Source organism: Mycoplasma zalophi (assembly GCF_025486335.1).
GTDB lineage: Bacteria > Bacillota_I > Bacilli_A > Mycoplasmatales > Metamycoplasmataceae > Metamycoplasma > Metamycoplasma zalophi.
Window position 1 is genome coordinate 57,672 of sequence record NZ_JAOOPZ010000001.1, and the last position, 57,671, is coordinate 115,342.

The following is a 57,671-nucleotide window of genomic DNA, read 5'->3' on the forward strand; positions in this document are numbered from 1 at the left end:
CATTTTTATTATTAAAACTTGATTTCAACAATCTATAATTTTTGTATTGTTTATTATCAAAAGTAACATTTGTGCTAGTTAATTGTCTTTTTGATAAGGCTTTGTTATATAGTTCAAAAACATTTTTATTTGTATTTAGTGTGTTAATTTCACTTATATTTCTTTCATTTTCTAAGTGTCATACTGGTGAAATATTATGACTTTCACCATATTCTAAATTATCATCACGTCTTGGGTTTGTGTCTGGGTTATTTTTAGGTGTATCAGAATCTTGTTTAGGATTTTCTGGTTCATTATCTTGATTATCTGAAGCATCTTGTTTTGAATTATCTTCTGAATTTTGGTTTGGTTCGTTATTGCCTGTATTTTGACTGTTTACATCATTTGATTCTGGTTTGTTTGGGTTTTTGGGTTGTGAGTCACTTGAATCATTTTTATCTGTGTTTTCAGTATTTTTTGGGTTATTTGTTTCTGGAGTTGGGTTTGTTTGAGTATTTTCATTTTCTGCTTTTTCATTTGGATTTGAATTTTTATTATCTGTATTTTCTTTTGAATCTGTGTTTTGATTATTAGTATTTTGATTTGTGTTCGTTGGGTTATTTTCGGGTTTTTTAGGTATGTATATATTTAAATCATTTTGATTATTTTTTTCATTTTTATTAATATCTGAAGTATTTAAGTTTTGTTGACAAGAAATAGCAATTACTCCAATTGAAGAAGTTATTGCAAAAACAGTTGTCAAAAATAAAAATTTTTTAGTAGTTTTTTTCATATTATCTCCTCATATATTGCAAGATATATTATATAAATATACATTATTATAATAAAAATAAATTAATATGATTGAAATATATTTTGTTATCTTTAACACAAAAACTTCGCTATAATATTTTTATAAATTTATATGGAGGGGATTTTATGAAAGAAATAAAAATATTTGAAGTTTTTTCAGGGATAGGTTCTCAAATAAAAGCTTTGAATTTAATTTCTAAAGAGAATAACTTCAAAGTTAAATCACTTGGTTTTATAGAATGATATATTGATGCCATAATTGCTTATCAAATTATTAATAATTCAAAGATTTTACAAAAAGATAAAAAACATAAAAAAGAAGATATTATAGATAAATTATCTTCACTAGAACTAAGTTCAGATAGTAAAAAACCTGTAACAAAAAATTTTTTTAAAAATTTATCCGAAGAAAAATTAAGAAATATTTTTCCTTATTTTACTTGTTTATTAAATAAAGAGTTTATAAGGGGGGGGGGGATGATTCCCAACAATTTTCAAGTGATATAACCAAAGTTAAAGAAATTCCAAAAGATATTGATATATTCACTTACTCATTCCCATGCCAAGATTTATCACAACAAGGTAAGCAAAAAGGAATTTTGCAAGGCACAAGAAGCGGTTTGCTTTTGGAAGTACAGAGAATATTAGAAAATAATAAAAATAGACTACCGAAAATTTTATTAATGGAAAATGTAAAAGCTCTTGCAAGTAAAAAATTTAAAGATGCTTTTGAAAAATGAATAGTATTTTTAGAATCTTTAGGATACACATCATCATGAAAAATATTAAATTCAGTTGACTATGGTTCTGCACAAAATAGAGAACGTGTTTTTATGGTTTCTATATTAAATTCAAAAAAAGAATTTCAATGACCTAAAAAAATAAATCATGAAAATACATTAGAAACAATCATTAAATTTAATAATGATGATGAATTTTCAAAATTTAATTTTCTTTTAAAAAAAGAGAGAACAAATTTTAAAGAAACTAATTCTAAAATAAATAAAAGTATAATTAAAGACTATACCAAATTTAATTCGGAAAATTATTTATATTTACCAAAAGGGTATGGAGCTACTTTAACAGCATCAGGTGCTAATAGTAGACTAAAATTTTATTTTGAAAAAGAAAACAAAATAAGAGCAATTACAGACATTGAATCATTTCTATATATGGGTTTTTCAGAAAAAGATGCTCTCAGAATAAAAAATACAAATTTAATAAATAAAAATAAAATGATTTTTTTAGCTGGAAATTCAATTTCAATTGAAGTTTTAAAAAGTATTTTTACTGAAATTATAAAAATTATTTAAGTTAAATGACAAATAACTTAAGTTATTGAACATTTGAAATTGAAACTAGCAATTACAAAAAAAACACAAAATCATCACATTTTTTTGCAGAAATGACAATAATTTTTGATAAAAATACACTTGTAATTTATTATTATTTTTTTAAGATAAAATCCGTTTGTATTGATACTTTGACTACTAAAAGTTGATTTTCAAAAAATTCAACTTTCTTGAAAAGACAAAATTTATTTAATTTACTAAAAATAAAACAAAATGTAAGAGAGCATTCTTCACAACACTCTCTAGTTTGTTTTACAGAAAAAAATAATCCAAATGAAATTAAAATAATTAATGATTTTATTGATAAAAATATACACAATATTACTATAAAAGGTTTAAAATCATTATTTTCTGGAAATAATCCTGCAGGTGAAGTTTCAAATCCTGCATCAGCACCAATTGTATTAAGTAATCCAGAAAAAAACTTTAACAAAAATTTTGCTATTTTCTTTGAAAATTACTGTTTAAAAAAGACTTTTAAACAAAGAGATGTGATAAATTTTAAAACTTTAATTACTAAAAAATTAATAACAAAAGAAAATTATTTTTTAAAAATATTAAATAATGAAGATTTTCAGGAATTAAATAATTTTATTTTTCATTTAGGAAGAACAAAAGAAAAAGAGTTTGGTAAAAAAATAGTAAAAAAAATAAGAGAATTTGTAAATATAGATCAAATCAACAAACTTGTTTTATATGAAAGACGACAATACATACAAAAGGTAGAAAACATTAAAGTATTTGATGTATTTTCTAACTCATCTACTAGTCAGAAGTGTCACATTTTTCCTGTTTATGCTATACGTAATAAGATGATTCAAAAATCAATTGAAAATAGATATAAAGATAATGAAACCAGAATGAGGGAAATTATAAAAATTTCAAAAAATATATCTAATAAAGATAATTATCTAAATTTAGACCCAACATGACATACTTTTTTTGATAAAAACTACTTTTCATATGATGAAAACAAAGGCACCATAATATTGGTAAATAATAAAATTATGGAACAAGAAATTCAAAAATATGAAATGATATTCAAAAAAATACAGCAAATACCTCCACAACATTTAAATAGTCAAAGAAAAAAATTTCTTAAATGAAGAAATAAAGAATTACAAATATAAAAAACACAAAGAACCATTAAGTTATTTGTGTTTTTATATTATTTTTTTATTGTGTAGTGGTGTTCATCATTTGTAATAAGAACGTTTTTTAATTCAGTATTTTTGACATCTAATACTGTTTTATTAGTTTGAGTTTTTTCTTTATAATCTAAAGCATCTAGAGCAAATCTTGTTAATGTTTCAGGTAAAGTTAATTCAGAAATGTTATTTGCTCCTAATGCAAATTCATTAACTGTTATTATGTGTGATAAATCTATTGTTGTTAATTTATTATTGTAAAACACAAAACTGTTTAATGCTTTTAAATTTTCAGGTAATGTCACATTTGAAATATTGTTATTTGAAAATGCGTTTTTACCTAAATTTGTAACAGATTGTGGTAATGATAATTCTTGTATTTTATTATCTCCAAATGCATTTTCTTCAATGGTGTGTAATTTAGTTGCTTTTGAAAAATCTACAGTTTCAAGTCCCAAATCAAAGAATGCACCCTTTTCAATTTTTTCAAGTGTTTCAGGGAAGATAACTTTACTTATTAAAATTCTTTTTTCTTCATTATCAAAAACTCTTTGTCTAAATTCTTCATCACTTATAAAAATATTTTTTAATGCTTGTCTACTAAAGCTTGCTGCTCTTATTTCTTTTAATTGCGTACTTGAAAGATCTAAAACTTTTGTTTGTGGATTATAAAAAATATTTTGTTTGTCTTTATTTGTTTGAAAATAAACACTAGCTACATTATTAGAAGCTTCAGTTTGTTGACCACATGAAACAACTGCAATAGGTAATGTTATAATCGATAATAAACCAAGTGAAAATAATAATTTTGTTCTTTTTGTATTCATACTTAAAATTTTACCATAAAACAAAATATATTAATTTTAATTAAAGTTACTATATATTTCGTAAATACATAACTATATTTTTACAATTTAATATAATGTTATATATGGATTTTCAAACAAAAAAATTTATTTTACATAGTGAGTTCAAACCAACTGGTGATCAACCACAAGCGATAGAAAAACTTGTTCAAGGTTTAAATAACAACAAAAAAGAGCAAGTTCTTTTAGGAGTTACAGGAAGTGGAAAAACATTTACAATTGCCAATGTTATTGCAAGAATAAATAGACCTTCACTAGTTTTAAGTCATAACAAAACATTAGCAAGTCAACTTTATCAAGAATTAAAAGCATTTTTTCCTGAGAATAGAGTTGAGTATTTTGTTTCTTATTTTGACTACTATCGCCCTGAAGCATATTTACCAGCTAAAGATGTTTTTATTGATAAAACATCTAAAAATAATAAAGAATTAGAAGCAATGCGTCAAAGAACCATCAATGCATTGAGTTTAAGAAGAGATACAGTTGTTGTTGGATCTGTTGCAAGTATTTATGGTGCCTTTAATCCCCAAGAATATCGTGATTCATTTTTACCAATTGAATTAAATATGAATTTTGACCGTCGTGATTTTATGATTAAACTTATACAAATTGGTTATAAAAGAAATCAACTTTCTTTAGACAGAGGGGATTTTTCATCAAGAGGTGATATTTTTGAAATAGCACCTTCTTGAACTGAAGATTTTAATATTAGAATTGATTTTTTTGATTCTGATATTGAAAAAATAGCCACAATACATCCAATAACTAAAGAAATTCTTCAGACTTTCAAAACTTATACAATATTACCAGCAAGTGCTTATGCAACTAATCCCAACACTAATAAAAGAGTAATTTCATTAATTGAAATTGAATTAGAAAAACAATTAGAATATTTTGAAAAAGAAAATAAATTATTAGAATATCAAAGATTAAAAGAAAGAATAACAAGTGATATTGATTCGCTTTCTGAATTTGGTTATGTTAATGGGATTGAAAATTATTCACGTTATATAGATAATAGACAAGAAGGAGAAAAACCTTATACTCTTCTTGATTATTTACCTGAAGATGCTGTAATTTTTATTGACGAAAGCCACATGATGATACCACAATTAAATGGAATGTATAATGGTGATAGATCAAGAAAACAAACACTTGTTGAATATGGATTTAGATTACCTAGCGCATTAGATAATAGACCACTTAAATTTTATGAATTTGAAGAATATAATTTTCAAAAAATTTTTATTTCCGCAACTCCTGGTGAATATGAAATACAAAAAGTTGATGGTGAATTAATTACACAATTTATTCGTCCAACTGGTTTACTTGATCCAATTATTGAAATTCATCCAATTGAAAATCAAATTGAAAAAATATTTGATGAACTAAGATTTCAAAAAGAAAAAAATGACAGAACATTAATTCTTACAACCACCAAAAGAAATGCAGAAGAATTATCAAAATATTTAACTTCTAAAAAAATTAAAACAGCATATATACATTCAGAATTTAATACTTTTGAAAGAAATACTATATTAAGAAAATTAAGAAAAGGTATTTATGATGTAGTAATTGGTATTAATTTAATTCGAGAAGGAATAGATTTACCTGAAGTTTCTTTAATTTGTGTGTTAGATGCAGATAAAGATGGGTTGATGCGAAATACAACTAGTTTAATACAAATAGTTGGACGTGCAGCTAGAAATGACCATGGTAGAGTTATATTTTTTGCCGATAAAATTTCTAAAAGTATGCAAGAAACAATTAATGATAATAAAATAAAAAGACAAATACAACAAGAATACAACAAAAAACATAACATAATTCCTAAAACCATTATAAAACCTATTAAGGAAGCAATTGAAAATGAAAAGCTTCTTGAAGAAATAGAAGATACTTTTACAGAAAATAATAAGATATCTAAAAAAACAAAGGAAAAGAAAATGTTTGATGCTTTACGTAAAGAAATGAAAGAATCTGCACAAAAAATGGATTTTGAAAAAGCTGCTCAATTAAGAGATATGATTTTAGAACTTGGTGGTACACTAGAATAGCAAAAATTTATTTTTTGCTTTTTTTTGCTTTTTTATGATTTGTTATAGTGTTATAATTTGAATATAAAAATAAAAATTTGAAAAAAGGAAGAATAATGAAAAAAATTATCGTAGTAGGATTAGGAAATGTAGGTTATACATTTGTTAATATTTCAATTGCAAGAGGAGTAGAGGCAGAATGAGTTTTTGTTGATAAAAACAACGATATAACAGAAGCTCATGCTCACGACTTTGAAGATATGGTTTCTTTAATGCCAAGAAATAATTCAACATTTAGAAGCGTAACTTTAGCAGATGCTAAGGGTGCTGATATTGCAGTTATTACAGCATCTATTCCAATGAAAAACATGGTAGATCGTTTAGCGCTTGCAGCTGAAAATGCTAAATTAATGAAATCATTTGGAGAAGGATTAAAAGAAGCTAACTTCAAAGGTACAGTTATTGTTGCAGCTAACCCATGTGATGTTATGGCAGCTTGCATTCACTATACAACTGGATTGCCATACAAAAAAATTATCTCAACTGGTACATATTTAGACTCAGGAAGATTTAGAAAATTCTTAGCACAAAGACTAAATGTATCAGCTGATTCAGTTCACGGTTATGTATTAGCAGAACATGGAAAAACAGCAATGATAGCTTGATCAAATGTTGAAGTTGGAAATGTTCCATTTAAAAACTTAATAAAAGCTAAAAAATTCACAACAGAAGAAATGCCAGAACTTCTTCAAAAAACATTAGCTGAAGGGCTATACATTTACAACCGTAAAGGAAATACTCAATTTGGAATTGGAACAGCCATTTATGAAATTATGGATGCAGTTTTAAATAACAAACGTCAAATTATGACAGTTGGAGTTAAGTTACCACGTGGATACTACAAATCAGGAATTTATTCATCAATTCCTGTAATAGTTGGAGAAAATGGTTATGAATACTTACCAGGAAAATTAAGTATGACTAAAGATGAATGAGCAGCTTTCAATAGTTCATCTGATACACTAGCACAAGCTACAAAAGAATCATTAGAATTAATTGGTCACTCAATAGATTTTGAATAATAGTCAATAAATAAAAATTCAACGTTATGTTGAATTTTTATATTTCTTATTTTTGTAATTAATTTATTTCATTGTTTATTATTTCCAAGAAAACTTTATATTGATTTGCATCAATTAATATATATTGGTCTTCTTCTAAAGTTTTAGACATTATTTCATATGCAATTAAATTTTCGATTTGATTTTGTATATATCTTTTAATAGGTCTTGCACCATATTCAGAATTATAGGCTTTTGAAGACACTAAATTAATTACATTATCCGTGAAATTTATTTTTAGATTTAATTGTTTTTGTAATCTAATTTGTAACTTTTCAAGTTCTAATTTCGTAATTTCTTTAATAATTTCTTCAGATAACTGGTTAAATGCAACTATTTCATCAATTCTATTGATAAATTCAGGTTTAAAAAATTTAAGCAATTCTGTTTTTATTTGTTGATCATTTATAGTTTCTTTATTTATTAAATTTGATCCAATATTAGTTGTCATAATTATTATTGTATTTTTAAAATTAATATTTCTTCCTCTACTATCAGTTAAATTACCATTATCTAAAATTTGTAACAATAAATTTAAAACATCAGGATGCGCTTTTTCTGCTTCATCAAATAAAATAATTGAATAAGGATTTTGGCGAATTTTTTCTGTTAATTGTCCACCTTGTTCAAAACCCACGTAACCCGGAGGAGAACCAATTAATTTTGATACTGAGTGTTTTTCCATAAATTCAGACATATCTAATCTTATTAAATGCTCATCATTATCAAATAAATCATTTGCAAGCGCTCTTGCTAATTCTGTTTTTCCTGTTCCTGTTGAACCTAAAAATAAGAAACTTCCAATTGGGTGACGCGGATCAGAAACTCCAGCTTTTGAACGTAAAATTACTTTAGATACTGCTTCAATAGCTTGATCTTGACCTTTTATTCTATTTTTTAAACTTTGTGAAAGATTCAATATTTTAGCTTTTTGAGTTTGAAGTAATTTATTTACGGGAATATTTGTTCATTTTGAAACAATAGTTGCAATTTCTTCTTCATCAATATCTTCTTTAATTAGTCGTTTTTCCGAATTATTAATTTCTTTTTCTGATTCTTGTAATTTTTTTTCTAAATTAGGAATATCTGAGTATAAAACCTTTGCTGCTTCAGTATAATTACCTTCATTTTGTAAAATAGTTAATTTATTTTTTAGTTGATCTATTTGATCTTTGTAATTTGAAATTTGATTTATTAATGTTTTTTCCTTTTGTCACTGTTTTTTTAAAATGTCAGATTCTAATTTTAGTACATCCAAAGCTTTTTTATTTTCAAATACTTTTTCTTGAATTAATTGGGTTTGTTTTTCTGTTTGTAAGGCTGCATTTTCCATTTCAAGTCTTGCAATTTTTTGCATTATTTTATCCAGTTCTTCTGGTTGCGAATTTATTTCAGTTTTAATTGTTGCGGCTGCTTCATCAATTAAATCAATTGCTTTATCTGGTAAAAATCTATCACTTATATATCTGGCACTTAAATTTGCTGCAGACACTAAGGCACTATCGGTAATTTTTACTCCATGAAAAGTTTCATAGCGTTCTTTTATACCTCTTAAAATAGTAATTGTATCTTCAACACTAGGTTCAAAAACATTAACTTTTTGCATTCTTCTTTCAAGCGCTGGATCTGATTCTATGTATTGACGATATTCATCTAAAGTAGTTGCACCTATTAAATGCAATGCACCGCGAGCCATTAAAGGTTTAAACATATTTGCAGCATCCATTGTTGAATTACTTGAATTTTTTCCTGTTCCAACCAACATATGGATTTCATCTATAAATAAAATAATATTACCATTACTTTCTTCAACAATTTTCATTAATTTTTTTATTCTTTGTTCGAATTGTCCTTGATACATAGCACCAGCTATCATAGAAGCTAAATCAATTTCTCATAATTGCTTGTTAAGAAGTTCATCAGGTACTTGTTTTTCAACAATTTTTCTTGCTAATCCTTCAACAATAGCAGTCTTACCAGTACCTGGTTCGCCTACTAAAACAGGATTATTTTTTGTTTTTCTACTTAAAATTCTTATCAGTCTTCGAATTTCATCATCACGATTTATAACTGGTTCCAACTTATTACTTTTTGCTAATTCTATTAAATTTCTTCCATACTCTTTTAATGGATTTTTATTATCTTCATTTGGTTGTCAATTTATATCCATAGTCATTTCCTTTCATAATAATTGTATCACTTTTTTAGCAGTCTAACTAAAAGAGTGCTAATTTTTAAAAATATTTTGCTTTTTATTAGTTGCTAAAAATATTTACCATTTTTAAAAATGCAATTTAGTGTGTTTTTTTGGTTATTATTTAATAAATTTTCTGATAGTGCTATAATCATAAGAAGGTTATAAACCTTAATAAATATGAGAAAAAACAGAGCAGAAATTTTTACAAATTATAAATTATTAACACTTCTTATACATGCCATTTTATTTATTATTTTTGCATTAATTTGCATTGTCAATATTGCTTTATTTTGAGGATATTTAGTAGGATTAATTAATTTTATTGTTTTAACTTTATACCAGCAAAAGATCATAAAATTAATTTTTTCAAAGCAAGAAATATCCACTGGAAAAATAATTTTATTACATTTGTCAAAATTGTTAATAGTTGCTGCTTTTTTATGTTATTTATTCTTTTTTAATAAACTATTTCTAGTACATAAAATTCCAGGAAGTGATGGTTCTTTATATCCTATTAATATAATTACTTATTGTGTAGCATTTATACCATCAACATTCACTAGGTTATGAACTTCAATAGTAAAATCTAAATTAGAAATTAGAAAGGAGATAAATGGATAGACTATTTGGTCATTCTTCATTGAATGACAAATCTGCATGAGGAAATAGTGAATTTTCACAAAATCCACTAGTAAGTTTAGTTCTTTTAACAATTATGATTACTCTTATGGCAATTGCATTATTTATAGTTATTAAAAGATCTAAGACACATATAGCGCCACCTAAAGTAGTTATTGTTGTTGAACAATATATAATGTTTATTGATGATTTAACAAATACCTCATCAGAAGGAAAATTAGATAAAACCGCTCCTTATTTCTTTAGCTTATTTACTTTTTTAAGTTTTGGAAATGCATTAAGTATTTTTGGGCTTGCACCAATTGCAAATAGTTTAACTTTTGTTTTTAGTGTAACAGCAATAACTTGAGTGGGGACGATTTTTGTAGGAATAATATTCCAAAAATGACGTTACATTAAAGAATGATTAAATCCAATGGATTGAATTGGAAAATTATCACCGATTTTAAGTTTGAGTTTCCGTATGTTTGGAAATGTTACAGGTGGTACGCTGCTAATTATTCTTTTAGAAGCTTTATTAAATTATATTTGAAGAGCTATTTTTGGTTTTCATGGAACTGAAGCCATGGCTCAAATTAATATTATTTCCATCTTATTATTACCATGATTAAGTTTATATTTTGATATTTTTGATAGTATATTACAAGCATTTGTTTTTGTAATACTATCATTAAGTTATTGATCACTTTCTGCAAAAGTAACACAAAAAGAAAAATCAAAAGAAATTGTAAAAAATAAGATGAAAAATATCATTACTACTAATTAAAGGAGAAAATATGAATACAGATATTATCGTAAGTGCATATAATGCAAGTAATGTAACAAATCAATCAACAGGATTAGCTTATGGTCTTGCTCTTGTTGGTGCTGGTCTAGCAATGATTGGTGCTGGTGGAGCTGGAGTTGGTCAAGGAATAACAGTAGGTAAAACTGTTGAAGCTATTGGAAGAAATCCAGAAGTAAGATCAAGACTATTAACCACAATGTTTATTGGTCTTTCTGTTATTGAAACCTGTGCTATTTATTGTCTAGTTATTTCATTCTTAATTATTTTCGTTTAATTTTATGGATAAAATCATTATAGCAAGCGAAAAAAGTGAAGGTGTTACATCAGAATTAAATAAAGTTTTTAATAACTTTGCTTGACAGTGACCTTACTTCATTTTTACAATTGTTTCTTTATTAATAACAGTATTGGTTTTAACTTTTTTAGTTTATAAACCAGTTAAAAAAATGTTGAATAATAGACAAAATTACATTCAACAAAATATTGATGATTCAGTTAAAGCAAAAGAAAAAGCGCTTGAATTACAAGTGAAAGCAAACGAAGCTTTAGTTGAAACATATAAAAAAGCAGATCAAATGATTCATGATGCTAAAACAGATGGCGAAAAAATCATTGATTCTGCTACAAAAACAGCAAATAAAAAAGCACATGGAATGATTGAACAAACTAATAATTCCATTTCAAAAAGTTGAAAAGAATTTGAACAACAACAAAAGAAAATAATTGTTGACAATGCAGTTGAAATTGCAAAAAAAATTATAGGTAGAGAAATAAAAGATCCTGAAAACAAGAAAATGATTGAGCAATTATTAGAAGAGGCAAAATAATTATGAATAATGAATTAATTTATAATTATGGATTAGCTATCTTTGAACTAGCAAAAGAAGAAAATCAAATTGATAATTATTATAGCCAATTAAAATACATAAATAAATCTTTGCAAGAAAACCAAGAATTTATTAAAATTCTAAATTTATACTCACTAACTAATGAAAAAAAATATCAATTAATTGATGAAACATTTTCTGATTTTAGCCCAACAATTGTGAATTTTTTAAAAGTAATTACCAAAAATCATATTGTAAGTAAAATTACAAACATTATTAATATATATAAAACTTTATATTACAACTCAAAAAATATAAAGCAAGGGTACGTATATTCAACTGAACTACTTTCTTTAGAACAAATCAATGAACTACAAGAAACTTATTCACAAAAATATCAAATTAACTTAAAACTTAAAAATAGAATTGATACTAAGCTTTTAGGGGGGATTAAAATTGTAATTGATGATATAGTAATTGATAATACAATTTTAAATCAAATTGAAAAGTTAAAAGAATCAATTTTAAATGATTAATAAAATAAATTAAGGAGAATAATATGTCATTAAAACCAAACGATTTAAGTTTAATCATTAAAAAACAAATTAAAAACTTTTCAAAAGAAATTACAACTGATGAAGTCGGAGAAGTGGTAACACTTGGAGATGGTATTGCATTAGTTAGTGGTTTAGATAATGCAAAATTAGGTGAATTAGTAGACTTTGGGCACAATGTTTTTGCTATGGTTTTAAATCTTGAAGAAGAATTAGTTGGTGTTGTTATTATGGGAGATGATAAGTACATTTCAGAAGGTACTATTGTAAAAACAACAAATCATGTTATTTCTACTCCAGTTGGAGATGAACTTTTAGGAAGAGTAGTGGATGCTTTAGCTAATCCAATTGATGGAAAAGGTGAAATTAATGCACAAAGATACTCAGAAATATTTAAAGTAGCTCCCGGAATAATGACAAGAAAATCTGTTGACCAACCACTTGAAACAGGAATTTTAGCAATTGATGCAATGGTTCCTATTGGTAAAGGACAACGTGAACTTATTATAGGTGATAGACAAACTGGTAAAACAGCAATAGCAATAGATACAATAATAAACCAAAAAGGTAAGGGAATATACTGTATTTATGTTGCTATAGGACAAAAAAATTCAACAGTTTCACAAATAGTTGAAAACCTTAAAGAAAATGATGCATTAGAATATACAACAATTATTAATGCTAGTGCTTCTGAAAAAGCACCTCTTCAATATATAGCACCTTATACTGGAATTACCATAGCTGAAGAATGAATGTCTAAAGGTAAAGATGTTTTAATAATTTATGATGATTTATCAAAACATGCTGTTGCTTATAGAACGCTTTCATTACTTTTAAGAAGACCTCCAGGACGTGAGGCATATCCTGGGGACGTATTTTACTTACACTCACAACTTTTAGAGCGTTCAGCTAGATTAAATGAAGAATATGGTGGGGGGTCATCTACTGCTTTACCAATAATTGAAACTCAATCTGGTGATATATCTGCATATATTCCTACAAATGTTATTTCAATTACAGATGGGCAAATTTTCACTAAAGAATCACTATTCAATAGTGGTCAAAGACCAGCAGTTGATGTTGGATTCAGTGTTAGCCGTGTTGGTGGTAGTGCACAAATAAAAGCTATGAAACAAGTATCAAGTTCATTAAAGCTTGAATTAGCACAATATAATGAAATGTTAGCTTTTGCTCAATTCGGTAGCGATCTTGATGAAACTACACAAAGAATTTTAGAACACGGTGCAAAAGTATATGAATTTTTAAAACAACCACAATATTTACCATATTCACAAATATTTCAATCAATTATGTTGTTTTGTATTAAACACAAATTAACAAACCCATTACCTAAAGAATATATTCAAGATTTTAAGGATGACTTACAAACATTTTTCAAACAAGATAAGACAGCAATAAACTTATTGATAAAATTAACTGAAAAAAATGCATATGATAAATCAATAGAAAAAGAATTAATAAGCTTATTAAAAGATTTTATTATGTCTTTCATTAAGAAAATTCCAAACTATGATCCAAAAGCACATCCTGGTTTTATTAAAGGAAATGAATAGTAATGGCTGATTTACTAAAAATTAAACAAAGAATTAATTCAGTTACTACAACAAAAAAAATAACCAAAGCAATGCAACTTGTTGCTACTGCTAAATTAGGTAGAACTAAAAATAGTTATGACAATATAATTAATTATTATTCAAGTGTAAAAAATGTATTTAATAATTTGCTTTTACATTCTGAAGATATAGATAATATTATTAATAAAAAACATAAACAAACTTATGAAATTCCCAAAACTTTATATATTGTTATTGGTTCAGATTTAGGTTTATGTGGTGCTTATAATGCTTTTTTAGTTAAACAAGTTAAAGAAATAATTGACAAAGACTCACTTTTAATCACCCTTGGAACAAAAATAATTAATTCTTTAAAAAAATATGAAGATCAAATTATTCATTCTTTTGCAAAAATCGGTGATGAATTAGATTATGCTCTTGCACAAGTTATTTCTAAAAAAATTTATGAAACAATTCAAAATGTTTATGTTGATAAGGTTAATATTATTTATACAGAATATATAAACAGTATTTCAACAGAAACAAAAATAAAACAAATATATCCAATTATTGCTGATGAAATTGAACAAGCAAATAAAATAGATTTAAGTATTTATGAACCTAGTGCTCGAACAATTTTAGAATCTTCATTTATTATTTATTTTGAAGCAAGTATGTATCTTGCACTCGCTAATGCAAAATTATCTGAAATGTCTTCAAGAAGAACAGCAATGGAAAATGCAACAAATAATGCAGAAGAATTAATTGGAAATCTTGAATTAGATTATAACCGTTCAAGACAAGCGAAAATAACTGAAGAAATTACTGAAATTATTAGTGGATCAAATTCATAGAAAGGACAATTATGGAAAACAACAATAAAAAACATTATGGTAAAATAGTTCAAATATTGGGACCTGTTGTTGATATAAGATTCCAAAATAATGAAATACCTTTTATAAATAATGCACTTGAATTACACCACGAAGGAAAAAAATATGTTTTTGAAGTTGCTCAGCATATAGGAAATGATACAGTTAGAGCGATTAGTATGGATCTTACTTTTGGTCTAAAAAGAGGAATGGAAGTTCTTGATACAGGTAAAGAAATTGTTGTTCCAGTAGGAAAAGATATCTTATCTAGAATGTTTAATGTTTTAGGTGATCCTATTGATGATAAACCTTTTGACAAAGCAAATGCAACATTAATGCCTATTCATGCTCCTGCTCCTTCTTATGAAGAACAAAAAACATCAGTTGAAATTCTTGAAACAGGTATAAAAGTTATTGACTTATTAATGCCTTATGCAAAAGGTGGAAAAATTGGTTTATTTGGAGGAGCTGGAGTTGGAAAAACAGTTTTAATCCAAGAATTAATTAATAACATTGCTACACAGCATGGAGGAATTTCAGTTTTTGCCGGTGTTGGAGAAAGAACAAGAGAAGGAAATGACTTATACCATGAAATGCAGGAAAGTGGTGTTATCAATAAAACAGCATTAGTCTTTGGGCAAATGAATGAGCCACCTGGAGCTAGAATGAGAATTGCATTCACTGCTTTAACTATGGCTGAATATTTTAGAGATAAAGAAAATCAAGACGTTTTATTATTCATTGATAATATCTTTAGATTTACACAAGCAGGTTCTGAAGTATCCGCTCTTTTAGGTAGAATGCCTTCTGCTGTTGGTTATCAACCTACACTAGCAACTGAAATGGGACTACTACAAGAAAGAATAACATCTACAAAAAGAGGATCAATTACATCAGTTCAAGCTGTTTATATTCCAGCCGATGACTTAACTGACCCAGCACCTGCAACAACATTTACTCACCTAGATGCGAAAACAGTTTTAGACCGTAACATTGCAGCTTTAGGAATTTATCCAGCAATTGATCCATTATCTTCAGGTTCAAGACTACTTGATCCAAAAATAATAGGGGTTGAACACTATAATGTTGCGCGTGGTGTGCAAAATATTTTACAAAGATTTAAAGAATTGCAAGATATTATTGCCATTTTAGGTATGGATGAATTATCAGAAGAAGATAAAAAAGTAGTTGCAAGAGCAAGAAGAATTAGAAACTTTTTATCACAGCCTTTTTCAGTTGCTGAAAAATTTTCAGGATACCCAGGTAAATACATCAAAATAAGTGATACTATCCGTTCATTTAAAGACATACTTGCAGGAAAATATGATGAAGTTCCTGAAGAAGCATTTTTATATGCTGGAACAATTGAAGATGTTGTAGCAAGAATTGAAGCTAATAATGGCTAATCCAATATTTTTAACAATTACTACACCATATGGTAAATTCTTAGAACAAGAAACAGATATAATTACTTTAAAAACCACTGAAGGTTATATAGGTTTGCAAGCTAATCACATTGAATTTATGGGAGCTATAGTAGAAAGTAAACTTTTTGTAAATAGTTTACAAAACAACCAGAAAACTTATTATGTCAACCGCGGAATAGTACATTCAAAAGGCAATAGAGTTGACATTATAGTTAATAATATTTCTGACCAACCATTAAAAGAAATTGAATTCAAACCTAGTGACAGCGCAAACTTTAGTTTTATAGAAGAACTAAAAATAAAACTAAGTATGAATTCTTAAAAGAATTAAAGTAAAAAATCCAGAAATTTCTGGATTTTTTATATTTTTTTATCTTTTTTCTTTTTTATTAACATAAATATGAATAAAGGAATTAATAAAATAGGTACTACTAATAACAATAAATATAGCGGAGAAAATGATTTATTATTTTCATTTTTAATAAGGGTTAGCATATTGTAAATTTGTTCTAAGTTTTTATTTTCAAAACTAGCTTGTTTTAAAACTTTTTGTGCTTTATTTGCTTTAAATGTTAATAATTCTTGTAAAGTGCTTTTTATATTATTTACTAATTCTAAATTAGGTTTTTCGTTTTTAGATTGTTCGATAATATCATTTATTTGTTTTGAATTTAAATTGTTTAATTCATTAATTTCGCTCAAAACACTAAACTCATTAACTCAAATTTCTTCTTGCACTAAAAATTCATTTTTTATTGCATTTAAATTATTTAAAAATTCTTTTTCTGAAACGTCATTTTTTACACCTAGTAATTTTGAAGCAGTTTCTATTTTTAGATATTCATTTGATGTTTTTGTATCAATGTAGTTATAAAAATCACAAATTGGTTTTTTAGTGTCATAAATTTTTTGTAATTTATTGGCATTTTCTATTAATAATTCTTTATCTGATTGTTCATTTAAATTTAAATCAGTAATTTCACTTATTTGTTTTTGGATATTGTTTGAAATATTTTCATTATTTGTTGTTAATGAATTAACTAAAGCTAATTTTTGTAAATATTGTTCTCAATTTTCTGAATTATTTTTTAAAATATTAATTTTTGGATCAATAATTTGATCAAAAGTATCTTTTATTACTTTTATAAATTGTTCAGTGTTATTAGTTTCTGATTTTTTTATGTTTGCAGAAAATAGTTCTGAATACTTACTTCTTAAATTTTCAATAGTTGCTTGTTTTACTTGTTCTTTACGCTCTTCATCATCTTTATATTTTTCAAGTAAATTTTTATATGCTTCATATTTATTTGAAAAATAAGTTTCTAAACTGTTTAAATGTTCTAATTTTTCTAATTTACTTTTTAAAACTGAAAATTCTAATTCATCTAATTCATCTTTATTATTTGATACAATAGCACTAGAAAAAACATCATATAAAATTCCTTCTATAGGTTTATTGTCCACATTATTTGATATATTTTTTCAATCAGCAATTTTTTGATTATAACTTACAATCGCATCAATAAATTGATTTTTAAGAACCTTATTTAAATATTCTTCATAATAAACTGAAATTTGTGAATTTATGGTTTTTAATTGTGGTGTTATTAGTTCTGAATTATTAATTTCATTTTTAGTTTTTATTATTTGGTCAATTGTTTCAGAAAGTCACTGTTTTAACTTATCGTCAGTTGTATTTTCTTTTAATTTTTTAAAATACTCTAATAAATTATTATATTTACTTTTTTCATCTATGTTATCTTTAAAACTATCAATGTTTACATATAAATCAAATTCATAAAATGAACAATTTGCATTATTTTCATCACTTAAATTATTTCTTATAATGAAATCTAATAAATATCATAAATACATTCCATCATTTTGCTTAATTTTGTATTTAACTTTATGTTTATAAACATTTTTATCTTTTGCATTCGGGTCATTTTTATCAAGGTTTTCAATTAATTCAACGTTATTTTCATTATATTTACTTGATAATTCAAGAAAATCAATAGGTTTTGGAGCTTTTTGTCGATTATTATTTGTATTTTCTGTATCTTTATAATAATTAAATTTAAAATTATTTATATCAATGTTGTTTTTATCAAAATATATAGATTTGGAATTTGGATAAGAAAAATTAATATAGTTTTTGTAAAATTCTACTGTAATTTTTACAAATGAATCAATAAATTCTTTTATTTTTTTGTCATGTTTTCCTTCAAATTGTGTTCTTTTTTCTTCAGTATACTCACCTTCTTTTATTTTAACAAGTTCATTCACTGCTTCATCTCATGCTTTTTGAATTTTATCTCTTCATTTATTGTATTTTTCAATGTCATATCCTGCTTTATCTAATGAATGGAACAATATATTTACATTATCATATAAATTATTGTAGTATTCTTTCGCTGCTTGTAAAGTAGTTTTATCATACTTGCCAGCCTCTGTTTCTGTTTTTTTATCAGACTCAACTTCAAAAGATGTAATTAATTTATTATTTGAAATATTTGAATAAAAAATTATTGTTGGTAATATCATTAAAGCACTAGATATAATCCCAATAAAAGATATTAAAATTATTTTTTGTTTTATTTTCATACTTTCTCCATTTTAGTCGTAAAATAAATTTGTATTATTATATACTAAAATATAATAATAAATATAAGAATTTTATAATATTTGCAACATTAAAAAACTAGTTTATATTTGACATTTTAATGAAAATGTGAAAAAATTATTTTTTTGAATAAATATCAGCATTTTTTTGTTTTTTTGGTCTTATTTTTAATTTAATATTATAATTTATAATATATTATTTATGAAAATTTAAGGAGAAAAGATGAGTAAATATAATGGAACAATTGATGCTGAATACGACTTAATCGTAATAGGTGCAGGTCCTGGTGGATACTTAGCTGCTGAAGAAGCAGGAAAACATGGACTAAAAAGCTTAATCATAGAAAAAGTGTATTGAGGTGGAGTTTGTTTAAACGTTGGATGTATTCCAACCAAAGCTCTTTTACATGCATCAGAAGAATTTCATAAAGTAGCTAACGGAAGTTTAGAAGCATTAGGATTTAGCTATGATAAAGAATCAGCAAAATTAGATTGAACCAAATTAAATGAACAAAAATCAAAAACTGTTAATAAATTAACTAGCGGTGTAAAAATGTTAATGAAAGGATCAAAAGTTGAAGCTATTCAAGCTACAGCTGAATTCCTAGACAGTCACACCGTAAAAGCAAATGATAAAGTATATAGAGGAAAATACATGATCTATGCTATGGGTGGACACTCAAGAAGATTAACATTACCAGGATTTGAAGAAGCTTATAAATTAGGAAAAGTTGTTACATCAACAAGTTTAATTAATTACCCTACACAACCAGAAACACTAACAATAATTGGAGGTGGAGTTATAGGGGTTGAATTTGCACAAGTATTTGCAAATGCAGGAACAAAAGTTACAATTCTACAAAATTTAGATCGTGTTGTTGCTCAATTAGATAAAGATGTAACAGATGAATTACAAAAACATTTAAAATCAAAAGGTGTTGAATTTGTATTTAATACAACAATAAAAGCATTTGAAAATGATGAAGTTGTTTACGAAAAAGATGGACAAGAATTTAGAATTAAATCTGACGTTGTTTTAGCTTCTGTTGGGCGTGTTCCAAACACAGGATTTATTTCAGAAACAGGAGTTGAACTAGGTTCAAGAGGTGAAATTCTTGTTAACGATATGTTACAAACAAACGTTGAAAATGTTTATGCAATCGGAGATATTACAGCTCAAAACATGTTAGCTCACGTTGCTTATAAACATGCGTTAGTTGCTGTGTATGATATCTTAAGAAAAGAAAACAAAACAGAAAGAGTTATAACATATAACCCAGCTACAGTTCCAGCATGTATTTATACAGACCCTGAAATAGCTAATGTAGGAATGACTGAAAACAAAGCAAAAGAATTACAATTACCATACATTACTGCTAAATATAACTATGGTTTTGTTGGAAAGGCTATTGCTGCACATAAAGACTATGGATTTGCTAAATTAGTTATAAATAAAGAAAATGGAAAAATTTTAGGTGCTGAAATTGTTGGTGCCAACTCAACAGATATGATTGCTGAAATTGCTTTATTAATGGATAAAGAATTAACAGTATTTGATTTAGCAGATACAATTCACCCACACCCAACATTCAATGAAATTATTTGAGAAACAGCTCGTCAAGCAGTTCACAAATTAGGAAAATAATTATAAAATAAAAGTTGCTAACTAGCAACTTTTTTTTATTAATCTTGTTTGTTTAAATTATTTTCGCTGTTATATTTATTTAATTTAAAGATGTCAAATTGTTGTTTAAATTCATCTGAATTTGAAATTCAAAATTTTTTAGGTAAAAATACATTTTTAATTTTTATACTTGTAATTCCAAGATTTAACCTATTTTGTGGCCTTATATATTGTATTTCATCTAATTTATAATTTTTAACTGATGAAAAAATTCCTCTTTTAAATTCAATATGATCGTGATGTAAGTTTACAAAAATATTGTTTGTAAATAATGTTGTGATTCAATAAATTGACTCGATTAAATCATATAATCAAAAAACAAGAAATATACTTGATATTACTAGAAGAAATTTTCTAATTGTGTTACCTGCTGAACCCATTGCATCTGCTAAAAATGAAACAAAATCTTTAAATGATTCACTTGATACCAAAAGCGCTAATATTGATTTTGTATTATTTATAATAATTGAAGATATGATTATAAATATAAAGCATATTACAATATTTATTGAAAATAAAACTATGTATGTATTTAATTTTAATTGTCCTTTAATCATTCTAAACTCCGGTGCTATCTATGCTTTTTTCCAAAGTATCTAACATAGCCATTATATTTTTATATGATTTATAAGTTAAGTCTTTAAATTTTGAGATTTCACTTATTTTTTGAACTAAAGGACTTAAACTAGTATTTAATATTGAAGATTTTGATTTATCATCTTTATATTTATCAATAAGTTTTTGCATTCTATCTTTTACTTGATCTTTATAACTTGTTTTACCACATGATATAGCCACAAAAGGAATTGAAGCTAAAGTAACAGCAAAAAGTGAAAAGCTTAACATTTTTTTATATTTTATCTAAAAACTCCTTGAAAAAATTAATTTTTCACAAAAATGATATTCTTTTTTTTTTTTTTTGTAAAAAGCATCAAAAAGTTTATTAAATTTTAAAAAAATTAACTTACAGGTTAAAAAAAATAAAAAATGTGACTGAAAAGCATCACATTTTAAAATATTATTTTTTAGCTTTTTTTCTAAAATAAATTGCTATAGTTGATGCAATTGCTGCAATTGCTGGTATTAATAATAAAAAATAATACATATTTGTTTTTGATTTTTTAATAGCCTTTATATTTTGTGTATTATTGTTTGCTGACTGATTTTTGTTATTTATGGGTTTTGTTGGTTTGGTGTTTGTATCAGTATTTTTTGGTGATTCTTTAGAAATGTTGTTTAGTGAATTTGGTTGTGTTTTTGGTTTACTATTTTTATTTGGTTCAATAATATTAGAAGAACTACTGCTAGCACTCGAATTTTCTTGTGTATTTTTTGTCTTTTTGTTTGTGTTACTATCTCGGCTTTGACTCGGTGAGTTATTGATATCTTTTTGTGGTTCTTTAGATTCATTTTTATTTTTATTATCAACATTTGAAGAAACATTGTCTTGATCTTTTGAATTTTTAGTATTATTTGTTTCTGAATCACTATTTTGATTATCTACTAAATTATCTTTTGAATTAGAATTTGTATCTTCAGTTATTTCACCTGATGAGTTAGAGCTTGTATTAATTTCTAAATTTTGATGTTGATTTTCTTCTTGTTGAACATTATCATCTTTTACAATTTTTACATATGCTGAACTTCTACGATAATAATCAGAGTCATCTCCTTGATAATTTAATTCCACTAAAGTTTCATTATTGTCTAATTTGTGATTTCCACTAACAACTCAACCTTTACCAAAATTAACTTCATTTGTATCTTTAACATCCCTGTGGACTTTAATTATAAAGTCTTTGTTGTTGTGATTTTGTTGAGTATAAACTTTATTATTTATTGGAGGATATAAGCCAACTATGGTAGTGTAAAAAATGTTATTTTTAGTATTTTTATATTTACCTAAACCATTTATTTCTATTATTCCATACCCTGCATTAGCATCATCTGAATAAAATCTTTTATCTTTATCTAAAATTTCTTTATATTTTATTTCATAATCTTTGGATTCTTCTAATAAATTATTGTTGATATAGACCGATGGTTTTATATCATTATATGTCCCCAATCTATGAATGCCTTTATTAAGAGAAATGTTTGCAAAAGAAAAATCGTTTTCTTGGATTTTTTCTTTGTTATTGTTATAAATTTGTTGTGTAAATGCTTTAATTCTTGCAACACCACCAAATTTCTTTTGGCTGTTTACTCACTTTGAATTTTGTTGTACATATGATAAATCTAAAGTCGATCTACCTTCATCAGAAAAAGTTAATTTTGCAGTGTTGTCATTATTTTTAACGCTGGCTTCAATTGAAAAATATTGTCCTTTTTTCAACTTAACTTGTTCAGGTAATTCTACCACTCTCAATCCGCCATTTGCAAAATGTTTAGTTGCTGTAGAAACTAATTTTGCATTATTATTTGAATATTGTTGAGGATTAATTTCTGATCCATACTCATTTAAATAAACTTTTACAGTAATATCAACATTTTTGCCTTCAAAACCTACGTTAACAGCTTTTAAATATTCATCATATTCAGATGTTTCTGTTTTAGCTTTAAAAGCTGAAATTGCTTTTGTTTCTTTTGAATTAAAATTATCTACAACGTGTCCATCATAATAATAGTTATTATCATATTTATTTTTACTTACATAGTTTAATGAAAACAAATCTCCAATTGGAGTATCGTATGAGATATACATATACCCTTTTTCTAAAACACGATCTCCTCAACTATTTTTAACTATTCAACCACCATTTTGAGTAGTTCCATTACCAAAATTCTCCTTTGGTATAGAATCATCTCAACCTATAATTGTTGCTGCATGACCATATTTAGATCCTTGGTAAATGCTAGAATTATAATAAATTCCTACATTACCTGCTGAAAAACCAAAACCCACTGCACCGTTTTTTACTACATACTTTTTAATAGCTTCTTTATCATAGCTATTTATTTTTATTAATTCTTCTAAACGAAATGGAATATCAAAATTATTTTGTTTAAAGTCTGGTGTTTCATTCATTAAAGAATTTCATTGCATTAACATGTAACCCGCTCTTATTGCATATCCATTTGATGCTCAACGATCATTATTTTCCATTGTATCAAATTTTGTATTTCCCAAAGGATCGGAATTTGAGTTACGATTTCTTGTTAGAAAGGCAATTCCATTTTCAGATAAATCTAATGATGTAGGTATTGCATATAATCCATTTTTTAAAATATTTATTTCAGAAACGCCAATAGCAGAATAAGCTCAACAAATATCTTTCGATTGATGTCTCACTGGTGATAAAATATCTGGATTTTGTTTTCTTCAATCAAATTTTGATTGTTTAATCAAATCATCACTATCGTTTGTTTTAGGATCGGGACTTAAACTTAAATTACCAAAAGTACTTACTAATACTGCAGATGTTAAAATACTTAATGATAAAATTTTCATAGCTTTTTTCATATTATTCTCCATCAAATAATTTTTTGTATTCTGACAAGCCATGTTCATCTAATTTATCATAAGGAATGAAATCTAATGCCGCTGAATTAATGCAATATCTTAATCCACCATTTTCTTTAGGACCATCATTAAAAACATGCCCTAAATGCGAATCAGCTTTTTGTGATCTAATTTCCGTTCTTATCATGTTGTGTGAAGTATCTTTTAATTCTACTAATAATTCATTTTGAATTGGTTTACTAAATGCAGGTCATCCGCAGCCTGAATCATATTTATAGGTTGAAATAAATAATGGTGTTTTATCAACTATATCTACATAAATACCTTTTTCAAAACGGCGATCATATTTATTTTCAAAAGGTTTTTCTGTATAAGATTCTTGGGTAACTTTGTATTGTAATTCTGTTAATTCTTTTAACCTTTTTTGTTTATCAAACATAAATTCTCCTGTAAAACTTAATTTTATTATTATTAATTGTACTAAAAAATAATTTCAATAATGTAATTTGTGTATTTTTTCAGTACATTTTGTGTATTTTTTAGATAAATTATTAAAAAACTCTGTTACTTGCAGAGTTTATAGAAATTAATATTTATTTTTTGCTCTTTGAAAATTAATTTCATTTTTTTTATAAAAACTATCTAATATCTCATCTTCTGTTAATCCAATAGTTAGTGCTAAACCTAAATATAAACTATATGCATGTTTTAAAGTTTTTGCATTTAATTCAGTAAATAATATAGTAGCTGCTTTATAAACTTCTGCTAATTGTTGACTGAAATTATCATATAACTTTATTGGTTCTATATTTGAATCAACATTATGAGCAACACACATGCTACTTAAAAAATGAATTCCATCTGCATATTCTTCTAGTAGTGCTGCTTGATTAATATTTTTATGTACCTTTCAATATTTAAATTCTTGAACTTCATTTGCAAATTCACTAATTTCAACTATTAAAGCAATAATAACTTTTAATTGTAGATTAGTTTCATTAGGACTAATGTTCTTAGAAAAACTTTCATCTAGATCTCTTTGTAAATCAAAAACTTTTTGTAAATTCATTTCTTAATTATAAAACAAAAAAATATTTTGTTATAATTATTTACAAGCCCGTGTGGTGAAATGGCAGACACAGTTGACTCAAAATCAACCGAAGAAATTCATGCTGGTTCGAGTCCAGTCACGGGCACCATTTGATTAGGTTATACGCTAGTATTACCTTTTTTATTTATTTTTTTGTAGATAAACTTTATAATTTAAGTGAAAAAACCGCCTATTTAAAGTAGTAAAAAAGGAATTTTATGAATAAATCTTGTAAAATAAACGCTAACAATATTACTAAAAACACAAGTAAAGAACAAGAAAAATGTGAACTTTTTTTAAAACAAAAAGGGTGACTAAAACAACAAAAAAATAATGATGTGAAAATAGAAGGTAATGTTATTTTATTAAATAAACTGTTTCTAGGAAATTGATTAGATAAAAAAGGGAATATAGGACATGAAATAATTGACTTCTTACTCACTGACAATAATGAGCATTATATATATAACAATCCTTGAGGTGTTTGTCCAGATAACATTTGAGTAGAGGGAACAAAAGAATTAAAACAATGAAAAAATGAAAAGTACTTAGCTAAGTATTTGGTTTTAACTAGCGGACTTAAAAATAATAATTTTAATATTCTATATGTAGTTGAATTAGAAGAAAAATTACACAGATTTCACAAAGCAAAAAAACCTAGCAAAAATGATGATAGTAAGAAATATCATTACTATGAAAATTTTAAGTGTGCTCAAAGAGCATTAGAACAATTTATACGTGAAAGAAAAATTGTTTATAATGGTAAATACTTATATGAAATTTACAAAGATGATGATTCTTTATATTTAACATTTAAAGCTAAAAAAATATATAAAGCAAATGATGAAATTTTAGTTTCAAATCTAGAATATAATTTTCAAAGAAATAAAGGTTATTTATTTGACGATAAAAATAAAAATGATTATGAATTTGTAAACAATCTAATTGCAACGGCTATTAAAAATAAAAAACTTATTGAATTTAATCCAAAAACTGTAAAAGAAGATAACATAAAGTCATTAAAAAAAGAAACCACATTTTTAGATTTAATTGATTTTCAAGATAACGAACAAGCTTTTACAAATATGTTTTATAGTATTTTAAGTTTCAAAAATTTACTTAAAAAATTCTGCATAACCTTTCGGGGTAAAAAAATATTTGATCAAAATAGTGATTATGAAGTGTATAAAGAATATGTAGTAGAAAATGGAAGATTAGATATTTATGCAAAAGGTTTAAAACAAAACATAATTATTGAAAACAAAATACGTAGTGGATTAAATGGAATAAAATCTGAAGATAAAATAACTCAATTATCCACTTATTATAAATGAGCTAATAAAGCAGATAGTGAATATGATCCATTATTTTTTATAATCGCTCCAAATTTTAGAATTTTAGAAATTGAAAATGAAATTGAAAAATTAGATCCTGAAATGAAAAATATTTATAAAATAATTTCTTACAAAGAAATTGCAGATTTTATTGAAAATGAATACAATAACAAAACATTAGACAAAACTTATGAATTTTACAATTTAATTCCACAAATAATTATTGCTTTTAATAATTTAACTCACGAAACAAAAGAAGACCAATATGCTACAATGTTTTTAAACAGCACAAAATAAGTATTAAATTACAGTTTTTGAGATCATAAAAAATATAAATTTTTATATATGAAAACAAAGATTTTATATTTTTTATTTTTTTTAATATTTTTTAATATTTTTATGTATAATATTAAAGCAAACAAAAAATGCCCGGATGGCGGAAATGGTAGACGCAAGGGACTTAAAATCCCTCGGTGGCAACATCGTGCTGGTTCAAGTCCAGTTCCGGGCACCATAATGTGCGCCCTTAGCTCAGCAGGTAGAGCAAATGGCTTTTAACCATTGGGTCAGAGGTTCGAATCCTCTAGGGCGTACCATTTCATTTAGTGTCCAAAAAAAGAGCGTTGCTCTTTTTTTATTTATATATTTTTAAAAAATTTAAAAACACCAAAGTACATGAATGGTACTAGGTGCTTTTTTGATCTAATTATAGATTTGGCAGGAGATACAGGATTCGAACCTGTAACGAAGGGTTTGGAGTCCTTAGTTTTGCCATTAAACTAATCTCCTATAATAATAGCAAATTATTTTGCTATTTTAAAGTAACACACATCGCCGTCTTGCATAATATAGTTTTTACCCTCAAGACGCATTTTTCCAGCTTCATGAGCTTGTTTTTCACCACCATAAGTAATATAATCTTCATAACTAATTACTTCAGCTTTTACAAATTTCTTTTCAAAATCAGTATGAATTATTCCAGCGCATTGACTGGCAGTTTGACCATTTTTAAAAACTCAAGCACGTGTTTCTATTTCACCTGCTGTAAAATAAGTTTTTTGATCTAATAAATAAAAACTTTTTCTAATTAAAGTATCTAAACCACTATATTCTAAACCATATTCTTTTAAAAACTCTTGTTTTTCTTCTGCTTCAAATTTTGATAATTCATATTCTAAAGAAATACAAATAGGAATTAAAATATCATTTGTTTGTAGTAAATGATTTTTTAAATTTTGAAAATGAACATTATTATCTAAATTTTCTAAATCATCTTGTTTTAAATTTGCCACATAAATAATTGGTTTAAGTGAAAGCAATTGTCAAGATTTTACAATATCTTTTTCTTCATCACTTAATTCTATTTCACGAGCTGAACGTTCATTTTCTAAAATTGTTTTTAATTTGTTTGCAATTTCTAATTCTTTTAGAAGTTCTTTATCATTTGTTGCTTTTGCTCGTTTTGATATTCTATTAATAACATTTTCAATTGTTTGTAAATCAGCTAATATTAGTTCTAAATTAATAGTTTGAAGATCATCAAGTGGGTCAATTTTATTATTAACATGAACAATGTTATTATCTTCAAAACATCTAATTACATGAATTATACTGTCAACTTCTCTAATGTTTGCAAGAAATTTATTTCCTAAACCTTCACCTTTTGAAGCCCCTTTAACAAGCCCTGCAATGTCAACAAAATTAAAAGTTGCATGTACTATTTTTTTTGTATTATTTAGTTTTGCTAATTTTTCTAATCTAATGTCATTTAACTTAACATTTGCAATATTTGGTTCAATTGTGGTAAATGCATAATTATTAGCTTCTACTTCATTTAAAGTTAAAGCATTAAATAATGTACTTTTTCCTACATTGGGTAATCCAACAATTCCTGCTTTCATAATTTGTCCTTACTTGTGATACTTAATATTATTTTTTATAGCGTGCGCTCGATAAATTTGTTCAATTGCCATTACTCTAAATAACTGATGCGGAAATGTCATTTTTGAAAATCTGATTTGATTGTTAAAATGTTCTTCAACAACACCATTTGAACCGCCAATTATAAAAGTAATGTTATCTGTGTGAGTTATTAATTCACTAAATTGCTCTGAAGAATATTCTTTTCCATTTAATCCAAAATAATAAACTAATGAATTTTTAGGAATTTTCTTTAAAATATTTTCTGTTTCTTTTTGTTTTTTTAATTCAATATTTTGCTCGTTAATTTCTTTTATTTCTATGACATTAACATCTGCTAAAAATTTTAACTTTTTTAAATAGGAATCAAAGAGATTTTTAAAATCACTTGTTAAACTTCCTACTGCAATTAAATTTAGTTTCATTATTTTTTTCTTTGATCCATATAAAACATTAACATTTGAATATCAGCGGGGTTAATCCCACTTATTCTTGAAGCTTGACCGATTGTTGTTGGTCTAATTTTTGATAATTTTTCTTTTGCTTCATATGCTAAATTTTCAACTTCAAAATAATCAATGTTTTCAGGAATATTTAGACTTTCTAATCTTTTCATTTTAGCTGCTTGATTTAATTGTTTTTCAATGTAACCATATAATCTAACATTGATTGCTAATTCATCAAAATATTTAAAATCTTCATCAACTAAATCACGTGGATTTACATCTGGTCTTGCTAATAATTTTAAATAACTAATTCCATGTTCAACATTATATTTTTTACCTAACTCACTAGTTGAACCAACAAATTTGTTTTTAAATTCTTCAATTTTGTCATTAATTTGTTTATATTTTTCTTGAATTTTATTATATTCTTCTTCTGTAATCATATTATTATCATATGCATATTTTGAGATTCTTTGATCAACATTATCATTTCTTAATAATAAACGATATTCAGCTCTACTTGTTAACATACGATAAGGTTCAGCAGTTCCTTTTGTAACTAAATCATCAATTAACACACCAATATATGAATCGCTTCTATCTAAATATAAAGGCTCTTTATTTTGTAAATAGTTTGCTGCATTAATCCCTGCTACAATACCCTGTGCAGCTGCTTCTTCATATCCGCTTGTACCATTTGGTTGTCCAGCACTAAAGAATCCTTTAATTCATTTAGTTTCTAAGTTTCTTTTTAAATCAAGTGGGTTTATTGCATCATATTCAATTGCATAACCATATTTTTGTACTCTTGCATTTTGAAGTCCTGGAATAGTTCTTATCATTTGGTCTTGGATTTCTATTGGCATTGAAGTACTTAAACCATTTATATACATTACATCACCTTTTTTAGTTTCTGGTTCAAAAAATATGTGATGCGAAACTTTTTCTTTAAAACGTACAATTTTGTCTTCAAAAGATGGACAATACCTTGGCCCTGTACCGACAATTAATCCACTATACATACTTGAACGATTTAAATTTTTCAAAACTATTTCTCTAGTTTCTGCAGTTGTATGCGTTAATCAGCAAGATGTTTGTTCATCTAAAACTATTCCACTTCGTGAAGAAAAAGAAAGTAAATTTTTATCTAAAGTTTCTTGCTCAACTTGGCTAAAATCAATTGAATCTGTATAGATGCGGCAAGGTGTTCCTGTTTTTAATCTTTGTAATGTAAAACCATATTTTTCTAAATTTTTAGATAAATTTACATCAGTTCTTTGACCATTAGGACCTGATTGTTTTACATCTTCACCTTGTAAAATTCTTGAATTCATATATACTCCAGTTGTCATTACAACAGCATTTGCATATAATAATCCATTTTTTTCTGTTTTTATACCTTTTATAGTTTTATCTTCTACAATTAAATCTAAAACAAGATCTTCAATTAAAGTAATATCTTTTTGTTTTACTATATCTTCTAAAATTAATCTGCAATATTCATCTTTATCTATTTGTGCTCTTAAGCTTCAAACTGCTGGTCCTTTTGAAGTATTAAGAACTTTTATTTGAATCATTGCTTTATCTGCGAATAATCCTTGTACGCCACCTAATTCATCTATTTCACGAGTAATTATCCCTTTTGCGCTACCACCAATAGATGGATTACATGGCATCATAGCTAACTTAGTTTTATCTAAAGTAACTAAGGCTACTTTTAAATTTCTTTTTGCTAAAGCATAAACAGCTTCAACTCCTGCATGTCCACCACCAATTACAATTGCATCAAATTTATCATTAGTTTTCATCTTTTATTTTTTTAAGAATATTTTCTATTCTTTGGGCTTGATTTTCCAATTTATCAATTGTAAAGTGAATTTCAGGTAATCTATGGTATTTTCAACTTTTAGAAATAACACTTCTTAAAAAAGGAGACATATTTACTAATTTATTAAAATATCTTTCCTTGTCTTTGAAAATTGTTACATATACTTTAGCATGTGAATCATCATTTGATAACTCAATATCATTTATTGCTACATTTGTAACATCAAAATCTTTTAAATCGTATAAAGCATTTGATAATAATTGTGTAAATAAACTTGCTTTACGTTCATGTTTTATATTATTCATCTTCTACTAATACATCCTCATAAAATCTTAAAATATCATCGACTTGTATACTATCAAAATCTTTAATGTGTGTACCAAATTCAAAACCATTATCAACTGATTTTACATCATTTTTTTCTCTTTTTAAAGAATCAATCACACCTTTATAAATTACTTTGTTTCTTCTTATAACTTCAACTTTAGCATTAGCTTTAACTTTACCACTAACAACTTTAGCTCCTGTTATTTGACCTACTTTTGAATAGAAGAAAATTTGTAAAACAACGGCTTCAGCAATTTGAACTTCTTCATATACAGGTTCTTTAAACCCTTTCATTTTTTGGGTTAATTCTTCAACAATTTTATAAATAACATTGTAATTTTTGAACATTATATTTTTTGAATCAGCATAACTTTTAACTGATTCATTTATATTAACATTAAATCCATAAATAAGTGCTTGACAAGTACTTGCTAAAGCGACATCAGCTTTTGTAACATCTCCGTTAGTTGCTCTAATAATTTTTATTGAAACTTCATCTGTTGTTAAATTTAATAATGTATTTTTTATTGCTTCAGCTGTACCTTGTACATCTGTTTTAATAATTACATTTATAACTTTGGTTTCTTCATTAATATTTGTTAATTGAATATTTTTTTCATTTAATTCTTTTTGTTTGTCAAGGAATTTCTTTTCTTCTGCTAATTTTTTTGCAAATTTTTCATCACTTATCCCTACAAATTTATCTCCAGATTGAGGGTTTGAATTTAAACCTGTAATAACACAAGGCATTCCAGGAGTTGCAAATTCAATATCATTACCTTCAGTATCAGTTAAACTTCTAATTTTTCCATATTGGCTACCCGCAACAATAAAATCACGAGGTAATAATGTTCCGTTTTCTACTATTAAAGTTGCTACAACACCTTTTCCTTTATCTAATCTAGATTCAATAATCGTACCAATTGCTTCTCGGTTTCAAACAGCTTTTAAATCTAAGATTTCTGCTTGTAAGAAAATAGCTTCAAATAATTGTTCTAAACCTTCTCCAGTTAGAGCAGAACCATAAACAAACTGTGCATCTCCACCTCACTCTTCACTGATAACATCAGATTCAGAAAGTTGACTTTTTAATTTTTCTACATCTGTATTTGGTTTATCCATTTTATTAACAAAAACAATAATAGGTACACCAGCTGCCTTTGAGTGATCAATTGCTTCAATTGTTTGTGGTTTAACACCATCATCTGCTGCAACAACTAAAATAACTATATCAGTTACTTTCGCACCCCTTGAACGCATTTCAGTAAATGCTTCATGACCAGGAGTATCTAAAAAGGTAATAGATTTATTATCATATTTAACTTGATAAGCGCCAGTATGTTGAGTAATACCGCCAAATTCACTTGAAATAACATCGCTTTTTCTTATTTTGTCAATTAAAGTTGTTTTACCATGATCAACGTGACCCATGATTGTAACTATCGCTGGTCTTGCTTCTAATTTTTCATTTTCTGTATCGATAATTAAACTATCAACAACATTTTGAGCATTAACATTATCGCTTTTTACAAAATCTAATCCAAATTCTAAACATAGTTCAGCTATTTCTTCTTCATTTAATGTTGTATTAATATTTTTTAAAATACCCTTTTTGAAAAAGTATGTAATTATTTCATTTGAACTTTTTGTTATTCTTTTACTAAACTCATTAATAGTCATAGGTCCTGTAAAATGGAAAATACCATCTTCTAATTTAACTTCTGATTTTTCTAAATGAGTTTTAATATCATTTATATTTGACTTTCTATTTGATTTTTTTGCCATATTCTCACCTCTTCTTCTAATTTTTTATATGTTTCAGCATCAATATTCATTTTAAAAGCTTTATTTAAAAGTCGCCTTTTAAAAAATATATCAATGTTGTTTTGATCGTTGAGACATCAGCTACCACGTCCGCCTAATTTGTGTTGTGGATCAAAATATATATTTTTATTTATTTTTGCAAAACGAATCATTTCATATTGGTGATAAGTTAATCCATTTACGCAGTTTTTTCTGTATTTTATTGGTTTTGACATTAATTATTCTTCATCTCACTTGATATCGTCTAAATCTAAGTCTTCAATTCCTTTTATTAAGTCTTTATCTTCATGGAAATCACTTAATTTTGTTTTAGCTATTTGTTCGTAATCTTCTTTATATGATTTTGAATAAGGTTCATCAGCATCAACATTATCATCTAAAACATCAATAGCTTCTTCATCCATAAATTTTGTTTGCTTAATAGCTTCTTCTAATTCTTTATCTATGTTAAAAGTAGAACTTGGATTTTGTGAATCAAAAACTCTGCTTTCAAAAAGCTTAGCATCTTCGATTTCAAATTCTGATTTGAATTTTTGAAGGTCTTGTTCAAATAAAGAATTGAAATCAAAATTATTGTTTTGTTTACGTTGATTTGGTTTTTTTGGTTGTTGATGTTTTAATCTTTGACCTTGTTCTAAAAGTTCAACTTCTTGTTGTGTAATATTTCCATTTCAACCAAAAGTTATATTGTTTGCTAATGCTTCTGAATAACTTAAAACGTTTATTTTTGCAGATGTTAATTCAACAGCTAAAACTACATTATTTCCTTTCTTACCAATTGCTAATGTATGTTGGCGATCAGGAACAATAACATCAAATGAATTTGCAGATTCAGAATTTGTATTTAAAACTACATCAATTACTCTAGCAGGAGCAAGAGAATTGATAATAAATTTTTTGATATCATCGTCATAATTAATAATTTCTAATTTTTCACCACGTAATTTTGATTCTATTGCTTTTATTCTTTCACCGTTTGCACCAATCACTGAACCAACAGCATCGATTAAACTATTGTCGCTTGCTTTTACAGCTATTTTTGCTCTATCTCCAATAAGTCTTGCTATTTTTACTATTTCTATATCATTTGTTGCAAATTCAGGTATTTCATTTTTAATAAGTTTTTCTAATAAAATAGTTTCTGAACTTGAAACAATAACTTGATAAAATTTAGTATCTTCAAAAACTTCTTTAACAACAACATCAATCATAGTTCCGGTTTCAGGAAGAATTTTTTGATTTACTTTTTTAAGTGGCATGAATGCTTCTGTTTCGTCTTCGAAACTTACAATTGCACCTTTATCAGTTTTTGAAATTAATTTTGCGCGTAAAATTTGTCCTTGAAGTTGTGAATATTTCTCAAATATTCTTTTCTTTTCATATTCTCTTGTTAATTGGTTAAAAGTTGAAAGAATTTGTGAATATACTTTTTTAGGGAATTTTTCAAAATCTACTTTTTCACTCATTAAATCTTCGATTTCTACATCTGGATTTATTTTAATAGCATCTGAATAAGCAATTTGAATACATGGAATAAAATCATCTTTTTGTTCTTCATTTTCTGGATCTTCAACTACCATTTTTGAATGGTTAATTAATTCAAATATTTGGTTTTCTGAATCAAAAATAAATTCTAACTCAGCATCTTGATCATAAAGCTTTTCAAAATTTTTTGTAATAGCCTCTTGAAACATATTTTTAACTTCTTCATATGGAATATTTTTTAATTGTGATAAGTTAAAAATTTCTTCAAAAAATTTGTTTGACATAAGTCTCCTAATTTAAAAAATTACTTTTTGTATTTTATGTATGTTCTCTTTTTTTATAAATATTTTTTGAAATTGACCTTTATTATTGATTCTTCCAAATAACTCATCTTCTTTTTCTTCTTTAAAAATAATTTGAATTACTTTTTTATCTTTATATGGTTCTTTTAATGTTATTTCAATTTTTTTATCTACATAATCATTAATTTCATCTAAAGATATTTCCAAATCAACACCTTTTGAAAATATATCCAAATAATAATTTGATTCAGTATCAATTTCATCAATAAAATTGTTTATTTTTTTTGTAATTAAAGTTACTTCATTAAGATCATGAGTGTTTAATTCTATACTCAAAAATCTTCCCTCTGGAGTATTTAATCATTTGCACTGACTAATTTGATTAGTAAATTTATTTAAAATTTCTTCAATAATGTTCATAATTACCTCCATTGAAAAAGGCTACCCACAAGGGGTAACCTCTTGATATAGGTAACTTTATTATATCATAATAAAATGTATATTATAAAAGTATTTTATATATTTTGTGTGTCAAAAAATATATAATTATAATTAAGTAATTAATAAAAATAAAAAAGAAAAATAAAAATCAAAAAAGCGATTTTTTTAGTATTTTTAAATTAAAAAATTGCTTTTTGTTTATAATTTTTTATATAAAAGTATAAAATAGATAAATAGAAATATTAAACAAATTAACATAAAGGAGGATTTTATGCTAGATCCAAAAGATGTAAAAGACGCCAATGCTCCGGAAGAAGAAGGAGCTCCTGCCGTTGTTGGAACATTAAAAGTTTCAAATGACTTATTAGATTTTTCAGCTTTTAGCAAAACTAAAAAAACTGAATCTAAACAAGAAGCAAAAGCAGAAGACGAAGGTAATTTAACACCACGTCAAAAAGCTATTCTTGAAAGAAAAAGAAAAGAAGCAGAAAAAGCTAATGGAGGAAATGAATAATGGAAGCAAAAGAAGTTAAATTATCAGGAATCCGTAAAGCCATTGCTAAAAACTTAAAAAATGCAATGGATCGTGTTGCTTATACATCATTAGTTCAAAAAGCAGATGCTACAGCACTATGAAACCACAGATTAGCTGTTAAAGATAAAGTTTTACAAGAACAAGGTGTAAAATTAACATTCTTATCATGAATTATTAAAGCAACAACTATAGCTTTAACAGAATTCCCAATGTTTGCTGCTAAAGTTGATGAAGAAGCAGGAGTTATTAAATTCCCAGGACAAATCAACATTAGTATAGCAGTTGATACACCACATGGATTACTTGTTCCAGTTATAAAAAACGCTGATAAACTTTCAATAGTAGAAATTCAAAAAGAAATTATTCGTTTAGCAGAATTAGCAAGAACAAGAAAAATTACTATGGCTGATATGCAAGGTGCAGATTTTACAATTACAAACGTAGGAAGTGTTGGAGTTTTATTTGGAAACCCAATTATGAACTACCCAGAAATCGGAATTTTAGCAACTGGAGCTATATTTAACGAATTAGTTCGTGAAAATGGTGAAATAGTTGATAAAAAATCAATGTACTTAACAGTAGCAGCCGACCACCGTTGAGTAGACGGTGCAGATATAGGGCGTTTTAACGCTCGTATTAAAGAATTAATTGAAAACCCAGAAAAATTAGGAGAGTTATAATTATGTTTAAAATGCAATTTACAGATGTTGGAGAAGGATTACACGAAGGAACAGTTGCTGAAGTTTATGTAACTGAAGGACAAGAAGTTAAAGAAGGAGATAACCTATACTCAGTAGAAACAGATAAAATGACAACAGATATCCCTTCACCAGTGACAGGAAAAATCGCAAAAATTTTAATTGAACCAGGTAAAGAATTAACAGTTGGTGATGAAATTTTTGAAATCGAAGAAGCTTAATCTTATCCAAAATAATATATAAACCAGGGTTTAATCCCTGGTTTTTTATTTTATATTTTAATTAAATTAAATACTACCAACATTAAAAATATCAAATTAAGTTTAACATTTCTTGTAATGAATAATTATTACAAAATATGAATTACATTTTAGCTAATCTTTTCAAAATTATTTCAAAAGCTTTTTCGTTTTCTGGTTCATATTTTCTTGTTCTTGCTAATTCTTTTTTAAATGTTTTTTCAGAAAACATTTCTAGTATTCTTTTATCTTTCATTAATAACCTACACAGGTTTTTGTTATGTATTAACATAATAATACTAAGTAATTTATATTTTTACTGTAAATTTTAACTTTTTTAATATAATAAATATTTTTAAAATAGCTAATTGTTTTCTTATTATTTACAAATAAATTAAAATCAATTAAATTTTAAACAAATATATCGCTTTGCTTAATTAAATTAAAGACATATATTAAAATCTAAATCATAAATAAACACATTTATATTTATTTGATTTATAGTTTTAAGATATTTTATATGCTATTTATTTTTATAAAATATTTTATTTTGCGAACATTTAATTTTAATCTGTAATGATTAAATAGTCAGATATAGTTTATATTTATAGTTTTAATTATATTGTTATTTATATATTTTTAACCTTGTATTTATTTTTTTGTTTCAGCAGTTTTTATTAATAGTCATTCATATCATGAGTTATATACGCACAATTGTTTAACTTTTTTAGAATAAAAAATAACACCATTTAACAATTGGTGTTATTTTGTATTTAAATCTACTTATATTAAATTAATTTGTGTTTTCAATTGTTCATTCTACAGGTTTTTGTCCATAAGCTTTTGCTGCATCAACATATTTATCATATTTTTCTCTTGCTGTTGCTAATAATTCTTGTAATTTAGCATTTTGTTCTTCTTCGTTATTTGAAGGAGATTTAATTTGATTTAAGTAGTTCTCTTGTGCTCGTATAAATTCTTGTAATGAATTGATGTAGTTTAATTCTTTCTCTCTCTTAGCAACTTTTTCTTTTGTTGTAGCTACTAAAGAATCAAGAGCTTTATAACCTGCTTTATATTTAGCAGATGTTTCTGTTTGAGCTTCTGCTGTTGTTGTGATGTCTGTAAACTTAGTATTAAATTCTTCTTTTATTGATTTATAATCTGGTTCTGGTTTAGCATTAACTTCATCTTTATATGTGGTTGCGGCTTCTTTTGATTTTTGATATCTTGTTTTATTTGCTTTTAACATAGCTGCTTCTAAATCATTAATTCCTTGTGTTAATTTTTCTTGTGTTATTTCATCAGAAGTTGCTTTTGTATTTGCAGTTTCAATTTCTGTATTATATGTTGTTTTAACTTCACCTTCATCAAAACTATCTTTATCTGCTCTTACTTCTGCTAATTTATCTAAGTATTCTGCATATTTAGTTAATAATTCTGTTAATTCTTTAACCTTAGCAGTAGCAGATTTTACTTGATCTACTGTTGTATCAGCAGCATTTACTATAGCATCTTGTTTTGCGATTTCTGATGTATTGTAAGAAATTGCACTTGCATATTTAGGATCTGTAAATTCTGCTGCTTTAGTTGAGTTAGCTTCTTTTGCCTTATTATATTCATTTTTAAATGCATTTAATAAAGCTTCATCAAGTTTTAGTTTTTGTGTATTAAAGTTATTAACTGTTTTGTTTGCATTTGCAGCTTCTTGAATTTGTGTAAATTCTGCTAATGCAGCTTCTTTTGTATCTTTATCTTGAATTCCATTAGCTTTTGTTTTAACTTCATCTAATTTATCTAGGAATAATAATTGTGCTTTTAATAATGCAAGTAAGTCTTGTAAATCTGTTGTTCCTGAATCATATAATGCTGTTGTAGGTTCTGATTCTGTTCTTTCAGTGATTTGTCCTTCTGTTTCTTTATTAGATTTTGCATCTACATATTTAGCATCATTATCAACATTTTTGTTTTTATATTCATCTTGATATGCTTTTTTAGCAGCTTCATATCTTGCTTTGTGAGCTTCTAACTGAGCTTCTTTTAATTTTATTACTGCATTTTGGAAATTATCGATGGTTGCAGTACTTGTATCTGCAATTGTATTTTCTCTAATAGCATTTTCATAATCGGTTTTAGGTTTACCGTCTTCAAAAGTATCTTTATCTTTTGTAACTGCAGCTAATGTAGTTGTATATTCATGGTGTGCTTTTGCTTTGTCTAATTCTTCTTTTAATTTTTCTACTCCTTCTTCATATTTATCTGTAGTTGGAGTTTCTTTTACTTTATTATCAATTGTAGTAACTTCTGATTCTAACTGAGTAGCAGCTTCTGAACCTGTAATTGTTTCTTTATATGCATTTACTTCTGCTAATTTTGTTTCATAAGCTTCTTTTGCTTTTGCTAAATCTAAGTTATCAATTTCAGTTTGAACTAAGTCTTTTGCTGCGTTGTATGATTCTACAGTTCTTGGATCTGCTAAACCATTATCTATTTCTGCTAATTTAGCTGTTAGGTTAGCTTTTGTTTTTGGATAGTCATCTAGTTCTTTAGCATTAGCTTCAGCAACTTTTGCTTCATAAGCTTTTTTAGCTTGATTTAATTCATAATTATTTCTATCTTCAGTTGCTTGTGTAATTGCTTTATCTAATATGTCTTTAGCATTTACATAATCAGCAGTTGTATCTTTAGCTGCTTCTGCTACAGCTTTTTTAATTTCTGCATCTAAAGCATCTGAAATTTCTTTATATTTAGGATCTGTTTGAAGTTCTGTAAGTAATTTATCTGCAGCTGCTTTTGATGTTTCATAAGCTTTTTTAGCATCAATTTTTGCTTTTTCAGCTTGTGCTTTTTCTAATGCTGTAGTTAAATCAGTTACAGCTGTATTGTATAGTTCAACTGTTTTGGTTTCTTCTCCACCAACTCTATCTTCAACTGTTTTAGTTTCACCATCAAGTGTTGTTTTAACATTAGCATAATCTGTTCCAGTTAATGTATTTGTACTATAATCTTTTTACTTCTGCTAATTTTGTTTCATATGCGGTTTTAGCTGCTTCTAAAGCATCTTGTGCTTCTTTATCTTGTTTTGCTTTTGCAAGAGCTTCTTCTAATTTTGCAACTGCGTTGTTGTAATCAGTTGGTTCAATTGTGTTATTTACTTCTTTTTCAGAAACTGGTGTAGTTTCAGCAGTTTTTGAATCTTGTAATTCTTTTAAAATTGTTGCATATTTTGGATCTGCAAGTAAAGTTTCCATTTGTGAAACTTCAGCAAGTTTAGCATCATAAGCTTCTTTTGCTTTTCTAAGTAGTTCTGCACGAATTTTTGCTTCTTTATCTTCTTGATATGTTTGTGCAAATTTCAATACTTCATCTAATTTAATTTTTCCATTAATTTTTTGTAATAGTGTTACATTAACACCTGTTAATAAATCAGATGAATTTTTAATTTCTACATCTAAATCTTTTTTTAGTCTTTGTTGTTCAGTATCTTCTGGGTCATTCATTCTAGCTGATAATTCTCTTGCGAATGTAACTTCTTCTTCGTAGAATTGAATGAATTTTGGACCATGTACATTGTTTGTTTCTGGTCATAAATAATTATATGCTGCCTCATAATCAGAATCTTGTCCTGGTTGAGCCATTTTTTGTGCATAGAAGTTTCTTACGAATAAGTCATCAAAAATTGATTCATATCCTTGTTTATCTTCTGAGTAGTTCATTAATGCTTCTGCTGTTGCAAGTGCGAATTCATACATTGCTTTTGCATCAACTGTTTCAGGTGCTAATAGTTTCTTAATTTCAACTGTTGCATTTCATAAAGCTTTTTCTGTTTCAACTAAGGCACTAACTCTTGCTGGTTTATTGTCTAATGTTGTTGTAGATTCTTTGTATGTAAAAATAGCTTCTTTTGCTTGTTGAATTTTTAATTTATAGTCATTTGCCACTTCTTGATCTTCTAGTGAAGATAATTGCGCTACTAATTCTTCTGCTTCTTTTACTTCTATTTCCTCATATGTTTTAGCAAATGCTTCAACTAACTTATCATAACTTAATGAATATCTTCCTGTAAGTGAATTTATTTCATCAGCTTGATTTTCATCTAATTTTTTGTAAGCTTTATTTTCATCGTAGATAAGTCTTCTTAAATTATCGAAAGTTGTTTTATACATTTTCTTATCTTCTAAAGTATCTCTTAAAACATTCACTCTTGAATCTAAGTTCATAAATGTTTTTTGAGAAACACTTAATTTTACTTCATTGTTGTTTTCAGCTGTAGTACATGATGCACTAATTGCAGCTGCTGTTGCAGCTACAGCTGTAATAGCTGCTGCTGAACCAACAAATAAAAGATTTTTCTTTTGTTTTTTCATATATCTCCTCATTTTTTATAATCGATTATAAAAATGATATTTAATAAAATATCTAAAAAAATTTTACCATAAAATTCACAAATCAGAACCTAATAAAATTTAAAAAACACCATATATACAATACAGTGTTTCAAAATATTCGTTTTAATGTGCAATTGTTTTTATTTTATAAACTTCATCATCAATTCAAATAATGTCACCATTATTTATTTGTTGATTACGTGAAACTGCTGGCTTTCCATTAATCATAATTTCATGATCTACAATAAAAAATTTAGCCCTTCCACCCGTTTCGATTAAACCTATCTTTTTAAGAAATTGTGAAAGTTTAATTGTTTCTGTTGTTATTTCTATTATCATTATCAATATCCTCTTTGTGGAGTTATTAGTTGTTGGTTGTTTTTGTTTTCTTTTGAAACTATTAAAATTCTTTGCTTGTTTTCTGCAAACATTAAATTAATTTCACCTTCAAATACGTTAATTGCTTCTGTTAAATTTTTAGTTACTAATGAAATATCTAAAGATTCATCATTGTAACTAAATTCTGTAGTTTTAACTTCTGCTTTTCCTATTTCATCACGATTTGTTGATACATATAAAACCGAATCATGAATTGAAAGTCTTAATTTGGAATTAGCATCTGAATTTAAAAGTGATGCTTTTTGAATTAATTCTGTTAATTTTTTTCTATCAATTGTTAAAATTTGTTCAAACTGTCTTGGAATTGAGTTTGCTGTGTCCTTATATGCTAAATTAGCCAATTTAGTTTGAATAATGCTTCCATCAAAATTAATATGAATTTTATTTTCACTAACAAACATACTAATGTCACCTTTAAAATCAAAATTTAAAAGATCTTTTAAAGTTTTTGACTGAATAGAAAAATTAAAATCTACAGTATTTTCAATTGCTGTTTGTTGACGTGCTAAACGGAAACCATCAGTTGCAATTGCAACTAAAACGTTATCTTTTGCAGAAATGTTAACGCAATTTAAAATCACACTTGTTGCGTTTTGTGCTGCTGCAAAAGAAACATTTTTCACAATGCTTTTAAGAGCACTAAAAGGTAAAACAATTTTTTCTCCATATTGTTCAAATTCAGTTTCAGGGTACTCAAAACTATCTAATAAATTTATTTCAAAAATATCTTCATTTGTTTTAATTTTTAGTACTGAATTTTCAGTTTCTAATTTAACAATTCCATCAATTTTTTTAACAATATTTTTAAATAATGTTAAAGGAACTAGCGCTGTTCCTGATTCAATTATTTCACAACCATCTTTATTAAAGGTTTCAATATCTGCACCCGTTGTTAAAACTGTATGTTTTACTGCAATTTGAGTATTTGACACAACGAATGTCACAGCTGAATCAGTTGCCTCAATTAAAACACCTTTTAAAGCAGGTAAATATGGATTGGAATCTAATGCTTTTGATACACGGTCTATTGCTTTATCTAATTGTTGAATAGAAATATTGAATTTCATAATAACTCCTTAATTTATAAAATTTTCTTTAAATTATCTTTAATTTTGCTAATTGCCAAACTCAAAGTTGAATCACTTTTTATGTGTTTATCAATATAATTTACACTCGCAATTACTGAACTATGGGTTTGTCCACTAAACATTTTTCCAATATCATTAAAAGGAATATCGAAAAGATCTTTTATTAATCACATACTTACTCTTCTTGCCTTAACTATGTTTTGACTTCTGTTTTTATCAATTACTTTTTTTCTTTCTATTCCATAATACTTACATACCGTATCAACTATTTTTTCAGGTGTAACTGATTCACTTACTGTACCAACATCTTTAAAAATTGATTTTATATATTCACTGTCATATCTAAAATTCTTATCATTAATGTAAAAAATTTTAATTTTATTAACTGCACCTTGAATATTTCTTATACTATTTGAAAAATTTCTAGCTAAAAATTTATATGTTTTATCATCAAATTTATTTGAATCAATTAATTCTTTATCAATTTTAAATTTGAAAATATTAATAATATCTTCTACACTTGGATTATTAATTTTAAATGTTATTCCACCTGAGAATCTTGTAATAAATCTTTCTTCAAATCCACCTAATTCTTTTGGTGTTTTATCTGCACTTATAATAATTTGTTTATTTTCACTAATATGATTATTTATAATTGCAAATAAGACATTTAAAGTGTTTTCTTTACCACCAAATTCCTGCACATCATCAAACATTAAACAGTCATATTTCAAACAGTCATCAATAATTTTGTTAATACCTTCTTGATTTTTATTTTTTAAATGTTCTATTATAGGTCTTATAAAAATATTAGGTTGAATATATAAACACGATTTACCTTTTTTTATTAATTCGTTTCCGATTGCATGTAATAAATGAGTTTTACCTAAACCGCTTGATGCATATATAAATAAAGGATTAAACGCAATTTGTCCTTGTTGATTTTCAATCACTGTTCTAGCACCTAATAACGCTTGTTCATTAAATTTACCTTTTGTATAATTTTCAAAAGTTAATTCTGGTTGAACATTAATTTTTGTTTGTGTTTTTTTGGTTTCATTGTTATATAAAAGACTATCGGAGCTAAAAATAATTTCTTTTGTATCTTGATATATTTCATTAACGCATCTATAAATATATTCTTTATAATTTGCCTCTAAAAATACTCTGATTTTTTCGGGTGCATGCAAAAAAACTTTATTATCTTTTTGTTTAATAATTTTAACTAATGTTAAAAATGAATCATATAAAATTGGATCATTTGATGTAGATTCGAATTCTTGTTGAAGCAAGGTATTATTTATTTCTAAATCTGCATTTGGGTTAATTTTTCTTGTCGAATTCATAGTCATAGATTAAATTATAAATTTATATTATTATTTTTGTAAATAATTATTTATCAAAGCAAATAATTTGGATTTTATTGACATTTTTATTTACATTTTTTAACAAAAAAAGTACTTATTACAAGATATTTTTTTATTTAATAACATTTTAAAAATGTAAATAAATAATCAATGTCAAAAATTTTTATATTTTTTAAATTTTTTTTATTTTTTTAACAAATAAATTAAAATAAGAATTGTTTATTGCTAATAATTTAAAGCCGGTAATAAGTAAATAAGATAATATTATGTAATATTATTGTTTTGTTTGATAAAATAATAATACATAATTTTAAATATCAGCTTGAAAATTATTTTCAAATAAAAACATATAAAGAAGGAGCTTTTTATGAAAAGAACATATCAACCAAAAAAACGTAAACACATTAAAGTTCATGGTTTTTTTGCTCGAATGCAAACTAAAAATGGAAGAAAAGTTTTAAAAGCTAGAAGAGCAAAAGGAAGAAAACAACTAACAGTTTCAGACAAAAAATAAAAATGACTAAGTTAAATGTTGTTAGAAAGAATTGGGAATTTCAAAATATAATCAACCAAAAAAAACAATTTGTTTCAAAATACGTGATTATTTATTATCAACCAAGTGAAATTTATAAAGTTGGTATTTCCATTCCCAAAACATTTGCTAACGCAGTTTTGCGTAACAAATATAAAAATCAAATAAGGCAAATTATTCGCCAAAACAGCTTTGAAGATATATTAGTTCAAAGCGTAATCATTATAAGAAAACCTTTTTTTACACTTGATTTTGCAAGTAAAGAAAAAGAAATTAAAAAACTTTATGAAAGGATTCGTAATGCCCAAAAGAACTAGATCTAAACATTACGACTTTTTTAATCCGAATCATAATTCAAATGATAAAAATATAAAAAAAGATACAAAAACACTAATTAAAAAAATCTGAAAATGAGTAAAAATTTTATTAATTGTTTTTGTTATTGGAACAGGTTTTGTAGGCTGCGCTCAATCATTTGGATTACGTTCTCCGGTTAAAGTTGGAACAGGTTTCGAAACATATCTTAAAAAAGAAGATATTTCACCAAATATTGAGGTTTTTGCATATAACAAAGACACCCAAGCCTTTAATAGATCAAATACTGGAAAAATTATTCAAGATAACCCTTATTTAAAAGCAGATTCTGTTGAAGAATTAAAATTAGTTAAAGAACAAATCAAAAATAACCAAGGGAATATGGATACATATAAATCACAAACTTTAGGAATTCAGATTCAAAATTCTGAAGGTAAAAATATTTCTGGAAGTGTATATAATAAAAACGGAAATTTTATAATTTATGCAAAAGGTGATGAAAACGGTAATGGATCTGTTAAAAGTTACGACAATGTAACAACCTGAACCAATATTTATAACATTCAAAATTTAGAATGAACAAGAAAAAAAGTTCAAAATAATGGAGTTGAAATTGAGGTTAAAGACAGAATTAAAAATATAAAAATTTCTGTATTGCCAAATTATATACTTGATACTTCACTTGAATCAAAATTTAGTCGCGATACATATCAAGCACTGATGGATGAATCTACTAAATTATTCAAAAATGAAATGATTGAAGCTAAATTAAATTCTCAAGACACAGATTCAAAAAGTTATTGAGATGTCATTTTAGAATTTGCTAATATGCCAAACACTGCAACTGCATTAGATACAGTTAATAGTTTTATTAAAAAATTAGCAGAAAAAAAAGATATTCAATTAACTGACAACGAAATAAATGTAATTACAAAAGTAGAAAATTTCATTCACTCTAATACAATTGAATATGGAAATCTAACTGGATTATCATTTGTTTCAAATAATACAAATAATGAAGGTTATAACATTGTTACTTTTAAAAATATAAGTGATAAAGGTAATTATATTAATAATAACTCAACCCTATTAAATTCATTATTTGGAGAACCACATCGTCCGATTGCAACATGAGCAGAATACTGAGAATTTGGACCATTTTATGGATTATTTGTTTACCCTATTAATCAACTACTAGGTGGAATAATCAATGGAATAAGTTATTTAGGTGGATGATCTGTAATAATAGGATTAATAATTACTGTTATTGTTACAAAATTAATAGTTGTTGCTATTAGTTATAAGAGTATATTTGCTTCTCAAAAACAACAAGAATTAAATGCTAAAAAAGCAAAAATAGAAGCTAAATATGCACCTTATAAAGGTGACAAACAAATGGAACAAAAGAAAAAACAAGAAATTAATGAAATGTACAAAAAAAATCATGCAAATCCATTTACTGCAATGATAAGTTCATTAATTGCGATGCCTATTCTAATTGTTATGTTTAGGATTGTACAAGGTTCACCAGAAATTAAACACTCAGTATGATATGGAATTCAAATGTCAGCTACAAGTTACCAAAACTTATTAGCTGGTGAATACAAATACTTACCTATTATTTTAATTAGTGTGCTTATTCAATTAGTTGCACAAATGTTACCTAAATTTTTAAACCGTAAAAAAGATAAACTACGTACTAATGTATATGAGCGTGAAGCTTTACGTAAATCAAATAAAATGCAAAATATAATTACAATGGTCTTTGTTGGTTTTGGAGTTATATTTCAAGCTGGATTACAAATATACTGAATTATTACAGGAATTTGACAAATTATGCAAACACTTGTTGTATGAAAAATTGAACGTACTGATTTCTATAAAACAAAAATTGTTCCAAGACTATAAAAATAATAAAAAGCTACATAATGTTTTATGTGGTTTTTTATTTTATAAAGTAATCAAAAAACCAAGTTTAAACTTGGTTTTTTACATTATTTATTAAAAATTTTTTTGCCTAACTTAATATATGTATTAATTTTTTCGTTTATATTTTCAAATGCCATTTTATACATATTTTCATCATAAATATCTATACCAGCATTCTTTAATATATCAGCAGGCTTTTGGGAACTTCCTGCACTTAAAAATTTATCAATATAATCTTCTAGAACTTGTTTTCCCTTGGTTTTATATTTTTTATAAAAAGCATTAGCCACTATGTATCCTAAAGCATATTTATAAACATAAAATTCATAATAATAATGTGGAACTATAACTGAATATATATTTTCATGATTTGAAATTTTTGCTTTATGAATATCTTTGAAATATTCATTCCTTGTATCAACATAAAGTTGTTCTAATTGTTCGTAACTTGCATAAGGTTCATCATTATCTATTGCATTATATAAATTGAATTCATAATTACTTCATATCGTTTGTTGAATTACAGTTCCAATAAAATCACGAATAGATTCATTTATATAATTAAATCTTTGTTCGTCATTTTCAGCATTTTCAATTAAGTAATCTGTCAAAAGTAATTCATTAAATATTGAGGCAATTTCAGCTAAAAAAATTGGATATTGTGAATTAAAAATGTGTTGATTTTTATCAGAAAAATAAGAATGCATTGAGTGTCCCATTTCATGACACAAAGTATTTACACTACTCAAAGAATTATCAAAATTCATTAAAATATATTTTTTATCAATTCCATAACTTTGGCCAATTGAATATGCTCCGCCTTCTTTATTTTTAACACTCTCAAAATCAATTCAACCACTATCAAGTGCCTTTATTGCAACATCTTTATATCTATTTGGCATAACAGAAATGATTTCTTTAAAAATATTTTTTGCATCTTCAATAGTGTAGTTAGTTTTTGTTTTTATTAAATCTAATTGATAATCTCAAGGTTGCATTTTTTTATTAAATTTATTTTTAAAAAATTTCTTTTGGTATTTATAAAACTGTTTAAAAAGAAACATATTTTTTTTAACATTTTTATAAATTATATCTAATAATTGTTTTTGAACATAATCAGATGAAATTAAACTATCAACAGCAGAATCATAATTTCTTATTTTAGCTTCTACTGAAATTTGTTTAAAATGTTGGATTAAAAGTTGTGCAAATGACTGCCTGTGTTTATAATAACCTTGTAAGTAATTTTTGTGTGTTGTTTTTCTAACTAATTCATCTTTATTTTTAAGAAGATTTATTCTACTTCCATTTGTAATTTTAAACTTTTTATTTTTTGATGATATTGCATATCCAAAATCCACTTCAGAGTTATCTAAGATATCAAAGACAGTTTCTAAATTAGTGTCACCTTTAGAAGATTGTTGTAAATAATTTTCTACATCATCTGACAAAGTATGTTTTAATGATTCAATAGAATTTTCAATGCTATTTTTAATGTAACTAAATTCTTTTGTGTCTTTTCAAAGTAACAATTTGTCTTTGTATTTTTTTATCCTGCTTATTTCAGAACCTAATTTATTTGAATAATTTGCTACTTTATTATCAAAATCTGCAATTTCTTTATTAATTTCAGGATCAACAACATTAATAGAACTTTTATTTTGCAAATAATTATTAATTTTAAATTCAAGTTCAAGAAATTTTTCTTGAACTTTTAAGTAATTTAAGTAATTCTCTTTTGAATCATATTTTGATTCTTTAATTGCAATTATGTAACTAAAAATATCAAAGTATTGATTTTTTAGTTCTTTAAATGTTGTATTTTTTAAAATACTTTCTAAATCTCACTTATATTCTTCTGGAACCTGGTTATAAGAAGAGTATATTTTTTTCATTATTCACCTTGTTTAATAGTAATTAAACTTTCAATAGGAACATTTAATCTTTGATGGCTATCAAATCCGTCAAGTTCCATTAAAACTATTATTCTTAAAACTTCAACACCCTCTCTTTTTAAAAGTTTAATAATAGCTTCTAATGTTCCACCTGTTGCTAAAACATCGTCAATAATAACTGCTTTTTGACCTTTTTTAGTAATTCCTTCTTGAATTTCTAAAACATTTCTTCCATATTCTAAGCCATAGTCACACGAAATAACAGGACCTGGAAGTTTCCCTTGTTTTCTAACCATAATAAAAGGTTTTTTAGTGATGGCTGCAACTGGTGTTCCAAATAAAAATCCACGCGCATCAGGGCCTACAATTATATCGGCATCTTCAGTAAATTTTGCCATTTCATTTATTGTATAATTTAAAGCTTCTCCATCAGCTAATAAATATGATATATCTTTAAAAAGAATCCCTTCTGTTGGAAAATCTTTTACTGTTCTAATTAATTTTTTTAAATCTTGTTTGTTCATAACTATAATATTATAATTAATAATTAGCAAGTATAAATAAAAAACACAATCAATCAAATAATTGCGTTATTTATGAGTATTTATTACTGATTTTAGGCTGTTTTTTCTAAAAATTTACCAATTCCATTGTCATCATTGGAATCAAGTATTCATGTTAGTCCCATTGTTTTAGCTTCTGTTTTAATTTCTTCTCTTGCTTGTCCTAAAACTGCTCTATATTTAGCTACTTTAAACATAGGTAAATCATTTTTTTCATCACCAAAAACACATGTATCTTCAAATTTTGCAAAACCATTATCAAAGATATAATTTAAACCTGTTCCTTTATCTGAATCTTTAGGAATAATATCTAAAATAACTCCATTTGATTGTAATGAATAAATATCCTCTAATGATGATAATTTTTCTCTTACTTCATCCATGTTTCCTTTAACTTCATTAGTAATACAAATTATTTTAAATATTTCATGTTTTGTTACATCAAAATCATTTTCCATTTCTTGAATATTTACTTTAAATTCATCTTCTAATTTATTATTAACATGTAATAATTTTGAAACTCAATCACTTTCTTTTACAAAATGTTTATAATAAATTGCTTCTGTTGTATAAACTAAAGTTGTTGTTTGTTCTGAAAATAAAACATCAATAATTTGTTTTGCGTTATCGTGAGGAATAGTTCTTTTAGAAATAATTTGCTTAGTTTTTCAGTCATAAATAATAGCACCATTACAAAATGAACAAGGAAAATCTGGTTCAATTTGCGCCATAAATTTCATACTTATTAAAGGTGTTCTTCCTGTATTTATTGAAAATCTTTTTCCTAATTTTTTTAGTTTCTTTATTGTTTCTAAGGTTTCTTTGTTTATTTCTTTAGATGAATCTAATAATGTTCCATCTAAATCAAAAATAAAATTGTTTAATTCTGTTAAATTCATATTTTAATTTTAATATATAAACTAAAAAAATGATAATTAATATAAAAAAGAGTTTTTTATTAGATAAATAAAATTAATTTATATAATATATAATTTAATATTAATAAGTAACTATATAAAATATGTACAAGGATGGTTATTATGAATGATATAAAAGCTTTAAATACTAATCCAAAATTAGGTCTAAATGATGACCAAATAATTATTAATCAAAATAAATATGGAAAAAATATTTTAGAAGAGAAAAAGAAAAAATCTATTTTTCTATTCTTTTTAGAGCAATTTAAAGATTTAATGGTTGTGCTACTTTTAATTGCAACTGTTATTTCTTTTGGATTAGCGATTTATCAAGGTATTTATGAAAATTGAAACTGAAATTCAGAATTAACTATATCATTTATTGAACCATTTATTATTTTAATTGTTGTTGTAACTAATGCAATAGTTGGAACTGCTCAGGAAGTAAAAAGTCAAAGGGCAGTAGATTCTTTAAAAAATATGAGTCCAATGATGTCTAAAGTTATTAGAAATGGCAAATTACAAAATATTAAAAGTGAAAATATTGTTGTTGGTGATATTTTATTTATTGAATCAGGTGATGTTGTAGGTGCTGATGGTATTTTATTAGAAAGTCATAATTTATATTGCATCGAAAGTTCTTTAACAGGAGAATCACTTCCTAGTGAAAAAAATGCAAATGAAATTCATAATTTTAATTTACCTATAGCGGAGCAAAAATTTAAGGTCTTTAGTTCTTCAAGTGTATCAAATGGTACAGGGCTAGTTCTTGTTACTGAAGTTGGAAAAAATACTGAAATAGGTAAAATTTCTAACTTATTAAATGAACAAGAAACAAATTTAACACCTTTACAGCTAAAGATAAATAAATTAGGAAAGATTTTTGGATATTCAGGAATTATTTTATTTGTTTTTTCTTTAATTGCACAAATCATTTTCCAAGTTACAGATACTGGAAACTTAAAAAGTACTGGTTTTTGAAGTTCTAGCTTAGTTAATTCAATTTCACTTGCAGTAGCTGCAATACCTGAAGGGCTTGTAGCATTTACAACTATTATTTTAAGTCTTAGTGTAAAACAAATGGCAAATGAAAATGCTATTGTAAAAAATTTAATGGCAGTTGAAACATTAGGATCAACTGCAATTATTTGTTCAGATAAAACAGGTACATTAACACAAAATAAAATGACAGTTGTAAATGCTTGAACAAATAATAAATTTTTAGAAAATAATAAAGATTTTCATAAATTACTTAAATTATTTAGTCTTTGTACTGAAGCAAATATTTTCAAAAAAAATGATGAAATTGAAGAAGTTGGAGATCCAACTGAAATTGCACTATTGCATGCTTATGAAAAATACACCAAATTATCTGCAAATAATCTAAAGCACAATAATATAAGAATAAAAAATTTCCCATTTGATAGTGAACGAAAATTAATGAGTGTTATTTATGAATTAGATAATGAAAACATATTAATTACAAAAGGTGCTCCCGAAAGTATTTTTAATCTTTTAGAAAATAACCAAAATATTTCAGAATATCAAAACATAAATGAACAATGAGCAAAAAAAGGTTTTAGAGTTTTAGCTATTGCAACAAAAAAACTTAATACAAACCAAGATATATCAAGCGTAACTGAAACAGAGGTTGAAAATAATTTACATTTTGAAGGTTTAATTGCGATGATTGATCCTCCACGAGAAACTTCAAAAGAATCTATTCATTTATGTAAACAAGCAGGAATGAAACCTATTATGATTACTGGTGATAACTTAATAACGGCTAGTTCTATTGCAAAAGAATTAGGAATACTTGGTAGTGAAGATTTAGTTATCACCGGTACTGAATTAGATAAATTAAGTGATGAAGAATTCGAAAAAAATATTCATAAATATGCTGTATATGCTCGAGTTGCTCCAAAAGATAAAATCAGAATAGTAAAAACTTGACAAAAATTAGATCAAGTAGTTGCAATGACAGGAGATGGAGTAAATGATGCACCTGCCCTAAAAGCAGCCGATATTGGTTGCGCTATGGGTATAACTGGAACAGAAGTATCTAAGCAAGCATCTGACTTAATTTTAGTAGATGATAATTTTTCTACCGTTGTAAAGGCAGTTTCTAACGGTAGAAAAATATATGAAAGAATAAGAAATGTAATTCAAAATTTATTAGTTACATCGATCGCTGAAATTGTTTTAGTTCTCTTTGGTCTTTTAATATTTAGGTCGATATTTTCACAAGAAATTAAAAATATAATGACTCAAAATGAAAATTTCCAATTCTTTATTCTTTCAGCAACACAATTATTATGAATTAATTTATTTACTCACGGATTTCCTGCAATTGCTCTTGGAATTCAAAATTCTAAAGAAACATACATGACAATTAGACCTCATTCTAAATTCGAAAGTATTTTCGCAAGAAACATGGGGTGAAACACGTTATGACAAGGAATATTTATTGGTATTTTAAGTTTAATAGGTTATTACTTAGGAGCAATTTATGCTTTAAATAATCCAAGCATAAACAATGAAGATTTTGTTAAGGTTGCAAGTACTGTTGCCTTTCTTGTAATAGGTATTGGAGCAACATTTAATTCTCTTAATTTAATGACCAAAAAATCTATATTTATTTCTAATCCTTTATATTACTGAAAAGTTTATTTATCAATTATTTTTAGTATTGCATGACTTTTACTTGTTGTTTTTGTTAAACCAATAGCTCAAGTATTTAATATTTTTACTGATTTTGGTGCTTATTCCAATTTATTAATTTATAGTTTTGGATTAGTTGCAATTATTATTCCTGTATACACAATTTATAAACTAATAATAAATTTTATTGAAAAAAGAAATTTAAAAATCAATGAAATAACCCGCTTTGAAATAATTAAGAAACCCAAAAAAATATTTAAAAGGAAGGATTAATATGTGAAGAATAATAAAAAGTATGCCACTTAAATATAAATTAGTGGCTGCATTAAGTATTTTATTTACTGTTTTACAGATTTCAATTTTTTTGTTATTTCCTAATTTAATTTCACAATTAATTGGTCAAGTTGCAACATTTGCTTCAAGAAACGAAGAAAAAGCGAATATTATTATAAAAATTATTGGAATTGTAAATTTAGGACCTTATGATTCACCAACAGAAGCAATAACTCATATTTCAATATTATTTATTGGAACAATGATTTTAGGTGTAGCATTTGGAATGACCGCTACAGTTTTAAGTAATTACGTAGGTATTAACGTATCGAAATCACTAAGACAAAAATTGTTTTATCATATTCAATCTTTAAATAGTGAAAAAATTAATGAACTTTCACAAGAAAAATTAATTACTAATTTAACAAATGATATTGCAAAAATTGAAGATGGGGTAATTTCAAGTTTAAGAAGAAGTATTTTAGGGCCAATATTTTTTATTGGGGGATTTGTTTTTGCTATCTTAACAAACTTAAAACTTTCAATTTCTTTTGCTGTTTTAATACCGCTGCTTTTAACACTAACAGGAATAATTTTTTGAAAAGGATTACCATTATTTAAAAAACAACAACAAATAACTGATCAAATTAACCTAGAAAGTAGAGAAAGTATTAATGGTATAAAAGTTATAAAATCATATAACTTAGAAAAAAACCAAGAATCTAAATTTACTAAAATTAGTAATTTATGATTGGGAGTATCAATTAAAAGTAATTTAATTCAAATATTTGCATTTATTATCACAATGATATTGATTAACATTTCAACAGTAGTTATTTTGGCAATAGCAGGAATTTCAAGACCTAATTTAGAAAATGCTACTCCAGATGTTATAAATGAATATCAAAACTTTATAGTTTCAATTAATGCATTTATGGGTTATTTACAAGTTGTAACTCATGGACTTGTAATTAGTATTTTTGTTAGTGTTTACTTATTTAGAAGTCAAGTTTCTGCAAAAAGATATTTCTCAGTTATCGAAATTAAAAATAACCTAATAACAAACAAAAACAATACAAAACAAATAGATTCTGGATCTATTGAATTTAAAAATGTATGCTTTAGATATTTCAAAGACTCAGAAAAAAGAGTATTAGAAAATTTAAACTTCAAAATTCAAGCAGGTCAAACTATTGGAATAATTGGTCCAACAGGTTCAGGAAAAACTACATTAGCAAATTTGCTTGTACATGAATGAGATGTAGAAAATGGAGAAATTTTAATTGATAATCAAAACGTAAAAGAATATAATCAAGAAAACATTAATTCAAAAATTTCATATGTATACCAAAAACCATTTTTATTTAGTGGATCAATTTTAAAAAATATGCACCTTGCAAATCAAAACGCAACAAAAGAAGATATAGATAAAGTTTTAAAAATATCTGATGCTTATGATTTTGTTTACAGTTTTGAAGATAACTTAGATCATAATATTTCTCAAGGTTCAACTAATATAAGTGGTGGGCAAAGGCAAAGATTATTTATTGCACAAGCGCTCTTAAAAAATCCAAAAATTTTAATTTTTGATGACTCAACCAGTGCATTAGATAATAAAACTGATAAAATAGTCCGTCAAAACATAAAAGAGAATTTTAAAAATTTAACAACTATTATCATTAGTCAAAAATTAAATTCAATTCGTGAAGCAGATAAAATTCTTGTACTTGAAGATGGTAAAATGTCAGGTTTTGATTCTCATGATAATTTATTAAAAACAAATAAACTATATCAAGAAATTTTTGAGTCACAAGGAGGTAAATAATGAGATTTGGACCACCAAAACATCCTAACGGTCAACAAATTCCAATAAATTACCGTAAAGAATTTAAACATTTAATTAGTTTATATGACATTCCAAAATATGCAATATTTTTAATTTATTTAGTAACTTTAATCGCAACTGCAACAATTATTGCAACAAATTACTTAATAGGTTGAGTATTTGATAGATATTTTTCTGTCGATGCCTTAAACAATGGATTTGATGCAAATAATTTTATTTTAATTCTAGTTGCTATAGCTACTTGCTACATTGTAAGTAACTCAATGTTATTAGCAACAAATGTTTTTAGTGTAAAAGCTAGTCAAAAAGCCGCAACTCAAATAAGACTAAAAGCATATAATAGATTAATGAAAATGCCAATAAGCTACTTTGATAAACAAAATTCAGGTAGTTTAATGAGCACTTTAACAAATGATATAGACATGGTTGCTCAGGGACTATTATTGGTAATTTCTAAATTTATGATTTTGATAAATTTTACAATATTATCAATTTCTTTAATATTTATTTTAAGTCCATATTTAGCCTTGCTGTCAATTGCATTAATAATATTTTTATACTCATTTTCTTTTATATTTTTAAAATTAGCAATGCCTCAATTTAGAGCAAGACAAGATAAATTAAGTAATTTAAATGGTCATATTGAAGAGATTATAAAAGGTCAACATTTAATTAGAACATTTAATAAAATTGAATTAGCAAATAGAGAATTTGATACATTTAATAATTCATTAGTAAAACCTTCATTAAAAGCAAATATTTTTTCACAAATGGTATATCCATATTCAAATTTTGCAAGTATGTTATTACAATTAATTGTTACTATCGTGGGTACATTACTAATATTAAATAACAAAAGTGGAGGTAATGGTGTTTTAACTTTTGGAAATTTAATTGTTATTACAATGTATTTAAAAATGTTTACAAACCAATTGCTAGAATCAGTTGATATAGTTTCTTCTGTACAAGCCGCTGTAGCATCAAGCTCAAGAATAAGAGAATTAGCAAATTTAAAACCTGAAGTGGATCAAACTAAATTAGAAAATATTAATGATTTTAAAGGGGATGTTAAATTTGAAAATGTTGATTTTTCATATACAAATAACCCCGATAAATTGCAACTAAAAAATGCAACATTTTGAGCTAAAAAAGGGCAAACAATTGCAATTGTAGGTCCAACAGGCGCAGGTAAAACTACAATTGTTAATTTACTTTCTAAATTCTATTTACCACTAAAAGGAGATATTCTTTTAGACGATAAAAATATTCTTTCAATTAGTGAACAATCATGAAGAGATCAAATCTCAATTGTATTACAAGACACTTATTTATTTAAAGGTACTATCTTAGAAAACTTAAGATATGGTAACTTAAATGCAACAGATGAAGAAATTAAGCAGGCAGCTAAAATGTCATTTGCAGAAGACTTTATTTTAAAATTAGATCATGATTACAATACAATAATTGACCAAACAGGTTCAATACTAAGTCAAGGTGAAAGACAGCTAATTGCAATAACTAGAGCAATTTTAGCAAATAAAAATATTTTAGTTTTAGATGAAGCAACTTCAAATGTTGACACACAAACAGAGAAAAAAATTCAAAAAGCAATGTTACATTTAATGGAAGGGAAAACTTCATTTGTTATCGCTCACCGTTTATCTACAATAGTATCTGCAACAGCAATTTTAGTAGTTAATAATGGTAAAATTATTGAAAAGGGTTCTCATGAAGAACTTATGGCATTAAATGGATTTTATACAAAAATGTATAATACAGGTTTTGAAGATAACGAATAGGATTATTTATGGATCAATGAGAAATTTGATTAAATTATTATCAAAAAGATAAAAAATCAATTACAACAATAAAAAAAGAATTAGCTAACCCAAATAGTAATTTTTTCAACGAAATAACTATTAAAGATTCAGAAATTATTGGACCTTGTGGTTTAGGGGAATGAAAAATCAATGAATTAGTTTCAGCAAAATGAGCTTATGCATTTTGTGATGTTTTAAATTCATTACAAGATTTATCAAAACTTAAAATATTAATAACTCATGATGGTTCTGATCAAAATTTAGCTTCTTGTGTTCAATCTTTTGCAAATGTTTTAGGATCACAAAAAATAAAAACATACTTACAACTTAATAATCAACCTATTACAAAAGATTTTGCATTATTTACATTAAAACAAACTAAAAGTTTCACAGTTTTAATCCATTTTGGACTTTATTCACAAAATAAGCAAACAAAATCAATTTCGTTTTATCAAGGGGATGGATTAAAAATTCCTAATCGCTTTTTTGATGATGTAAAAATAAGATTTGAAACATTTAAAAAAACAAATATTAAACATTTAGATTCTCAATCAACATATTTAAATACTGAATTATTACTACAGGAATATGTAAAAAATATTTTAAAGTTAAGATTAAGATCTAATGATAAAAAAATGCTAAAAATTGGAATTATTCCTACAAACTCTAACAAAAGCATATTAACTAAAGTTTTAGGACAGTTAGATTTTTCATATAAATTTATAGAAAAAGAATTTATTATAAAAAATGATTCATTATTTACTTTTAAATATGTAAAAGAATTGCAGAATTTTTACATTGTTGATTTTTCAGAAAATAATGAAAAATTAACAATTTATAAACATAAAATACTGAATCAATTTAAAAAAATTGAAGAAGATGATGTTATAGGTCTTATTTTGGATTACATTGGTTTACATAAAAATAAAGAAAATGATGATACTTTTATAAAACAAATTATTTTATCCGATTTTATATCTGATAAATTAAAAATATACAGTGAAAAATACTTTGAAAATTCATTGAAAATAGATCAATTAATTAATGATGGTGATTTTAAATCTACTTTAAAATACATCTACATAAACGAAGATGCAAAACTATTTAGCAATATTGAACATATGACAAAATTTAACCCTATTATGTTGTTTTTAATTTTATCTGAATTATTAAATTATCAATTAACTCAAAATAATGGTTTAAATTCTAAATTAGATAGTCTGAAAAAATTCTCAGAAAATCACAAAG

At 25.6% G+C, this 57,671-nt stretch carries 54 protein-coding genes, 4 tRNA genes and 1 pseudogene (2 of these 59 cut by a window edge); 32 read left to right on the top strand and 27 right to left on the bottom strand.

What is annotated here, in order from left to right:
- On the bottom strand, nucleotides 1–772 hold the beginning of the coding sequence (locus N8G13_RS00225; RefSeq protein ID WP_262288953.1) for a hypothetical protein. The gene continues 3,353 nt to the left of window position 1, outside the view; 772 of the gene's 4,125 nt are visible here — the first part of the coding sequence; it begins with the start codon at nucleotides 770–772; its stop codon lies beyond the left edge, outside the window.
- A 146-nt stretch (nucleotides 773–918) separates the two neighbouring features.
- Here N8G13_RS00225 and dcm_N point away from each other — a divergent pair, with 146 nt between their 5' ends.
- Genes dcm_N through N8G13_RS00240 form a run of 3 tightly spaced genes read left to right on the top strand, consistent with a single transcriptional unit; the run spans nucleotide 919 to nucleotide 3,274 of the window.
- A complete protein-coding gene (gene dcm_N, locus N8G13_RS00230; protein WP_262288954.1) occupies nucleotides 919–1,299 on the top strand; it encodes a DNA (cytosine-5-)-methyltransferase N-terminal subunit in 381 nt (126 codons plus the stop codon).
- A gap of 32 nt (nucleotides 1,300–1,331) precedes the next feature.
- Nucleotides 1,332–2,105 (top strand): DNA cytosine methyltransferase, encoded by a 774-nt coding sequence (locus tag N8G13_RS00235; protein ID WP_262289112.1) that lies wholly within the window; start codon nucleotides 1,332–1,334, stop codon nucleotides 2,103–2,105.
- Nucleotides 2,106–2,110: 5 nt separating this feature from the next.
- Entirely contained in the window at nucleotides 2,111–3,274 is a 1,164-nt protein-coding gene (locus tag N8G13_RS00240) for an MAG4270 family putative restriction endonuclease (RefSeq protein ID WP_262288955.1), read from the top strand.
- Nucleotides 3,275–3,312: 38 nt separating this feature from the next.
- Here N8G13_RS00240 and N8G13_RS00245 read toward each other — a convergent pair whose 3' ends face one another.
- Nucleotides 3,313–4,119 (bottom strand): leucine-rich repeat domain-containing protein, encoded by an 807-nt coding sequence (locus N8G13_RS00245; protein WP_262288956.1) that lies wholly within the window; start codon nucleotides 4,117–4,119, stop codon nucleotides 3,313–3,315.
- A gap of 104 nt (nucleotides 4,120–4,223) precedes the next feature.
- Here N8G13_RS00245 and uvrB point away from each other — a divergent pair, with 104 nt between their 5' ends.
- On the top strand, nucleotides 4,224–6,215 hold the full coding sequence (gene uvrB / locus N8G13_RS00250) for an excinuclease ABC subunit UvrB (RefSeq protein ID WP_262288957.1): 1,992 nt from the start codon (nucleotides 4,224–4,226) through the stop codon (nucleotides 6,213–6,215).
- Nucleotides 6,216–6,310: 95 nt separating this feature from the next.
- Entirely contained in the window at nucleotides 6,311–7,276 is a 966-nt protein-coding gene (locus N8G13_RS00255) for a lactate/malate family dehydrogenase (RefSeq protein ID WP_262288958.1), read from the top strand.
- Nucleotides 7,277–7,334: 58 nt separating this feature from the next.
- Here the strand turns inward: N8G13_RS00255 and N8G13_RS00260 are convergent, their stop codons facing one another.
- Nucleotides 7,335–9,485, bottom strand: coding sequence for an ATP-dependent Clp protease ATP-binding subunit (locus N8G13_RS00260; protein WP_262288959.1), 2,151 nt, complete (start codon nucleotides 9,483–9,485; stop codon nucleotides 7,335–7,337).
- A gap of 204 nt (nucleotides 9,486–9,689) precedes the next feature.
- Here N8G13_RS00260 and N8G13_RS00265 point away from each other — a divergent pair, with 204 nt between their 5' ends.
- Genes N8G13_RS00265 through N8G13_RS00305 form a run of 9 tightly spaced genes read left to right on the top strand, consistent with a single transcriptional unit; the run spans nucleotide 9,690 to nucleotide 16,514 of the window.
- Nucleotides 9,690–10,133: a hypothetical protein gene (locus tag N8G13_RS00265; RefSeq protein WP_262288960.1), complete on the top strand. Its 444-nt coding sequence runs from the start codon at nucleotides 9,690–9,692 to the stop codon at nucleotides 10,131–10,133.
- Complete coding sequence (locus N8G13_RS00270; protein WP_262288961.1) at nucleotides 10,126–10,917, top strand: F0F1 ATP synthase subunit A; 792 nt, start codon at nucleotides 10,126–10,128, stop codon at nucleotides 10,915–10,917. The genes N8G13_RS00265 and N8G13_RS00270 overlap by 8 nt, the downstream gene beginning before the upstream one ends.
- A 10-nt stretch (nucleotides 10,918–10,927) precedes the next feature.
- Nucleotides 10,928–11,212 (top strand): ATP synthase F0 subunit C, encoded by a 285-nt coding sequence (gene atpE / locus N8G13_RS00275; protein ID WP_262288962.1) that lies wholly within the window; start codon nucleotides 10,928–10,930, stop codon nucleotides 11,210–11,212.
- 4 nt (nucleotides 11,213–11,216) lie between these two features.
- A complete protein-coding gene (atpF, locus tag N8G13_RS00280; protein WP_262288963.1) occupies nucleotides 11,217–11,765 on the top strand; it encodes a F0F1 ATP synthase subunit B in 549 nt (182 codons plus the stop codon).
- 2 nt (nucleotides 11,766–11,767) lie between these two features.
- Nucleotides 11,768–12,301: a F0F1 ATP synthase subunit delta gene (locus tag N8G13_RS00285; RefSeq protein ID WP_262288964.1), complete on the top strand. Its 534-nt coding sequence runs from the start codon at nucleotides 11,768–11,770 to the stop codon at nucleotides 12,299–12,301.
- Nucleotides 12,302–12,324: 23 nt separating this feature from the next.
- The gene (gene atpA, locus N8G13_RS00290) at nucleotides 12,325–13,893 is read left to right on the top strand and encodes a F0F1 ATP synthase subunit alpha (protein ID WP_262288965.1); all 1,569 of its coding nucleotides are present in this window, start codon (nucleotides 12,325–12,327) and stop codon (nucleotides 13,891–13,893) included.
- Nucleotides 13,894–13,895: 2 nt separating this feature from the next.
- Nucleotides 13,896–14,747 carry an ATP synthase F1 subunit gamma gene (gene atpG / locus N8G13_RS00295; RefSeq protein WP_262288966.1) on the top strand — a complete coding sequence of 284 codons (852 nt, stop codon included), beginning with the start codon at nucleotides 13,896–13,898 and terminating at the stop codon, nucleotides 14,745–14,747.
- An 11-nt stretch (nucleotides 14,748–14,758) separates the two neighbouring features.
- Complete coding sequence (gene atpD, locus N8G13_RS00300; protein ID WP_262288967.1) at nucleotides 14,759–16,171, top strand: F0F1 ATP synthase subunit beta; 1,413 nt, start codon at nucleotides 14,759–14,761, stop codon at nucleotides 16,169–16,171.
- A complete protein-coding gene (locus tag N8G13_RS00305; protein WP_262288968.1) occupies nucleotides 16,164–16,514 on the top strand; it encodes a FoF1 ATP synthase subunit delta/epsilon in 351 nt (116 codons plus the stop codon). The genes atpD and N8G13_RS00305 overlap by 8 nt, the downstream gene beginning before the upstream one ends.
- Before the next feature lie 38 nt (nucleotides 16,515–16,552).
- On the opposite strand, the gene N8G13_RS00310 is transcribed toward N8G13_RS00305, so the two are convergent.
- Entirely contained in the window at nucleotides 16,553–18,796 is a 2,244-nt protein-coding gene (locus tag N8G13_RS00310) for a hypothetical protein (protein ID WP_262288969.1), read from the bottom strand.
- Between the two features lie 241 nt (nucleotides 18,797–19,037).
- Between N8G13_RS00310 and lpdA the strand changes: the two genes are divergently transcribed.
- Nucleotides 19,038–20,459 (top strand): dihydrolipoyl dehydrogenase, encoded by a 1,422-nt coding sequence (gene lpdA, locus N8G13_RS00315; protein WP_262288970.1) that lies wholly within the window; start codon nucleotides 19,038–19,040, stop codon nucleotides 20,457–20,459.
- 38 nt (nucleotides 20,460–20,497) lie between these two features.
- Here lpdA and N8G13_RS00320 read toward each other — a convergent pair whose 3' ends face one another.
- From N8G13_RS00320 to N8G13_RS00340, 5 genes are all read right to left on the bottom strand, one after another.
- The gene (locus N8G13_RS00320) at nucleotides 20,498–21,055 is read right to left on the bottom strand and encodes a hypothetical protein (RefSeq protein WP_262288971.1); all 558 of its coding nucleotides are present in this window, start codon (nucleotides 21,053–21,055) and stop codon (nucleotides 20,498–20,500) included.
- Between the two features lies 1 nt (nucleotide 21,056).
- The gene (locus N8G13_RS00325) at nucleotides 21,057–21,344 is read right to left on the bottom strand and encodes a variable surface lipoprotein (RefSeq protein WP_262288972.1); all 288 of its coding nucleotides are present in this window, start codon (nucleotides 21,342–21,344) and stop codon (nucleotides 21,057–21,059) included.
- Nucleotides 21,345–21,516: 172 nt separating this feature from the next.
- Entirely contained in the window at nucleotides 21,517–23,961 is a 2,445-nt protein-coding gene (locus tag N8G13_RS00330; protein ID WP_262288973.1) for a C1 family peptidase, read from the bottom strand.
- A 1-nt stretch (nucleotide 23,962) separates the two neighbouring features.
- Complete coding sequence (gene msrB, locus N8G13_RS00335) at nucleotides 23,963–24,400, bottom strand: peptide-methionine (R)-S-oxide reductase MsrB (protein ID WP_262288974.1); 438 nt, start codon at nucleotides 24,398–24,400, stop codon at nucleotides 23,963–23,965.
- 147 nt (nucleotides 24,401–24,547) lie between these two features.
- Nucleotides 24,548–25,030: a dUTP diphosphatase gene (locus N8G13_RS00340; protein WP_262288975.1), complete on the bottom strand. Its 483-nt coding sequence runs from the start codon at nucleotides 25,028–25,030 to the stop codon at nucleotides 24,548–24,550.
- Nucleotides 25,031–25,076: 46 nt separating this feature from the next.
- Here N8G13_RS00340 and N8G13_RS00345 point away from each other — a divergent pair.
- The 4 genes from N8G13_RS00345 to N8G13_RS00360 all read left to right on the top strand — a co-directional run bounded on the left by N8G13_RS00345 (nucleotide 25,077) and on the right by N8G13_RS00360 (nucleotide 26,981).
- Nucleotides 25,077–25,160, top strand: a tRNA-Leu gene (locus N8G13_RS00345).
- Nucleotides 25,161–25,269: 109 nt separating this feature from the next.
- Nucleotides 25,270–26,682 carry a PD-(D/E)XK nuclease family protein gene (locus tag N8G13_RS00350; RefSeq protein ID WP_262288976.1) on the top strand — a complete coding sequence of 471 codons (1,413 nt, stop codon included), beginning with the start codon at nucleotides 25,270–25,272 and terminating at the stop codon, nucleotides 26,680–26,682.
- Nucleotides 26,683–26,812: 130 nt separating this feature from the next.
- Nucleotides 26,813–26,899, top strand: a tRNA-Leu gene (locus tag N8G13_RS00355).
- A gap of 6 nt (nucleotides 26,900–26,905) precedes the next feature.
- Nucleotides 26,906–26,981 (top strand) — tRNA-Lys (locus N8G13_RS00360).
- A gap of 119 nt (nucleotides 26,982–27,100) precedes the next feature.
- Here the strand turns inward: N8G13_RS00360 and N8G13_RS00365 are convergent.
- The 9 genes from N8G13_RS00365 to N8G13_RS00405 all read right to left on the bottom strand — a co-directional run bounded on the left by N8G13_RS00365 (nucleotide 27,101) and on the right by N8G13_RS00405 (nucleotide 34,937).
- Nucleotides 27,101–27,174: transfer RNA gene (locus N8G13_RS00365), tRNA-Trp, on the bottom strand.
- 14 nt (nucleotides 27,175–27,188) lie between these two features.
- The gene (gene ychF / locus N8G13_RS00370; RefSeq protein ID WP_262288977.1) at nucleotides 27,189–28,286 is read right to left on the bottom strand and encodes a redox-regulated ATPase YchF; all 1,098 of its coding nucleotides are present in this window, start codon (nucleotides 28,284–28,286) and stop codon (nucleotides 27,189–27,191) included.
- 9 nt (nucleotides 28,287–28,295) lie between these two features.
- Nucleotides 28,296–28,730 (bottom strand): 23S rRNA (pseudouridine(1915)-N(3))-methyltransferase RlmH, encoded by a 435-nt coding sequence (locus N8G13_RS00375; protein WP_262288978.1) that lies wholly within the window; start codon nucleotides 28,728–28,730, stop codon nucleotides 28,296–28,298.
- A complete protein-coding gene (gene mnmG, locus N8G13_RS00380) occupies nucleotides 28,730–30,559 on the bottom strand; it encodes a tRNA uridine-5-carboxymethylaminomethyl(34) synthesis enzyme MnmG (protein ID WP_262288979.1) in 1,830 nt (609 codons plus the stop codon). Before mnmG ends, N8G13_RS00375 begins: the two co-directional genes overlap by 1 nt.
- The gene (rbfA, locus tag N8G13_RS00385; RefSeq protein ID WP_216488540.1) at nucleotides 30,549–30,884 is read right to left on the bottom strand and encodes a 30S ribosome-binding factor RbfA; all 336 of its coding nucleotides are present in this window, start codon (nucleotides 30,882–30,884) and stop codon (nucleotides 30,549–30,551) included. The genes mnmG and rbfA overlap by 11 nt, the downstream gene beginning before the upstream one ends.
- Nucleotides 30,877–32,691: a translation initiation factor IF-2 gene (gene infB, locus N8G13_RS00390; RefSeq protein WP_262288980.1), complete on the bottom strand. Its 1,815-nt coding sequence runs from the start codon at nucleotides 32,689–32,691 to the stop codon at nucleotides 30,877–30,879. Before infB ends, rbfA begins: the two co-directional genes overlap by 8 nt.
- Nucleotides 32,658–32,945, bottom strand: a complete 288-nt coding sequence (locus N8G13_RS00395; protein ID WP_262288981.1) for a YlxR family protein — start codon at nucleotides 32,943–32,945, stop codon at nucleotides 32,658–32,660. The genes infB and N8G13_RS00395 overlap by 34 nt, the downstream gene beginning before the upstream one ends.
- A 3-nt stretch (nucleotides 32,946–32,948) precedes the next feature.
- Nucleotides 32,949–34,499: a transcription termination factor NusA gene (nusA, locus tag N8G13_RS00400; protein ID WP_262288982.1), complete on the bottom strand. Its 1,551-nt coding sequence runs from the start codon at nucleotides 34,497–34,499 to the stop codon at nucleotides 32,949–32,951.
- A gap of 12 nt (nucleotides 34,500–34,511) precedes the next feature.
- Nucleotides 34,512–34,937, bottom strand: coding sequence for a hypothetical protein (locus tag N8G13_RS00405; RefSeq protein WP_262288983.1), 426 nt, complete (start codon nucleotides 34,935–34,937; stop codon nucleotides 34,512–34,514).
- Between the two features lie 292 nt (nucleotides 34,938–35,229).
- Between N8G13_RS00405 and N8G13_RS00410 the strand changes: the two genes are divergently transcribed.
- From N8G13_RS00410 to N8G13_RS00420, 3 genes and pseudogenes are all read left to right on the top strand, one after another.
- Nucleotides 35,230–35,472 (top strand): hypothetical protein, encoded by a 243-nt coding sequence (locus N8G13_RS00410; protein ID WP_262288984.1) that lies wholly within the window; start codon nucleotides 35,230–35,232, stop codon nucleotides 35,470–35,472.
- A complete protein-coding gene (locus N8G13_RS00415; RefSeq protein WP_216535855.1) occupies nucleotides 35,472–36,173 on the top strand; it encodes a 2-oxo acid dehydrogenase subunit E2 in 702 nt (233 codons plus the stop codon). The genes N8G13_RS00410 and N8G13_RS00415 overlap by 1 nt, the downstream gene beginning before the upstream one ends.
- 2 nt (nucleotides 36,174–36,175) lie before the next feature.
- Nucleotides 36,176–36,406, top strand: a pseudogene (locus N8G13_RS00420) (biotin/lipoyl-containing protein); the annotation flags it as partial.
- A gap of 148 nt (nucleotides 36,407–36,554) precedes the next feature.
- Here N8G13_RS00420 and N8G13_RS00425 read toward each other — a convergent pair.
- Both N8G13_RS00425 and N8G13_RS00430 read right to left on the bottom strand, forming a co-directional pair.
- Nucleotides 36,555–36,686, bottom strand: coding sequence for a hypothetical protein (locus tag N8G13_RS00425; RefSeq protein WP_262288985.1), 132 nt, complete (start codon nucleotides 36,684–36,686; stop codon nucleotides 36,555–36,557).
- A gap of 537 nt (nucleotides 36,687–37,223) precedes the next feature.
- Entirely contained in the window at nucleotides 37,224–37,682 is a 459-nt protein-coding gene (locus N8G13_RS00430) for a hypothetical protein (RefSeq protein WP_262288986.1), read from the bottom strand.
- Between N8G13_RS00430 and N8G13_RS00435 the strand changes: the two genes are divergently transcribed.
- The 3 genes from N8G13_RS00435 to N8G13_RS00445 all read left to right on the top strand — a co-directional run bounded on the left by N8G13_RS00435 (nucleotide 37,630) and on the right by N8G13_RS00445 (nucleotide 38,814).
- The gene (locus N8G13_RS00435; protein WP_262288987.1) at nucleotides 37,630–37,974 is read left to right on the top strand and encodes a hypothetical protein; all 345 of its coding nucleotides are present in this window, start codon (nucleotides 37,630–37,632) and stop codon (nucleotides 37,972–37,974) included. The two genes, N8G13_RS00430 and N8G13_RS00435, sit on opposite strands and share 53 nt — an antisense overlap.
- Nucleotides 37,975–38,118: 144 nt before the next feature.
- A complete protein-coding gene (locus tag N8G13_RS00440) occupies nucleotides 38,119–38,556 on the top strand; it encodes a hypothetical protein (RefSeq protein ID WP_262288988.1) in 438 nt (145 codons plus the stop codon).
- A gap of 87 nt (nucleotides 38,557–38,643) precedes the next feature.
- Nucleotides 38,644–38,814 carry a hypothetical protein gene (locus tag N8G13_RS00445; RefSeq protein WP_262288989.1) on the top strand — a complete coding sequence of 57 codons (171 nt, stop codon included), beginning with the start codon at nucleotides 38,644–38,646 and terminating at the stop codon, nucleotides 38,812–38,814.
- A 615-nt stretch (nucleotides 38,815–39,429) separates the two neighbouring features.
- Here N8G13_RS00445 and N8G13_RS00450 read toward each other — a convergent pair.
- From N8G13_RS00450 to dnaA, 4 genes are all read right to left on the bottom strand, one after another.
- Entirely contained in the window at nucleotides 39,430–40,797 is a 1,368-nt protein-coding gene (locus N8G13_RS00450; RefSeq protein WP_262288990.1) for a hypothetical protein, read from the bottom strand.
- A 144-nt stretch (nucleotides 40,798–40,941) separates the two neighbouring features.
- The gene (locus tag N8G13_RS00455; protein WP_262288991.1) at nucleotides 40,942–41,157 is read right to left on the bottom strand and encodes an RNA-binding S4 domain-containing protein; all 216 of its coding nucleotides are present in this window, start codon (nucleotides 41,155–41,157) and stop codon (nucleotides 40,942–40,944) included.
- The gene (dnaN, locus tag N8G13_RS00460) at nucleotides 41,157–42,284 is read right to left on the bottom strand and encodes a DNA polymerase III subunit beta (RefSeq protein ID WP_262288992.1); all 1,128 of its coding nucleotides are present in this window, start codon (nucleotides 42,282–42,284) and stop codon (nucleotides 41,157–41,159) included. The genes N8G13_RS00455 and dnaN overlap by 1 nt, the downstream gene beginning before the upstream one ends.
- A 14-nt stretch (nucleotides 42,285–42,298) precedes the next feature.
- Nucleotides 42,299–43,651 (bottom strand): chromosomal replication initiator protein DnaA, encoded by a 1,353-nt coding sequence (gene dnaA / locus N8G13_RS00465; protein ID WP_262288993.1) that lies wholly within the window; start codon nucleotides 43,649–43,651, stop codon nucleotides 42,299–42,301.
- 388 nt (nucleotides 43,652–44,039) lie between these two features.
- On the opposite strand from dnaA, the gene rpmH reads away from it, so the two are divergent.
- Genes rpmH through yidC form a run of 3 tightly spaced genes read left to right on the top strand, consistent with a single transcriptional unit; the run spans nucleotide 44,040 to nucleotide 46,427 of the window.
- On the top strand, nucleotides 44,040–44,186 hold the full coding sequence (rpmH, locus tag N8G13_RS00470; RefSeq protein WP_171113203.1) for a 50S ribosomal protein L34: 147 nt from the start codon (nucleotides 44,040–44,042) through the stop codon (nucleotides 44,184–44,186).
- Between the two features lie 2 nt (nucleotides 44,187–44,188).
- Nucleotides 44,189–44,521, top strand: a complete 333-nt coding sequence (gene rnpA, locus N8G13_RS00475; RefSeq protein WP_262288994.1) for a ribonuclease P protein component — start codon at nucleotides 44,189–44,191, stop codon at nucleotides 44,519–44,521.
- Nucleotides 44,505–46,427 (top strand): membrane protein insertase YidC, encoded by a 1,923-nt coding sequence (gene yidC / locus N8G13_RS00480; protein WP_262288995.1) that lies wholly within the window; start codon nucleotides 44,505–44,507, stop codon nucleotides 46,425–46,427. The genes rnpA and yidC overlap by 17 nt, the downstream gene beginning before the upstream one ends.
- Before the next feature lie 86 nt (nucleotides 46,428–46,513).
- Here yidC and pepF read toward each other — a convergent pair whose 3' ends face one another.
- From pepF to N8G13_RS00495, 3 genes are all read right to left on the bottom strand, one after another.
- The gene (gene pepF, locus N8G13_RS00485; protein ID WP_262288996.1) at nucleotides 46,514–48,343 is read right to left on the bottom strand and encodes an oligoendopeptidase F; all 1,830 of its coding nucleotides are present in this window, start codon (nucleotides 48,341–48,343) and stop codon (nucleotides 46,514–46,516) included.
- A complete protein-coding gene (locus tag N8G13_RS00490) occupies nucleotides 48,343–48,867 on the bottom strand; it encodes an adenine phosphoribosyltransferase (RefSeq protein ID WP_216488515.1) in 525 nt (174 codons plus the stop codon). Before N8G13_RS00490 ends, pepF begins: the two co-directional genes overlap by 1 nt.
- A 92-nt stretch (nucleotides 48,868–48,959) precedes the next feature.
- Nucleotides 48,960–49,805 carry an HAD family hydrolase gene (locus N8G13_RS00495; protein ID WP_262288997.1) on the bottom strand — a complete coding sequence of 282 codons (846 nt, stop codon included), beginning with the start codon at nucleotides 49,803–49,805 and terminating at the stop codon, nucleotides 48,960–48,962.
- A gap of 141 nt (nucleotides 49,806–49,946) precedes the next feature.
- Here N8G13_RS00495 and N8G13_RS00500 point away from each other — a divergent pair, with 141 nt between their 5' ends.
- The 4 genes in view from N8G13_RS00500 to N8G13_RS00515 are tightly spaced (at most 8 nt apart) and all read left to right on the top strand, a layout consistent with a single transcriptional unit that may run on beyond the window.
- Complete coding sequence (locus N8G13_RS00500) at nucleotides 49,947–52,757, top strand: cation-translocating P-type ATPase (protein WP_262288998.1); 2,811 nt, start codon at nucleotides 49,947–49,949, stop codon at nucleotides 52,755–52,757.
- 1 nt (nucleotide 52,758) lies between these two features.
- Complete coding sequence (locus N8G13_RS00505; protein ID WP_262288999.1) at nucleotides 52,759–54,582, top strand: ABC transporter ATP-binding protein; 1,824 nt, start codon at nucleotides 52,759–52,761, stop codon at nucleotides 54,580–54,582.
- Complete coding sequence (locus N8G13_RS00510) at nucleotides 54,582–56,402, top strand: ABC transporter ATP-binding protein (protein ID WP_262289000.1); 1,821 nt, start codon at nucleotides 54,582–54,584, stop codon at nucleotides 56,400–56,402. The genes N8G13_RS00505 and N8G13_RS00510 overlap by 1 nt, the downstream gene beginning before the upstream one ends.
- Nucleotides 56,403–56,410: 8 nt before the next feature.
- Nucleotides 56,411–57,671, top strand: partial view of a hypothetical protein gene (locus N8G13_RS00515; protein WP_262289001.1) — the 5' portion only. It continues 299 nt past the right edge of the window; only the first 1,261 of its 1,560 coding nucleotides appear in the window; its start codon is at nucleotides 56,411–56,413; its stop codon lies beyond the right edge, outside the window.